Consider the following 56,682-nt stretch of genomic DNA (forward strand, 5'->3'; position numbering starts at 1 on the left):
TAGACTACGCTAATTTTGCCTTCGGCCGCAAATGAGGCTGGTTCCGGAGGGGCCGCACGTGATGGACGCAACTCGATCAAGACTTCATGCAATCAAGACTTCATTCAATCAAGACTTCACTCACTCAAAACAAAGCGGTCCTGCAACGACTCCCGGAACCGTGCCCCACCATCGTACAGGCTGGCCGGGGAGGCCGTGCTCAGGCGTGCAGCCTCGGCGCGTCGAAGAACTCGACCTCGTACCGGGCCGACTGCCGGAAGGCCACCGCCATGGCGTCCCGCTCGCTGGCGGAAGCGCGCCGCGCCGCCTGATCCGTCAGGGCGATGGCCTGCCGCGTCGCCGCGGCAAAGTCCTCGTCGGCGTAGGTCCGCAGCCATTCGGCGTAGGGATGACCTTCCGGGGCGCCGGCCGCCAGGAACTGCGCGTGGAGTGTTGCGCCCACCTCGGCATACAGCCAGAAGCACGGCAGGGCGGCCGCGATCAGGACGCCGTAGCTGCCGGAGACCGTGGCGGCCAGCAGATGGTCCACGTAGGATTTCGTGACCGGGCCCAGCTGCACCTCCACGGCCCGTGTGCTGAGCCAGTTCCGGTGCAGCTCCGATTCGACTTCGAGGCACTGCTGCGCGGAGCGGGCCCAGAAAAGCTGTTCGGCTTCGGAGGGTGCGATGGCCGCCGCCCGGGCCAGCACCCGCGAGTAGCCGTTGAGGTAGAGGGCGTCCTGGGCCAGATAATAGGCGAAGTCCTTCTCGGCCAGCGTGCCGTCGGCCAGGCCCTGGATGAACGCCAGGCCATAGATCGCGTCCAGGTCCGCCGCGGCACTGTTCCCGAGGGCAGCGGTGAACTCCCCCTCGTCCGGAACGCGATGCCCGGTATTCACCTGGCCCGTGCCACCCTGGTCTTCGGTCAGATGCTGCACGTGGTGGAAATGGTGCACTGGACCGTTGCCCGTTCCGACGTCGAGGCGGTCCGAGGTCCGCAGCGCACCCGCTAGCCAGGGCTTGACCTCGCGCAGCGCCGCCTCCCAGTCCCCCACCCGGGCCTGAACCGTGGCCAGCGCCGAGGACAAGGAACATCCGGTGCCGTGGCTGTTGCGGGTGGGCACCCGTCCGCCGGTCACCACCACCGTCTCCTGGCCCAGGAGCCCCGCCGTGTTGACGAGCGCATCGGGGCAGCCGTCGTCGTCGTTGTTGTTGTTGCTGGGGTAATCACCGCCGGCGCTGCGGCCCAGATGTCCGCCCTTCACGAGTACCGTCGTGCCGGTCAGGGCGGCCAGCCGTTTGCCCTGGTCAAGGGCCTCGGCCCAGTCGGCTGCGGCGGGTTCCCGGAGAAGGATGGCCAGTTCGGCGAGGTTGGGTGTGACCAGGTCCGCGAGGGGCAGCAGCGCGTGCAGGGCGGCCTCCGCCGTTTCCCGCAGGAGCCGGTCGCCGCTGGTCGCCACCATCACCGGATCCAGGACCACGACGCCGGGCCGGGCCTGTTCAAGCCAGGCGCGGACGGCAGCGATCACCGTGGCGTCCCCCAGCATGCCGATCTTGACGGCGTCAATGCCGATGTCCTCGCTCAGCGCGTCCAGCTGGGCGGTCAGGAACGACGCCGGCGGAACGTGGACGGCGCTGACGCCGCGGGTGTTCTGGGCTGTGAGGGCGGTGATCGCGGCCATGCCGTAGCCGCCGTGCGCGGCAATGCTTTTCAGGTCGGCCTGGATCCCGGCGCCGCCGGAGGGGTCCGAACCTGCAATAGCCAGCACCCGCGGGATCCGGCGCCCGGCGGGACGCGGCACGGAGGGCAGAAACGATGAAGGCAGAACAAGTGAGGGCAGAACAAGCGAAGCCACGAGAGACATCCCTTCGCCGGTGCTAACCGGACAGGTTCGACGGGTTTGGATCTCAGCCGGCTCCATGCGCGGCACCCCGTGTCAGTCCTCCAGCTTAGCCGTATCGCTTAACGAAGTCGCGGGGGCGGCCCGGGACTCGGCGTATTGCTACGCCGGGTCCCGGACCGCCCCCGCGGTCACGCGGAACTGTCCCGTGCTGCCCGGTGGTTAGAGCTCCGAAGCCGGGACGCCGACGCCGAGGATGATCGGCTCGTTCGCTGCCGGCTTGGCTGCCGGCTTGTCGGCGGTCATGGCCGGGGCCTTGGCCTCGTGGACGGATCCGGCCGCGGCCGAGGTGGTTGCCTCGCGGTGCTCCACAGACGTCTCATTGGCTGCGCCCTGGGCGCGGCTCGCGCTCCTGTTGCGGCGGACGCGGCGGCCACGCGTGGTGCCAGCGTCAGCGTCGGTGTGGATCCGCGCCGGGGCAGGCGCTTTGGACGATGCAGGCGCCAGTGCCGGGGCCTTGGCAGCCTGGGTCCGGTCCACGGCGGGCCGGGCTTCATCGGCTTCGCCCAGGTTGGCGAAGGCCTCGGTCAGCAGGTCCAGGGTGAGGGCCGGAGACGGTGCCTCGTCGGCGTGCTCCACGAACGGCAGGGCCACCTGCTCGCCGCCGAAGGTCAGCACGGCCGCGGGACGTCCGGCTGCCTCCTCTGTCGCGGCCAGCCGCGCGGCTGCCTCGACGGCGGCCTGGCGGGCCCCGGCGTCGCTGGCAGCGGCTGCCTCCCCGTCGTGGAGGTGCGCGGCATGCGCGGCGGCTGCGATGTTCGCCAGGGCGGCACGGGTCGCCTCTGCCTTGGCATGACGCTCGGCCTCGGTGGGCTCCGGATGGACGGCTGAGGGTGCCGATGGGGCGTACTCCGGCATTCCCTGGCCGCCCTTGCCGCGGCGGCGGCTCTTGCGTTCGGTCCGGGGGGCCGGCAGGTTCTCGGTCCGCGGGACATGGTGCTCGGCGGCCACCACGTTGGCGCGGCGGTGCTCCACCGGCTCGTCGTGGGTGACGATGCCGCGGCCGTCGCAGGCTTCACACTGCTCGCCGAAGACTTCCAGCAGCCCGGTGCCCATCCGCTTGCGGGTCATCTGCACCAGACCCAGGGAGGTCACCTCGGCCACCTGGTGCTTGGTACGGTCCCGGCCCAGGCACTCCACCATGCGGCGCAGCACGAGGTCACGGTTCGATTCCAGCACCATGTCGATGAAGTCGATCACGATAATGCCGCCGATATCGCGGAGCCGGAGCTGCCGGACCACTTCCTCGGCCGCTTCCAGGTTGTTCTTGGTGACGGTTTCCTCGAGGTTGCCACCGCTGCCGGTGAACTTGCCGGTGTTGACATCCACCACGGTCATGGCCTCGGTACGGTCGATCACGAGGGAACCACCGGAAGGCAGGAACACCTTGCGGTCCAGCGCCTTGTGGATCTGCTCGTCGATCCGCCAGGCCGAGAAGATGTCCGCGTCCTTGGTCCACTTCTCGAGCCGGCCCACCAGGTCCGGAGCCACGTAGGTGACGTAGGCCTCGATGGTGTCCCAGGCTTCCTCGCCGGAGACGATCAGCTTCGAGAAGTCCTCGTTGAATACGTCACGGACCACCTTGATGGTCAGGTCCGGTTCGCCGTAAAGCACCTCGGGGGCGAGCACCTTGGTCGACGTCGACTGGCTCTCGATCCCTTCCCACTGCGCGCGCAGCCGGTTGATATCGTGCGTCAGTTCTTCTTCGGACGCACCCTCGGCCGCGGTCCGGACAATGACGCCGGCATTTTCCGGCAGGCGGTCCTTGAGGATCCGCTTGAGGCGGTTGCGTTCGACGTCGGGCAGCTTGCGGGAGATGCCCGTCATGGAACCGCCGGGAACGTACACAAGGTAGCGGCCGGGCAGCGAGATCTGGCTGGTGAGGCGGGCGCCCTTGTGGCCTACCGGGTCCTTCGTGACCTGGACCAGCACGGAGTCGCCGGACTTCAGCGCGTTCTCGATCCGGCGCTGCTTGCCTTCGAGGTTGACGGACTCCCAGTTCACTTCGCCGGCGTAGAGCACGGCGTTACGGCCGCGTCCGATATCCACGAAGGCAGCTTCCATGGAGGGCAGCACGTTCTGGACCTTGCCCAGGTAGACGTTGCCGATCAGGGAGTCCTGCTGGGTCTTGGACACGAAGTGCTCGGCCAGGACGCCGTCTTCGAGGACGCCGATCTGGATTCTGTCGTCGCGCTGACGGACGATCATCTGGCGGTCCACGGATTCACGGCGGGCCAGGAACTCGGCCTCGGTGATGACGGTGCGGCGGCGGCCGGTGTCGCGGGATTCACGGCGGCGCTGCTTCTTGGCCTCAAGCCGGGTGGAGCCCTTGAGGGACGTGACGCGGTTGTTGACCGGCGCCTCGGTCTGCGCGCGCGGTGCACGGACGCGGGTCACCGTGTTGGGCGGATCGTCGTCTCCCCCGCCGGTCAGCTCCAGGTCCTGGTCACCGCGACGGCGGCGGCGACGGCGGCGCGAGGTCACACCGTCCTCCAGCGTCCCCTCGGAGCCTTCTTCGGTTTCCTCGGCTTCCTCGCCGGAGACCTCGGTTTCGGTCTCGGCGCCGGGCTCGCTGTCGGCTCCCCTGCTGCTGCGTCCGCGGCGTCCGCGGCTGCGGCGGCGACGGCGGCCGCTGGCGTCTTCGCCCTCGGCCTCTTCGCCTTCTTCATCTTCGGGCTCTTCGGGCGCGGCGGCAGCCGGAACCGGGCGCACGACGACGCTCAGATCCGGAGCCTGGAAGATCATCGAGGTGACCGCTCCCGGCTCGAGGAAGAGCGAGGCCGCCGCCGAGGCTGCTTCGGCCGGGGTCTCTGCGGCGGCACGGGTTTCTGCGGCGGCAGTGGTTTCTGCAGCAGGGGTCTCTGCGGCGGGGGCTGCTTCGGCAGGGGTTTCCGCGACGGCCGGCGTGTCGGCAGGCTCTGCCGGGGACACGGCAACTGCTTTGGGTGCCTTGGCGGGGGCCCCGGCCGCTGGCTCTGCTTCGGCCACCGGGGCGGCGGCCTTAGCTCGGCTGGCGCGACGCCGGACGGGCTTTTCTGCAGGCGCCTCGGCGGCCGGCGTTTCCGCCGCGGCTGTCTCAACTACTGCGGGGACGTCCGCCACTGGAGCGCTGACAGCGGCAGATTTTTCGGGCTCTTCGGCGAAGGCCGGCAGGGGCTCGGGCACCTCGGCGACCTTGCGGGCGCGGCTCCGGCGGGCGGGTGCCTTGGCCTTGGTTTCGGCGGCCGGCGCTTCCGGAGCCTGCTCGGCGGCCGGGGCATCAGTCGTCTCTGCCACTGCAGCGGCCTCCATGGCCTCTGCCTTGGGAAGGGCCTTGCGTCGGGTCCGGACGGGCCTCTTGGGCGGTGCTGCTGCGGTCTCTGCTGCTTCTGCTGTTTCTTTGGCAACAAGCGCGTCTTTGGCAACAAGCGCGTCTTCGTTACCGGCTACAACCTGGTCATTATCCATATGTGGTGACACTCCTGCCCCGGGGTACCGCCACATCCGGCACCCGTTGGGGCAATTATTTGTCAACACCCGCAGGCATTGACAGAAGTCAATTGGATACCCTCAGGTTCGCACCGGCAGTGGGGTGCGGCAGCCCTGGAGGGCCGGCGAGATTGTTCTGAAACCCGTTGATCTACACGCCACAACCAGGTGCCGTCCAATGGCATTGCGGGACAGCGTGGATCAGAGGATCCGCAGCTCCCTGCTCATCATTGGCGGTCTTGGGAACAAAGTCGCCGGACCGGGACCCGGATGTGGATCGGGTTCCAGCCACGATCATTGTCTCACAGGAGCCGTCAAAGCAGGCGTAGGTCCGGGTTCGAATCGCCGGGCGTGCACCCGGACCGGGCCGCTGAAGGCAATTCACCGGCTTCCCTCCCCGGCTTCCCCCAGCCGCCGGCGTTACAATCGGGGCCAGAAGCACCCGACCCTAAGGACCGACATTCCATGCCAAGCATCTCCAGTGCCACCGGCAGTTCAACCCAGCAGCCGCGATCCGGCCCGGCGGCTGCGGAACGGCCGTTGCCGCCCATGACCCGTGACCGTCCGTTCGCGTGGCTCCTGCTGATCACCGGCGTCGTCGGCTGGCTTGCCTCCGGGACCTTGGTGCTGGAGAAACTGGAGGTCCTCAAGGATCCCAGCCACGTGACCGTCTGCGACGTGAACCCGTGGATCTCCTGCGGCCAGGTGATGCAGACCTGGCAGAGTTCGCTCTTCGGCTTCCCCAACATGTTCATCGGCATCGTGGCGTTCGCCGTCATCATCACCACCGCCATGGGCATCCTGGCCGGTGCCACGTTCGCCCGCTGGTACTGGCTCGGGCTGCAGGCCGGAGTGACACTGGGTTTCATCTTCGTGGTGTGGCTCTGGTCCCAGGCGCTGTATTCCATCCACATCCTGTGCCCGTTCTGCATGATCGTCTGGGCCGCCATGATTCCGCTGTTCGTCTGGGTCACCGTCCGCAACGTGTCCCACGGCGTGATCCGGCTGCCCGCCGGCCCCACCCGGATCCTGGGCGACTCGGGCTGGATCCTCACGGCACTGCTCTATGTCGCCGTGATCGCCACGATCTTCTTCGCCTTCATCCAGGTCTTCATCGGGACCTCCGGCTACTGACCCGTTAAGCATCGCGAGGTGACAGTTAAGGCCAATGTTCATCGCGAACATTGGCCTTAACTGTCACCTCGGTGCGGCGGTTTAGTCCTGGAACCAGATCTTGATCTCGCGCATGGCGGACTCCACCGAGTCCGAGCCGTGGACCAGGTTCTGCTGCACCTTCAGGCCCCAGTCGCGGCCGAAGTCGCCGCGGATGGTGCCGGGGGCCGCCGTCGTCGGGTCCGTGGTGCCTGCGAGCAAGCGGAAGCCCTCGATCACCCGGTGGCCCTCGAAGATCGCGGCGACGACGGGACCGCTGAGCATGAATTCGACGAGCGGCTCGTAGAACGGCTTGCCCACGTGCTCCTCGTAGTGCTGCTCCAGCAGTTCGCGGCTCGCATCGACCTTCTTGAGCTCGGCCAGGGTGTAGCCCTTGGCTTCGATCCGGCCGAGGATGCTGCCCGTCAGGTTACGGGTGACGCCGTCGGGCTTGATCAGGACGAGGGTGCGCTCAATGCTCACAGTTGCTCCAATGATGTGGGGTGGGGTTTGGAATAAGTCTACGGGTTCTGGGCGCCGGTTTCAGGCGCCGGTCCCGGGCCGGGGCCCCCCGGATGGGCCGCCTCCCAGGCGGCCTGTTCACGTTCCCGCCGCGCTGCCTCACGGTCGATCCGGATGCCGGTCCGGATGCCGTACCACCAGGAAATCGCGAATAGTAGGCCCACCACGTACATCGTGGGCTCCACGATTCCGCTCAGGATCAGCACCAGCTGCAGGATCCAGCCCAGGCCCACTCCCCACGGCTTGGAGAGGACCGCGCAGGTGAACACGAACACGAGGAACAGCGCGATCCCCACTGAGAAGATCAGGACCGGAGGGAATTCGTTCCGGCGGAGGCCGAAGACGGCGAGGGTGCCGAAGAGCACCACAAAGGCTTCCAGCAGCAGGACCGTGGAAGCGAACATGACCTTCGTGGAGCGGCGTTTCTTGGGCATGCCCGGGCGCCATTCGCGCTGGGCTTTGGTGAGTTTGGCCATCGCTTAGGCATCCGCCTTTCCGAGCAGGATGCGGGCGTCCGCCACTAGCGTGATGGAGCCGGTGACGAGGACGCCGCCGGCCAGGTCGTCGTTGGCCTCGGCGCGTTCCACGGCCCACTCCAGGGCGTCGTCGAGCTTGTCCGCCACGTGGACGTTGTCCTCGCCGAAGCCCAGGTCCAGTGCGATTTCCGCGAGGTCCTCGGCCGGGACGGCCCGGGGCGAGTTGGACTGGGTGAAGCAGTATTCGGTGGCGAGATCGCCCAGGGATTCCTTGAGCTGCCGGAGGATTTCCTCGGCGTCCTTGTCCGCCAGGATGCCGACCACCACCACGAGCTTCGTGAAGCTGAACGCCTCATGGATGGCCTCGGCCGAGACCCGGATCCCCTCGGGGTTGTGGGCCGCGTCCACGATGATGGTCGGCGCCGTGCGGACCACCTCGAGCCGCCCGGGCGAGGTGACCGTGGCGAACGCTTCCTGCAGGATTTCGGCGTCGAGCGGCTTCTCCCCGCCGAAGAAGGCTTCGAGGGCGGCAATCGCGACGGCGGCGTTCTCGGCCTGGTGCGCGCCGTGCAGGGGGACCAGCAGGTCCTCGTAGCGGCCGGCGATGCCCTGGATGCTCACCACCTGGCCGCCGACGGCGACGGTGCGGGATTCGACGCCGAACTCGACGCCTTCGAAGCGGAACGGGACGTTGACTTCCTTGGCCTTTTCCAGCAGCACCTGGGCGGCGTCACGGGGCTGTTCGGCGCTGATCAGGAAGCCGCCGGGCTTGATGATTCCCGCCTTCTCGTAGGCGATGTCCTCGGTGGTGTCACCCAGCAGATCCGTGTGGTCCAGCGAGATCGGCGTGACGACGAAGACCTGCCCGTCGCCGACGTTGGTGGCGTCCGTGATGCCGCCCAGGCCCACCTCGATGACGGCGACGTTGACGGGCTGGTCCGCGAAGATCGCGAAGCCGAGGATGGTCAGGCACTCGAAGTAGGTCAGCCGGGGCTGGCCCTCGGCCTCGAGTTCGCCGTCCACGATGGCCAGGTACGGGCGGATCTCGTCCCAGATCCGGACGAAGGTCTCATCCGGGACCGGCTCGCCGTCGATGCTGATCCGCTCGGTGACCTTGGACAGGTGCGGGCTGGTGTAACGCCCGGTGCTCAGGCCGTGGGCGCGCAGCCCGGCCTCGATCATGCGGGCCGTGGAGGTCTTGCCGTTGGTGCCGGTGACGTGGATGATCGGGAAGGCCTTGTTCGGCTCGCCCAGGATGTCCATCGCCCGGTACAGGGGAGCCAGCCGCGGCTCCATCTTGTTTTCCGGGGCGCGGCCCAGCAGCTCGGCGTAGACGCTTTCTACGGAGAATTCGTCGGTCATGGCTCAGGCCTCTGCTTCTGCGGTTACTTTTGCAACGCTGATTTGGGGTTCCTTGACGTCGGCCGCAACGGTGTCCAGCTGGACCGTGAGGGTTTCGGTCTTGACCAGCCCGGCGTTGGCCAGCAGGGCGTCAACAGTCGCCTGCGAGGCGGTGACAGTGGTCCGGATCCGGTCGCTGACGTTGAGTCCGGCGTCCTTGCGGGCCTGCTGGATGGCGCGGACCATGTCGCGGGCCGCGCCTTCGGCTTCGAGTTCCGGCGTGACCTCGGTGTTGAGGACCACGAACCCGCCGCCGGGCAGCACTGCAGCCGCCCTTGTGGCAGGACCAGTTCCTGCACCCTCCGCAGCTTCAGCCACGACGGTTTCCAGGGTGTATTCCTGCGGCTCCAGTGCGAGGCCGCCAGAAACAACGACACCGTCGACACCGTCGATTGTTTGCACACCCCAGTCGCCGGACTTGGCTCCCTTGATCGCCTGCTGGACGTTTTTGCCCAGCCGCGGGCCGGCGGCGCGGGCGTTGACCACCAGCTTCTGTTCGATACCGAACTCCTCCGGGGAGGCGCTCCCGGCGTCGAGCAGGCGGACCGAGCGCAGGTTCAGTTCATCGGCGACGACGGCGGCGAAGCCTTCCAGCGCATCCGCGCCGGGTGCCACGACAGTGAGTTCCTGCAGCGGCAGGCGCACCCGGAGGTTGGCGGCCTTGCGCAGCGAGGATCCGGTGGAGCAGATCTGCTGGATGCGTTCCATTGCCTCGACGAGTTCGGCATTGGCCGGGAACAGTTCCGCGTCCGGCCAATCGGCCAGGTGCACGGAGCGCCCTCCGGTGAGGCCGCGCCAGATCTCCTCGGAGACCAGCGGCAGCAGCGAGGCGGCCACGCGGCAGACGGTCTCGAGCGCGGTGTAGAGCGCGTCGAAGGCATCGACGTTTTCGTCGAAGAAGCGCTGGCGGCTGCGGCGGACGTACCAGTTGGTGAGCATGTCCAGGTAGCTGCGGAGTTCATCGCAGGCACCGGAGATGTCGTAGCCGTCCAGCTGCGCGGTCATGTTGCGGACCAGGTCCCCGGTGTTGGCCATCAGGTACTGGTCCAGGGTGTCGGCGTAGCCGTCGTAGCGGAGCTTCGCGTCGTAGCCCTTCGCTTGGCCTCCAACTGCGTTGGCCGCGTTCGTGTACAGCGTGAAGAAGCTGTACACGTTCCACAGCGGCAGGATGACCTGGCGGACGCCGTCGCGGATGCCCGGTTCGGTGACCACGAGGTTGCCGCCCCGCAGGATGGGGCTGGACATCAGGAACCAGCGCATCGCGTCGGAGCCGTCGCGGTCCAGGACCTCGGAGACGTCCGGGTAGTTGCGCAGGCTCTTGGACATCTTCTGCCCGTCCGAGCCCAGCACGATGCCGTGGCTGATGACGTTGCGGAAGGCCGGCCGGTCGAACAGCGCGGTGGAGAGGATGTGCAGCATGTAGAACCAGCCGCGGGTCTGCCCGATGTACTCGACGATGAAGTCCGCCGGGTTGTGGGTGTCGAACCATTCCTCGTTCTCGAACGGGTAGTGCACCTGTCCGTAGGGCATCGAGCCGGAGTCGAACCAGACGTCCAGGACGTCCTCGACGCGGCGCATCACGGACTGGCCCTCTTCCGAGGTGCGGGGGTCATCCGGGTTGGGGCGGGTGAGCTCGTCGATGAAGGGCCGGTGCAGGTCCACCTCGCCGGCTTTGTTCAGCGGCAGGCGGCCGAAGTCGGTCTCGATCTCGGCGAGTGAGCCGTAGACGTCGGTGCGGGGGTAGTCCGGGTCGCTGGACTGCCAGACCGGGATGGGGCTGCCCCAGTAGCGGTTGCGGCTGATCGACCAGTCGCGGGCGTTGGCCAGCCACTTGCCGAACTGGCCGTCCTTGACGTTGCCGGGGATCCAGTTGATCTCCTGGTTCAGCTCGGACATGCGGTCCTTGATCTTGGTGACCTCGACATACCAGGAGGACACGGCGCGGTAGATCAGCGGGTTGCGGCAGCGCCAGCAGTGCGGGTAGCTGTGCTCGTAGCTCGCCTGCCGGACCAGGCGGGCCTGCGCGCGGAGCACCTGGGTGATGGGCTTGTTCGCCTCGAAGACCTGAAGGCCGGCGATCTCGGCGAGGTCGCCGTGGCCGAACAGCGGCAGGAACTTCGCGCCTTCGTCCACGGAGAGGACCACCGGGATGCCGGCTTCTTCACAGACCTGCTGGTCGTCTTCACCGTAGGCGGGTGCCTGGTGGACGATGCCGGTGCCGTCGGTGGTGGTGACGTAGTCGGCCACCAGGAAGCGCCAGGCGTTTTCGGTGCCGTACTTCTCGGCGTCGTCGAAATAGTCCCAGAGAGGTTCGTACGTCAGGCCCGCAAGCTCGGCGCCGGTGTGGCTGGAGGTGACCGCGGCCTCGGCTGCCGCGGCACCCTCGGCGCCGTCGCCGTAGCCCAGGTCCTTGGCGTAGGTGCCCAGCAGCTCGGCGGCGAGCAGGAAGCTGCCCGTCACGGGAGCGTCCGCGGAGGCGGCCTTGATGCCGTGGGGCCCGGCCGGCAGGACCACGTACTGGATGGCGGGCCCGACGGCGAGCGCCAGGTTGGTGGGCAGGGTCCACGGCGTGGTGGTCCAGGCGAGCGCCTGCACGCCGGCGAGCTGCTTGGACAGCTCCGACTCCCCCGCCGTGATCGGGAAGGTCACCGTGACGGTCTGGTCCTGGCGGTTCTTGTAGACGTCGTCGTCCATGCGCAGTTCGTGGTTGGACAGCGGCGTCTCGTCCTTCCAGCAGTACGGCAGCACGCGGTAGCCGTTGTACGTCAGGCCCTTTTCGTGCAGCTGCTTGAAGGCCCAGAGCACGGACTCCATGTACTCGACGTTGAGCGTCTTGTAGTCGTTCTCGAAGTCCACCCAGCGGGCCTGGCGGGTGACGTAGCTCTTCCACTCGTCGGCGTACTTCATCACGGAGGCGCGGCAGGCATCGTTGAACTTGTCGATGCCCATGGCCTCGATCTGGGTCTTGTCCGTCATGCCCAGCTGCTTCATGGCTTCCAGCTCGGCGGGCAGGCCGTGCGTGTCCCAGCCGAAGCGGCGCTCCACCCGGCGGCCGCGCTGGGTCTGGTAGCGGGCCACGAGGTCCTTGGCGTAGCCGGTCAGCAGGTGGCCGTAGTGCGGCAGGCCGTTGGCGAACGGAGGGCCGTCGTAGAAGACGAACTCGTTGGACCCGTCTTTACCCGCATCCCGCTGGTCGATGCTGGCCTGGAAAGTCCCGTCCTGGTCCCAGTACTGGAGGATGCGCTTTTCGATCTCCGGGAACTTCACGGAGGCCGACACACCGGAGGTGTTGGACGCAGCGGTGCTGGCGCCTGCACCGGACGGTGCGGCGGAGGCCTTGGGGTAATGGGTCATCTCGACATCCTGGCTTGAGCTGGTGAACAAAGGGATTCATTCAGGATGCGAGGACGGCCCGTGCACTGTTTCCAGCACCGGTACCGCGGTACCACCTCACTTACCGGCACCGGTCCGGCTCCCTCTTGGCAAGGAAGCTGCTCCGGCGTCGGCCGCTCATTGCTGCTGTGACGGGCTTACCCGTCCGGTTCTACCGGCCCTGGTGCGTGCTGACGTTGCGCCGGGGCGTTCTTCCGGAAGCTCACCGGTGATGGCCGGGTCAAAGCTGATATGTCGATGTTACCGGAGAAGTCACTGCGTTTCACTGCAGGGCCAGTCCGCCGGGCAGTGGAACGCAGTGATGGCGGCTTAGCGCCCGGGCTGGAGTTCGAAGCTGCGCGGCAGTTTCATGCCGGCACCGGCCATGACCTCGCGGAGCCGGTACGGGTAATCGGTGATGATTCCGTCGACGCCGGCGTCGATCAGCGCCCGCATGGTCGGCTGGTCATCGACCGTCCACGGGATGACCTGCATCCCGGCAGCGTGCGCACGCTGCACCATGTCGGCGGTGACGTAGGAGACGTAGCCTGGGTCCGCCACTTTGCCGTTCTGCGGAGTGCCGTGCACGGGAGAGACGGCGTCGAATCCGAGCGAGGCCGCTGACGCGATGAGGTCGCCGCCAAAGTCGTCGGCGTCAATGCCGCCCAGCCAGGGCGAGCTGCCCGGCTGGCCCGCCTGGAGGAAGTCCTTGTTGGTCAGGGCCACGGTGCGGATGTTCGGATCGCGCTGCTGGACGAGGCGCAAGGAGCCCCAGTCGAAGCTCTGGATGGAGACCCGGTTCTTCATGTGGGCCGCCTTGATCTCCCGGAGTGCGACGTCGACGAACTGTTCGCGCGGGGCGGTTTCCTCCGGCGCACCGGCCTCGACCTTCGTTTCGATGTTGAACTTCACCTGGCGGGCCCGGTGGGAGTCGGCGAGCGCAAAGACTTCGGCAAGGGTCGGCATCTTGGCTCCCGGAGACGCCGCCTGGCCCGGGAACTGCGGCTGGGTGAGCGAACCGCAGTCCAGGCTGCGGACCTGCTCGAAGGTCAGGTCCTTGATGTACTTGCCCACATAGGGAAACTCCGGGTCGCTGGGCGTGACCGGCGCCGTATCGAGGCACTTCTTGTCGCTGGTCTTCCGGTCGTGCGTAATGACTTCGCGCCCGTCCTTGGTGATCTGGAGGTCAAGCTCCAGGGTCGACACCCCGGTCTCGAGGCCCTTGGCGAAGGAAGCCAGCGTGGATTCGACCGTCAGGCCGATTCCGCCGCGGTGGGCTTCAAGGTCGAAATGGTTGTCCGTGCCGTTGGCGTTCGTGTCGGCGGCCTGGGCCTGGGCAGAAGTGGCGAGGAGCAGGGCTGCGCTGACTACGGCAGCGCGCCAAGCTTCATCGGGGTTCGCATGGGAAAGGGTCTCCACTCCGGTGGTGTGCAGTTGCGCCTGCCACGGTTCCGTTCCGCGGCCAACTGCCGGCCACCGTGTGCTGGCCTTTGCACCACGGGATGGTGAATGTTGGGCGTCACGGCCACGGCGAATAAATCAAAGCCCGACGCCGCGGCGGGGACTGCTTAGACTCGTGCCATGACAGTCCCCCGGGCGATTCGGACCGCTGCGATTCGGGCCGCCGCGTGACGGGCCGCCGTGCGGGCCGCCGCTGGCTGCTGTCGGCTGCCCTGGTTGCCGCACCCGTGGCGGTGCTGTCCTTCTTCCGCGCCATCCCGGCACCGTGGCCGACCACCGTGGTGCAGCTGGTCGCCTTCACTCCCTGGCTTGTGTTCCCCGCCGCGGCGGCCCTGTTGCTGGCACTGCAGAGCCGCCGTTGGTGGGCTGTCCTGCCGGCAGCAGTTCTCCTGGCCGGCCAGCTCGTGTGGCTGTTCCCGCCGGACGTGCTCCTGGAGCGGCACGCGGGCCAACTCCAGGGACGGGGGCCGGATGCTTCAGCAGCGGCGCCGGCAGCGGAGCTGAAAGTCATGAGCCTCAACGCCGGAGTGGGACGTGCGGATGCCGCCGCCATCGTCCGGCTGGTCCGGGACAACGGCGTGGCGTTGCTGGCGGTCCAGGAACTTTCGCCGGCCCTGGAACGGCGGCTGGACGCCGAGGGGCTGGGCGGGCTGCTTCCGCACCGGATCAGCAACCCACGGAACGGCGCGGGCGGCAGCGGTGTGTATTCCGCCCGCCCGCTGGCTCCGATGGACTCCGTGCACGGTTCCGCTTTTCACATCTCGACCCTGCGGCTGAGCCTGGACGCGGGTGGCCGGCCGGTGGCGCTGGCGGTGACCAACGTGCACACCCAGGCTCCCGTGGAGGGGCAGGCCCCGCGGTGGCGGAGCGACCTGGCCCTGCTGGGCAGCGTCGCCGCCCGTCCGGGGAACGTGCTGCTGCTGGGCGATTTCAATGCCACCTTCGACCACGCCGAGTTCCGCCAGTTGTTGGCCGCCGGCCCGGACGGGGCTGCCGGCGCCGGCCGCCTCGTGGACGCGGGAGTCGCGGCACTGGCCCGTTTTGTTCCCACCTGGCCCAAGGACGGCCAATGGCTGCCCGGCGTGGTGATCGACCACGTCGTGACTAGCCCGCACGTGCGCAGCAGCGGCTATTCCGTGCAGGCCGTGGCCGGGACGGACCACGCGGCCGTCCTGGCCACGCTGTCCGTCCCGGCCGGAGGCTGAGCACCGCGCGGCTGGGCACCACACCGCTGCGGGCCGCGCCGCGGCAGGCTCAGCCCTTGCGGATCGTCTTGTAGTTGGAGGCCTGTGCCACCGGGCGGATCACGATCTGGTCCAGGTTGACGTGGTGCGGTGCCACGACGGCGTAGCGGACCACGTCGGCGACGTCCGCGGCGGTCAGGGGTTTCTCGACGCCGGCGTAGACCTTAGCGGCGGCCTCGGAATTGCCGCCGAGCCGGTTCAGGGCGAACTCGTCCGTATGGACCAGGCCGGGAGCCACCTCGATCACGCGGACGTTGTGCTCGGCCTCTTCCAGCCGCAGCGCGCCGGTCAGGGCATGCTGGGCGAACTTCGCGGCGTTGTAGCCGCCGCCGCCCTCATAGGCGGACAGTCCCGCCGTCGAGGTGAGGTTCAGGACGGTGCCTTCACCGCAGGCGCGCAGCATGGGCAGGAAGGCGCGGGTCAGCTTCATGGTGCCCAGCACGTTGACCCGGTACATCCACTCCCAGTCCTCGGTCCTGGTCTCGCCCACCCTGTCGGAGCCGCGGGCGCCGCCGGCAACGTTGATGAGCGTGTCGATGCCGCCGCCGCGGGTCACCTCCTCGAGCAGCCGCGCGACGTCGGCATCCTCGGTCACGTCGGCCGGCAGCGCGACGGCGCCGGTTTCGGCGGCGAGCGCTTCCAGCCGGTCCGCGCGGCGGGCGACGGCGTAGACAGTCCAGCCCTCGGTCCGGAGTGCACGTACTGTGGCCTCGCCGATTCCGGTGCTGGCGCCGGTGACGACTGCTGCTTTGGCCACTGTTGCCTTGACTACTGCTGCCGTATTTGCAGTTCCTGCGTTGTCGATTCCCTCAGTCATGGCACCACCCTAACGGCAAGGCCCCGCAGGACGAACCGGCGCCCCGCAGGATGAGCCGCACCGCAGGATGCACGGGTGGATCAGCGCTGCAGGAACTCCAGCAGCACCCGGGCGTGGTTGACCTCGGAGTTGCGCGCGTTCCTTGCTGACCCCGCGCGGCCAGAGCCGGTCCACCAGGACCTAAGCAGCCGTCGTCGTCGGCGGGTTCGTCATAGACGCGCTTGATCGCAAAAACTGCGTCAGAATGCTCCATTTACGCATGCTACTGCAGGCCACTGCGGTCTCCCCCGGCGGGCCGTGAAAGAATTGCCCCATGGCTGAAGAAACGCAGGGTACAGACACGCCCACCACCGCCCCCATCAACGTTCCGGACAAGCCCGCCCTGGAGGGGCTGGAAGACGCCCTCACCAAGCGCTGGCTTGACGAAGGAACCTACAAGTTCAACCGGGACACCACCCGGGAGCAGGTCTACTCGATCGACACTCCCCCGCCCACCGCATCGGGGTCCCTGCATGTGGGGCACATGTTCTCCTACACCCAGACCGACGTCCTGGCCCGCTACCAGCGGATGACCGGGAAGAACGTCTTCTACCCGATGGGCTGGGACGACAACGGCCTGCCCACCGAGCGCCGGGTGCAGAACTACTACGGCGTGCGCTGCGATCCCACCGTCCGCTACGACGCCGGCTACCGGCCTCCCGCCGAGCCCGCCAAGAACCAGCGCGACTTCGACGTCGTCTCGCGCCGGAACTTCATTGAGCTGTGCGAGGAGCTCGCCGTCGAGGATGAGTTGGTCTTCGAGAACCTGTTCCAGACGCTCGGCCTGTCCGTTGACTGGGATCTGACCTACCGCACCATCGACGATAAGTCCCGCGCCATCTCGCAGCGGGCCTTCCTGGCCAACCTCGCCGCGGGCGATGCCTACATGGCCGAGGCCCCCACCCTGTGGGACGTCACTTTCCGCACCGCGGTGGCCCAGGCCGAGCTGGAGGACCGCGAGGTGGCGGGCGCCTATTACCGCTACCCGTTCTTCACCGCGGAGGGCGAGAAGATCTACATCGAGACCACCCGCCCGGAACTGCTGGCCGCCTGCGCCGCCCTCGTGGCGAATCCCGACGACGAACGGTACCAGCCGCTGTTCGGCAAGAAGGTCACCTCCCCGCTGTTCGGCGTCGAGGTGGAGGTCATGGCCCACCCGCTCGCGAAGTCGGACAAGGGCTCCGGCGCGGCCATGGTCTGCACCTTCGGCGACCTCACCGACGTCACCTGGTGGCGCGAACTCCAGCTGCCCACCCGCGCGATCGTGGGCCGTGACGGCCGCATCATCGGCGAGACCCCGGACTGGATCACCACGGACGAGGGCCGGGCCAGCTTCGCGGCGATTGCCGGCAAGACGGTCTTCAGCGCCAAGGAAGCGGTGGTGGAACAGCTGGCCTCCGCCGGGCTCCTCGACGGCGAACCGAAGAAGATCATGCACCCGGTGAACTTCTTCGAGAAGGGCGACAAGCCCCTCGAAGTGGTCACCTCCCGGCAGTGGTACATCCGCAACGGCGGCCGCGACGCCGACCGCCGCGGACGGCTCATTGCCCGCGGCCAGGAGATCGAGTTCCACCCGGCCTTCATGCGCTCCCGGTATGAGAACTGGATCTCCGGGCTGAACGGCGACTGGCTGGTCTCCCGCCAGCGCTTCTTCGGCGTGCCGGTACCGGTCTGGTACCCGCTCGACGCCGACGGGAATCCCGAATACGGCGCCCCGATCGTTCCCTCCGATGCGCAACTGCCCGTGGACCCCGCCGCGGACGCGGCGCCCGGCTTCGACGAAGCCCAGCGCGACGTGCCGGGCGGCTTCACCGGCGACGCCGATGTGCTGGACACCTGGGCCACCTCCTCGCTGACCCCGCAGATCGTGGGCGGCTGGAGCACCGACGAGGACCTCTTCGCCAAGGTCTACCCCTTCGACGTGCGCCCGCAGGGCCACGACATCATCCGGACCTGGCTGTTCTCCTCCGCCGTGCGCGCCGACGCGCTGCAGGACTCCGCGCCGTGGAAGCATGCGGCCATCTCCGGCTGGATCCTGGACTCGGAGCGCAAGAAGATGTCCAAGTCCAAGGGCAATGTCATTGTGCCCACCGATGTGCTCGAGGAGTACGGCTCGGACGCCGTCCGCTACTGGGCGGCCTCGGCCAAGCTCGGCGCGGACACCGCCTACGAGATCGCACAGATGAAGATCGGCCGCCGCCTGGCGATCAAGCTGCTCAACGCCTCCAAGTTTGTGCTGAACCTCGGTGCCACGGAGGACTCTGTGGTTTCCGACGAGCTTTCGGTGCTGAGCAACCCCCTGGACCGCGCCGTGCTGGCCCAGCTTTCGGACGTTGTCCTGCAGGCCACCAAGGCGTTCGAGAACTACGACTACGCCCGGGCCCTGCAGATCACCGAGAGCTTCTTCTGGCACTTCACCGACGACTACGTGGAGCTCATCAAGGACCGCGCCTACGGTGCGGCCGGCGAGTCCCAGCAGGCGTCCGTGCTGGCCGCGCTGGCGACCAGCCTGGACACCCTGCTGCGCCTGTTCGCCCCGTTCCTGCCGTTCGCCACGGAGGAAGTCTGGGGCTGGTGGCGGACCGGCTCCGTGCACCGCGCCCCGTGGCCCTCAGCCCTCGAGATCGACGGCGACACCACGCTCCTGTCCACCGTGGGGACCGCGCTGAGCGGCATCCGCAAGGCCAAGTCCGAGGCCAAAGTCAAGCAGCGCACCGAGGTGCTCTCCGCGACCATCACGGCCTCGGAATCGCTCACGACGCAGCTGAAGGCCGGCCTGGCCGACCTGAAAGCCGCCGCCAACGCGCGTGAACTGGCGCTGGTTGCCGGCGACGGCGAACTGACCGTCAGCGACGTCGTCCTGGCACCTGCCGAGGCCTAACGCCCGGGCTCGGTCCACCGACAAAGCGACACGAGAAGAAGGGGCCCTCCGCCAGGGGCGGCCGGAGGGCCCTTTCTTTGCTTCCCGGAGGCCTCAGATCCCGAAGTACGGCTCAAAATGCGTCAGCCGCCGGCAATGTTCCTCGCCTCGGCACCGGCGCCCGGTTCTGGGCTGCCCGCCCGGGCCTCCGCTTCGCTGATGGCCCAGGCGGCGTTGACGAGGCCGATGTGGCTGAACGCCTGCGGGAAGTTCCCCAGGAGCTCGTTGCTGTCCGGCGCGACTTCCTCGGCCAGGAGGCCCAGGTCAGTGGCGAACCCGGCGGCCAGCTCGAAGACGACCCGGGCGCGCTGTGTGCGTCCGGCCAAGGCCAGGGCCTGGGCCAGCCAGAAGGTGCACAGGAGGAAGGTGCCCTCCTCCCCCGGCAGACCGTCGTCGGCGAGGTAGCGGTACACGAGGCCGCGCGAGTCGGTGAGGCGCTCCTCGATGGCCTCGATCGTGGCGATGAAACCGGGATCGTCCGCCGGGAGGAAGCCCACGATGGCCAGCATCAGCGCCGAAGCGTCGAGGTCCTCGGAGCCGTACGCCTGGGTATAGGCATTCGCCGCTTCGCTCCAGCCGTAGGTCCGGATGGACGCGGCAATCTGGTCCCGCGCCTCCTCCCAGTGCCGGACCCGCTCGGGCGCCTGCAGGAGCTCGGCGAGGGTGATGGCCCGGTCGACGGCGACCCAGCACATGAGCTTGGAGTAGAGGAAGTGGCGCGGCTCCCCACGGACCTCCCAGATGCCGCGGTCGGCGGAGCGCCAGCGGGAGGCCGCGGCGTCCGCTGCGTCGGCGAGGAATCTTCTCGTTTCCGGTGCCAGCTCCGCGAGATACTCCGGCAGCGTGGCGGCGGCGTCGAGCAGTTCGCCGTAGACGTCGAGCTGCCGCTGGTTCCAGGCGCCGTTGCCGACCCGGACCGGGGCACTGGCACGCCAGCCCGGCAGGTGGGCAAGCTCGCGTTCGGGCAGCTCGCGTTCCCCGCCGATGCCGAACATGATCTGCAGGTCCTCGCCCGCGGCCAGCTGGCTTGCGGCTGCAGCCGCAAGGAACTGGAAGAAATTTCCCGCTTCGTCCGGGCAGGCCGCCACCCAGAGTGCCTGCAGGGTCATGCTCGCATCCCGGATCCAGCTGTACCGGTAGTCCCAGTTGCGCGTACCGCCGGCCACTTCCGGCAGGGAAGTGGTCGGGGCGGCCACGATGGCCCCGGACGGGTAGTACGTGAGGGCCTGCAGGATCCGTCCGCTGCCGGCGACGAGCTCCTGCCACGGGCCGTTGTAGGTCTGGTGCATCACCGACCAGCTGCTCCAGCCCTGCACGGTGTCCTCAAGCCGGCGCGCGATCTCCGCCTGGCCCCAGAAGACCGGTTCCCCGCTCGCGCTGGCCTGGAAGTGGAGAGCGAAGCCAAGGACGTCTCCGGCCTGGAGCCTCACCCGGGCCTGCGCCGAATCCGCGCCGAGCTGGAAGGCTTCCGCCGTCGAGAATGACAGCGCCACGGCCCCCGCCCGGACCACGATACCGCCGTCCACCGCGCTCAGCAGCGGCCGGCCCAGCCCGTAGTCCGGGCGGGGGCTGAAGACGATGTCGACCTCGACCGGTCCCTCGGTACAGGTCAGCTGGCGCAGCAAGGTGCCGGGGGACTCCGCGCCGAGGTCATGGCCCCGCTTGCCGTCACCGAGGACCAGGGCGTCCGTGACGGTCACACACCCTTCAGGCGCCGTGTGAGTGGTTTCCAGAACCATCGTGGGTCCGAGGTAGCGCCGGGTTGAGGAGTATTCTCCGGCGGGACGGATGGACCAGAACCCCGCGTCCTGGCCCAAAAGTCGACCGAACACGGAGGGGCTGTCAAAGCGCGGAAAGCACAGCCAGTCCACGGAGCCGGCGGAACTGACCAGTGCCGCGGAGGCGCAGTCTGAGAGCAGGCCATAGTCCGCAATCGGCTTACTGCTCATCGGCACACCCTGACCGCGCTGTTTTCGGACCAGTCTTTCGGACCAGTCTTTTCGGACAGGTCCGTCCGGGCAAGTCTTGCCCGGCGTGTCTGTTAGGGCAAAGGGGAAGCCCCATCAGCGTATTGCCGTCGGTGGGGCTTCGACTTTCGGTTATCACGTGACGCCTTAGATAATCTGGCAAGATCCTCGGATTTTCAGGTCTTCCTACCTCGTCACCGGTAGCCATCATCTGACTTTGCCGAAGGCTGCGTCGGATGAGTGTCACTGAATCTTTGGTTCCTGCGTCCCACCTCTTGCGAAGTGGGTAAGTTCTATTCTTCTCCCCCGGATTCCCCTGCACAAGGGCCCCGGGAGAATTACATCTGAGTAGTTCAGTCGAAGACAGGGCTTTCGGTCCGGCTGCGCTTGATTTCGAAGAAGTACGGGAAGGACGCCAGCGTCACGGTGGCGTCCCACACCCGTCCGGCTTCCTCGCCGCGGGGGATGCGGGTCAGGACGGGCCCGAAGAAGGCGGTGCCGTTGAAGGCGACGACCGGCGTGCCCACGTCCTGGCCCACCAGGGAGATGCCCGCCTCGTGGCTGCTGCGGAGCTGCGCATCGAATTCATCGCTCTGGCCGGCGGCCGCCAGTTCCGCCGGCAGGCCGACCTCGGCCAGGGACTTGGAGATGACTTCGGCGATGTCGCCGTTGCCCTCGTTGTGGATCTTGGTGCCCATGGCGTCGTAGAGCGGCTTGACGTACTCGGCGCCGTGCTTTTCTGCGGCAGCAACGATGACCCGCACCGGCGCCCACGCCTTGGCCAGGAACTCCTTATACTGCTCCGGGAGCTCGTCACGGCCCTCGTTCAGCACGGCGAGGCTCATGACGTGCCACTCGGTGCTGATATCGCGGACGTCCTCCACCTCGCCGATCCAGCGGGAGGTGACCCAAGCGAAGGGGCACATCGGGTCGAACCAGAAGTCGGCTTTGTTGGTCATGGTTTCAGGCACAGGTGTTCTCCTTCAAGGAAGTCCGCGGGTTAAAGGAAGTCCGCGGGAAAAGTGCGCTGCGGCGGATCAAATACACGGCGCGCCAAAGATCACAGCGACCGGTGCTGCGGATTTATTCCGGGTCAGGCGGAGTGGTCAGGCGGAGTGGTCAGGCGGACTTGCGGCGCTTGACGTCGTGGGGAATCATCGTGGGCTCGGCCTTCTGGGAGACCACCTCTTCCGTGATCACGACGCTCGCGACGTCGTCGCGGCTGGGCAGATCGAACATCACGGGCAGCAGGACTTCCTCCATGATGGCGCGGAGCCCGCGTGCTCCGGTGCCGCGCTCGAGCGCCTGGTCGGCAATGGTGTTGAGCGCCTCGTCCTCGAAGATGAGCTCGACGCCGTCGAGCTGGAACATCTTCTGGTACTGCTTCACCAGGGCGTTCTTCGGCGTGGACAGGATCTGGATCAGCGCGGACCGGTCCAGGTTGGAGACCGTGGTGATGACCGGCAGGCGGCCGATGAATTCCGGAATGAGCCCGAACTTCAGCAGATCCTCCGGCATGACCTCGCCGTAGGAGTCCGCGTTGTTCTTGGCCTCATGGAGCGGGGCGCCGAAGCCGATGCCCTTCCGGCCGGAACGTGAACCGATGATCTCCTCGAGCCCGGCAAAGGCGCCGGCAACGATGAAGAGCACATTGGTGGTGTCGATCTGGATGAATTCCTGGTGCGGGTGCTTGCGTCCGCCCTGCGGCGGGACCGAGGCGACGGTGCCCTCGAGGATCTTCAGCAGGGCCTGCTGCACGCCTTCGCCCGAAACGTCCCGGGTGATGGAGGGGTTTTCGCTCTTCCGCGAGATCTTGTCGATCTCGTCGATGTAGATGATGCCCTGTTCAGCCTTTTTGACGTCGTAGTCGGCGGCCTGGATGAGCTTGAGAAGGATGTTCTCCACGTCCTCGCCAACGTAGCCGGCTTCGGTCAGCGCCGTCGCGTCGGCGACGGCGAAGGGGACGTTCAGGCGCCGGGCCAGGGTCTGGGCCAGGTAGGTCTTGCCGCAGCCGGTGGGGCCGATCAGGAGGATGTTCGATTTGGCGATCTCGACGTCGTCGTGGTGACCGCCCTCGGCGAGGCTTCCGATCTTGGGGGCGTGCCCGGCCTGGATGCGCTTGTAGTGGTTGTAGACGGCCACCGCGAGCGAACGCTTCGCGGGCTCCTGGCCGATCACGTATTCCTGCAGGAAGTCAAAGATCTCGCGGGGCTTGGGCAGTTCGAAACTGCCCAGATCGGCGACTTCGGCGAGTTCTTCTTCAATGATCTCGTTGCAGAGTTCAATGCACTCGTCGCAGATGTAGACGCCGGGCCCGGCAATGAGCTTCCGGACCTGCTTCTGGCTCTTCCCGCAGAAAGAACACTTCAGCAGATCGGTGCTCTCGCCAATCCGAGCCATATGTGAACCCCTTTTAGTATCGTGCTGGTGCCTGTGACATGTTCCACTCTAGGTCACTTTCGGCCTGTTAGGTGGATAGCCGACGCCGGTGCGGCCATTTGTGGTGGGCCGCACCGGCGTCGTGGATTGCCTATTGCCTGGCGGTAATTGCCTGCGGCTTCATCTTGCGCGAATCCAGCACCTGGTCAATCAGGCCGTAGTCCATGGCCTCGGCCGCAGTGAGGATCTTGTCGCGCTCGATGTCGTTGTTGACCTGCTCGGGGGTCCGGCCGGAGTGCTTGGCCAGCGTGTCCTCGAGCCAGGCGCGCATCCGCATGACCTCTGCGGCCTGGATCTCCAGGTCGGAGGCCTGGCCGCCCTGGCCGCCGGACAACGACGGCTGGTGGATCAGCACGCGGGCGTTGGGCAGGGCCAGGCGCTTGCCCGGGGTGCCGGCCGCGAGGAGCACGGCGGCGGCGCTGGCGGCCTGGCCGAGGCACACGGTCTGGATCTCCGGGCGGATGTACGTCATGGTGTCGTAGATCGCGGTCATGGCGGTGAAGGAGCCACCCGGGGAGTTGATGTAGAGCGTGATGTCGCGGTCCGGGTCGGTGGACTCGAGCACCAGCAGCTGCGCCATGACGTCGTCAGCCGAGGCGTCGTCGACCTGGACGCCCAGGAAGATGATGCGGTCCTCGAACAGCTTGGTGTAGGGGTCCTGGCGCTTGAAGCCGTAGGGGGTGCGCTCTTCGAACTGCGGCAGCACGTAGCGGCTGCTCGGCAGGTTACCGGCAGTCGAACCGAAGTTGTAGTCCATGTTCATTGCTCCTGAATTCATTGCTGTCTGCGTGCCGGTCAGTTCTCGGTGGCTGAATCAGTGCCGGTGGCAGTGTCAATGCCAGCACCGGCGCTGCCGCCGTTGGCGTTTGTTCCGCCGCCGCCGGCCACGGAGCCCGCGTGCGCGGCGATCTTGTCGAAGAAGCCGTATTCGAGGGCGTCCTTCGCCGTGAACCACTTGTCGCGGTCGTTGTCCTTGAGGATGGTGTCGACCGTCTGGCCGGTCTGGTCTGCGGTCAGTTCCGCCATGACCTTCTTCATGTGCAGGATCAGCTCGGCCTGGATCTTGATGTCCGAGGCTGTGCCGCCGATGCCGCCGGAGGGCTGGTGCATCAGGATGCGGGCATTGGGGGTGGCGTAGCGCTTGCCCTTGGTGCCGGAGGAGAGCAGGAACTGACCCATGGAGGCGGCGAGGCCGGTGGCTACGGTGACGACGTCATTCGGGATGAACTGCATCGTGTCGTAGATGGCCATGCCGGCGGTGACGGAGCCGCCGGGTGAGTTGATGTAAAGGTAGATGTCCTTTTCGGGATTCTCCGCCGAGAGAAGGAGCAGCTGCGAGCAGATCGCGTTGGCGTTCTCGTCGCGGACCTCGGAGCCGAGCCAGATGATGCGCTCTTTCAGCAGGCGGTTGTAAATGTAGTTATCCTGGGCTGCCGGATCGACAGTAGCCATCCGGGGTGCCCCTGCTTGCTGTGACATATGTACTTACCTCTCGCTGGCGACGGTGACGCCATTGAACGGCGTCACTGAACTTTCCTACAGCGACACTAACGGTTTTCGCGCCTGCTTTGTTCGCAGGCGCAGGGCTGTTCGCTGACGGCGCACGATTGCCCGGGGCGGGTCCGCGCAGTCCCCCGGCCATGAAGCGCAGGGCTTAAATGCGGCAGCCCCCGGATCGCTGATCCAGGGGCTGCCAATGCTGGCTGGCTGCTGTTAGAACTTCACAGCTGCCGGGTCGTCGTTCTTCGCGGTATCGGTGGCCGCGGCTTCCTCGGAAGCCTCGTTCACGACGCCGGCTTCGGCCTCTGCGTCAACAGGGGCCTCCTCGCCGCCGGGGCGGACGAAGTCGCTGAGGTCAACCTTGTTGCCCTCGGAGTCGGTGACCTCGGCCTGGCCCAGGACCACGGCCAGCGCCTTGCGGCGGCGGACCTCGGAAACCATCATGGGGACCTGGCCGCTCTGATCGATGATCTGGGCGAACTGGTTCGGGTCCATGCCGTACTGGCTGGCGGTGGTGACGATGTAGTCGATCAGCTCGTTCTGGCTGACATTGACTTCTTCCTTTTCGGCGATGGCGTCAAGGATGATCTCGTTCTGGAAGGCACGCTCGGTGTTGGCCTTAACCTCGGCGCGGTGCTCCTCGGTGTCGTGCTCCCCTTCACCGTGGGAGTTCTCGGCGTTGAAGTGCTGCTCGAGCTGCTCTTCGACGACGGAGGCCGGGACGGGGACCTCGACGAGCTCAACGAGCTTGTCCAGGACCTTGTCGCGGGCCTCTACGCCCTGCTCGACAACCTTCGACTCGGCGGCCTGCTTCGCGAGGTCTTCGCGCAGCTCGGCAAGGGTGTCGAACTCGGAAGCCAGCTGGGCGAAGTCATCGTCAGCCTCGGGCAGCTCGCGCTCCTTGACGGACTTGACGGTCACCTTGACCTGGGCGGACTCACCGGCGTGGTCGCCGCCGACGAGGGTGGTGTCGAAGATGGCGTCTTCGTCGGCGCTCAGGCCGGTCACGGCCTCATCGAGGCCTTCGAGCATGGTACCGGCGCCAACCTGGTAGGACAGGGCCGAGGCGGAGTCAACCTCGGCGTCGTCGATGGTGGCGGTGATGTCGATGGTGAGGAAGTCCTTGTCGGCCGCCGGGCGGTCGACGGACTTCAGCGTGCCGAAGCGGCCGCGGAGTTCGTCCAGGGCCGTGTCGACGTCGGCGTCGGCTGACTCGGCGGCGGCAACCTCAACCTTGATGCCGGCGTAGTCAGGCAGTTCGATCTCGGGGCGGACGTCAACCTCGGCGTGGAACTTGAGTTCACCGTCAGTGGCGGTGGGGTCCGGGACCTCGGTGATTTCAACCTCGGGACGGTTCAGCGGGCGGATGCCGGTTTCCTGCACAGCAGCCTGGTACCAGCCGTTGAGGCCTTCGTTGATGGCAGTCTCCAGCACATAGCCGCGGCCGACGCGCTGGTCGATGAGCTTGGAGGGGACCTTGCCCTTGCGGAAACCGGGGACCTGGATCTGCGAAGCAACAGTCTTGTATGCCTCTGCGATGCCGGGCTTCAATTCCTCAAAGGGGACCTCAACATTGAGCTTGACCCGCGTGGGGGTGAGGTTCTCGACAGCGCTCTTCACAGTCTAAGTACTCCTGGTTTTAGGGGGTGGGGATCTGCCTTTGCCACGTTCTGGCGGTTCCTGCAGAGTCGGGGTGACAGGATTTGAACCTGCGACTTCCTGCTCCCAAAGCAGGCGCTCTAGCCAAGCTGAGCTACACCCCGTAATGCACAGAACAGTCTACGGTCATACTGTGCTGATTTGCACATTTGACACTGGGGCCCTGAATTAGGTTTAGTTGTATCCGGCTTCAACAGCCGCCCGGAAAGTTGCAGGACAGTGACGTTTGCAGGATAGTTCAGGCAAGTTCCCGGGGACGTAGCTTAGTGGTAAAGCCTCAGTCTTCCAAACTGATGATGCGGGTTCGATTCCCGTCGTCCCCTCCAGTGCAGGTTCCAAATCCAGTGCAGGACACAAATCCAGTGCAGGATCCTCAAGAGCCCCTCCCCGGAGGGGCTCTTTTTGTGCCTGCTGGCGGGGCCTTCCGGCGGGCTTCCGGCCGGGGCTTCTGATCAGGCCCGCTGGCAGCCGGGGCACCAGTAGAGTTTCCGGGCGCCGAGTTCCGTGAGCGCCACCGGGGTCCCGCAGTCGCGGCAGTCGAGGCCCTGCCGCCGGTAGACGAAGTGGGATTCCTCCGGGGCCGGCAGTCCGCCGGCCGGTTCTGTGGCGCCGCTCCCGCTCCAGCCTGTCCCGCCCCAATAGCGGGGAGGTGTGGTGATGATCCGGCCGTCGCGGACGCCGTCGGACATCATGGCGACGGTGTCATCCCAGAGCAGCTCCGCGGCCTCCGCGGGCAGCGCCTTTCCGGTCAGCCAGGGGTCAAGGCGCTGGCGGAAGAGCAGTTCGGCGCGGTAGACGTTGCCGACGCCGGCAATCACCTTCTGGTCCATCAGCAGCGCCGCCAGGGGCGTGCGCCTGGCAAGAATTCCGGCGACGAAGGCATCCCGGTCGCTGGGCCGGTTGCGCAGCGGGTCCGGACCCAGCCGCGCCATCACCGCCTCGGCCTCCGCCTCGATGATCACCTCGCAGGTGGTCGCTCCCCGGAGGTCGGCCCAGCCATGGGTGCCGGCGAGCCGCACGCGCACGGCACCGACGGGGTCGGGGGGACCGTCGTAGCTGTCAAACCCGGAGCCGGCGGGTGCGTCCGCACCGGCAGCATCCGCACCGGCAGCGGAGTAGACTTCCCGCTCCCCCACCCTCCGGGGTGCGCCGATGCTGGAGGCGCCGCGGAAGGTGGCGTCCCCGCCGAAGTCCCAGGCGCCGTAGAGGCCCAGATGGACGTGGAGCAGCAGACCGTGCTCGAACGCCAGGAAAAGGTGCTTCCCGTGCGCTGCTGAACCGGTCAGGACATGTCCGTCCAGCAGCGCCGCGCCCTGCACGAACCTTCCCTGCGGGCTCGAGACGGCGAGCCGCTCCCCCGTGAAAACGTCCCCGAACTGGCGCGCCAGCCGGTGGACGGAGTGCCCTTCCGGCACTACTCGAGGACCTCGCCCGTGCGCTCGTACGTGGCGATCTTGCCGATCCGGCGGACGTGGCGCTGGTCGTTGCTGAAGGGCTCGGTCAGGAAGGCCTCGATGATGGCCGTGGCCTCCTCGACGCTGTGCTGGCGGCCGCCGACGGCGACGACGTTCGCGTCGTTGTGTTCCCGGGCCAGTTTCGCGGTGGAGAGGTTCCAGGCCAGCGCCGCCCGGACGCCCTTGACCTTGTTGGCCGCGATCTGCTCACCGTTACCGGATCCGCCGAGGACGATCCCGAGGGCGTTGGTCCCGGCTTCCTGGTCGGCCAGGACGGCGAGCGCCGCGTTGATGCAGAAGGAGGGGTAGTCATCCTGGGCGTCATAGGCGCTGGGTCCGTGGTCCACCACGTCGTAGCCCTTGGAGCCGAGGTGGCTCACCAGGTGGGCGCTGAGTTCCATGCCGGCGTGGTCCGTGGCAATATGCACGCGCGGGAGATCAGTTGGGGTCACGGCGTATCCGTTCAGTCGGAGGGGCAGGTGGGGGCAGGTCACTGGGGCGCAGGACCTGCCGGGGCGGGTTCTGGGGCCGGTTCCCAGCCTACTATTGTCACGTGTTAGTGGTTTGCCGAGCAGCCCATCTGCCTTCATGAAACTGTCACAGCTCCGCGGTCTCGCCGCCGTGGCGGGCCCGGTCGGCCACCCGGGATAGGGCTTGCGCCACGTTATCCGCCGTCGCGGCGCTGCCGCCGCTGACCGTCAGTTTCCGTCCGTCGGAGCGGTCGACGACGACGGCGGGGCCGCTGCTGACCAGCAGTGCCGTGGAGGTGCCTTGGCTCCGGTAGCCCAGGCCGCCATAGTCGGAGGCCCTGACCTCTTTCGGCGTTGCCGCGTCGATGGCGGCGGCGGGAACGTCCATGACCCGAACGAATCCGGCGGCGAAGACCCGGAGGCCGCTGCGGTCCACCCGGATGCGGGCGAACAGGAATGCGGCGGCGAACAGGGCCAGCGCCACAAGAACCGCGGCCAGCCATGGCACGGCGATGGTCAGGAGGGCGGCGGGCAGCAGGGTGGCAATCCCGAGCATCACGAAGACCGAACTGCGGGCGTGGACCCACAGGCTCAGGGAGTCCCGGGCCAGGTCAGGGTCGACTTCACGCTGCAGTGCCTCCCGGATGGCACGGTCATCGTCGGTGGACCAGCGTTCGTCCGCCTTGAAGACGAAGCCCATCACAAAGCCCAGGCCCAGGGCCGCACCGCTGCCCATGGCCAGCACGGCGACGTCCACCCGGGACTCCCTCGCGTCCGCCAGGCCAAGCTGGCCGACGAGCACGGCGGCGAGGACTGTGGTGACGAAGAGGCTCATCGACAGGCCGGCACCCATCATGATCCGGCGCATCACCGCCGGGCGGGACAGCGGCACCGCCTGCACCAGCAAGGCCCAGCCGATCAACACGATCATCGCCGCCCCGACCCCCACGACAGCTCCGAACGGCGCAAAGTCCGCGGCGCCGCCCTGGTCCCAGCGGACGGCCAGCGGATCGGGCAAATCGGGGCGGATCAGGAAGGCGCAGACTACGAACGCGGCTGCGAGCATCACGGGGAAGACCACGGCGAAGCGCAGTGCCCTAGCATCGACGGAATCCCGGAGCTTTCCCATATCCCCAACGCTACCGCTCCCCGACGCTACCGCGGGGTGACGCAGGCAGACATGTGATCCGCGCAACTTGCCAAGCGGCGCTGACGTGAAAGAATAATTTCACGTTACCGCCGATACTTCTGGAGGCCCCACTTTGCCCGGTATGAACCTGACGCGCGCCGAAGCACGCGAGCGCGCCGAACTGATCGCCGTCGAATCCTACGAGGTCAGCCTTGACCTGACGCGCGGCGAGAAGGTCTTCGGCTCCACCACCGCCGTGAAGTTCACGGCCAGGCCGGGGTCCACCACCTTCATCGACGCCGTGACGCACGCCGTGCACAGCGTGACACTCAACGGGCGCGAGCTTGATCCGGCGGAGGTCTCGGACGGCATCCGGATCCAACTGCCCGGGCTGGCCGCCGAGAACAATCTGCTGGTGGTGGCGGACGCCCCGTACATGAACACCGGCGAGGGCCTGCACCGCTTCGTGGACCCGGTAGACAACGAGGTCTACCTCTACACCCAGTTCGAGGTCCCCGATTCCCGGCGGATGTTCGCCGTCTTTGAGCAGCCCGACCTCAAGGCGAGCTTCGCCTTCACCGTCACAGCGCCCTCGCACTGGGACCTGATCTCCAACTCCCCCACGCCGGTGCCGGTCGAGACCATTCCCGGTGCGGACGGCGGCGCGCGGTCCGTCTGGGAGTTCACCCCGACGCCGCCGCTCTCCTCCTATGTCACGGCCCTGATCGCCGGGCCGTACCAGTCGGTCCGCAGCGAGGTCATCTCCGCCGACGGCAGGGTCACGCCGCTGGGCATCTTCGCCCGCAGGTCCCTCATGCAGTACCTGGATGCGGACAACATCTTCGAGCTCACCCGGCAGGGCTTCGAGTTCTTTGAAGCGCAGTTCGGCTGCCCGTACCCGTTCGAGAAGTACGACCAGCTCTTCGTGCCGGAGTTCAACGCCGGCGCCATGGAAAACGCCGGCGCCGTCACCATCCTGGAGGGGTACGTGTTCCGCGGCAAGGTCACCGACGCCCAGGTGGAGCGCCGCGCCATCACGGTGCTGCACGAGCTCGCGCACATGTGGTTCGGGGACCTCGTGACGATGCGCTGGTGGAACGACCTCTGGCTGAACGAATCCTTTGCCGAGTACATGTCCCACCTGGCCGCCGTGGAGACCACGCAATTCGACCACGCCTGGACCACGTTCGCCTCGGTGGAGAAGTCCTGGGCCTACCGGCAGGACCAGCTGCCCACCACGCACCCGATCTTTGCCGAGATCAACGACCTGCAGGACGTCGAGGTGAACTTCGACGGCATCACCTACGCCAAGGGCGCGTCGGTGTTGCGCCAGCTCGTGGCCTGGGTGGGCCCGGAAGAATTCATGGCCGGCGTCCGCGAGTACTTCAGCAAGCACGCCTGGCAGAACACCGAGCTGAGCGACCTGATGGCTGAACTCGAAAAGGCCAGCGGCCGGGATCTGGACCAGTGGGGCCGGCTCTGGCTGGAGACCGCCGGGGTCAACACCCTCGAGCCCGAACTGGCCGTGGGCGGGGACGGGAGGATCTCCTCCTTCACCATCGTGCAGTCCGCCACAGAAGACCAGCCCACCATCCGCCCGCACCGCCTCGCCGTCGGCTTCTACAACCTCACCGCCGCCGGGAAGCTGGACCGCGTCCACCGCGAGGAGCTCGACGTCGACGGCGAGCGCACTTTAGTCCCGGCGCTGGCCGGACTCGCACAGCCGGACCTGATCCTGCTCAACGACGACGATCTCGCCTACGCCAAGGTCCGGCTGGACCCGAAGTCGCTCGCGACGGCCACGGCGCACCTGAAGGACTTCAGCCAGAGCCTGCCCCGCACCCTCGTCTGGGGCTCGGCCTGGGACGCGGCCCGGGACGGCGAAACCCCGGCCCGCGGCTACGCGGAACTGATCCTGGCCAACATTGCCGAGGAATCCGATTCCTCGGTGATCCTGGTCCAGCTCCGCCAGCTCGCCACCACGCTGAACTTCTACGTGGCCGAGGAGCACAAGGAAGCCACCGCGGTGGCCGCGGCCGGCCGGCTCTGGGAGCTCGCCTCCAGCGTCCCGGCCGGCTCCGACGCGCAGCTGCAGTTCGTGAAGTCCTACGCCCTGCTGGCCCGCAGCGCCGGGCAGCTGGACACCGTGTCCGGCCTGCTGGAGGGCACCCTGACCCTGGCTGGCCTCACCGTGGACCAGGACCTCCGCTGGGAACTGATCGCGTCCCTCGTCACCGGGGGCCGTGCCGGGGAGGACCGGATCGACGCGGAACTGGAACACGACAACACCGCCACCGGCCAGAACGCCGCGGCCCTCGCCAAGGCTGCGATCCCCACCCCCGAGGCCAAGGCCGCGGCCTGGGAGTCGATTGTGGTCAAGGGCGAGTTGTCCAACGCGCTCCAGGGCTCGGCCGTGACCGGCTTCACCCGGGTGCTGGATACCGCCCTGCTGGAACCCTTCGCCGAGAAGTACTTCGAGGCCGTCCCGGGCATCGTCAGGGACCGCACGCACGCGCTGGCGCAGCAGATCGTCGTCGGGCTCTACCCGGCGCAGCTGACCACGCAGGCCACCGTGGACCGCACGGATGAGTTCCTCGCCTCGCTGCCGGAAGACAGCACCGCGCTGCGGCGGATGATGCTGGAGAACCGCGACGGCGTGGCCCGCGCCCTGCGGGCCCGCCAGGCGGACGTCGACGCATGAGCCTCGACGAGCACCGTTACGCGCTAACGGTCCGATGGACCGGCAACCTGGGCGAGGGGACGGCGTCGTACCGGGGCTATTCCCGGGACCACGACGTCGAGATCCCGGGTCTCCCGGTCCTGCCGGGCTCCGCGGATCCGGCGTTCCACGGCGACCGGAACCGCTATAACCCGGAGCAGTTGCTCCTGGCGGCGCTCTCGCAGTGCCACATGTTGTCCTTCCTGCATGTGGCGGTGAAGCACGGCGTGGTGGTCACTGCGTACGAGGACCGGGCCGAGGGGCTGATGCGGACCAGCCGGGACGGAAGCGGCCAGTTCGAGTCGGTCACGCTCAAGCCCCGGGTGACCACTGCCGCCCCGGTCTCCGGCGAGCTGCTGGGGCAGCTGCACACCGAGGCCCACAAGGTCTGCTTCATCGCCAGGAGCGTGAACTTCCCGGTGCTCCATGAGCCCACCGCCACGGTCCAGAACCCGAAGGGCTGAGCCTTCAGTCGGTCTCGGCCCGGTACTCGCGCAGAAGCCGGCGCTCGGCCTCCGGGCTGAGCCCGGCTTTGCGTTCCCGGCCGAGCCCGCGGCTGCGTTCATCCGCCAGGGTGTCCCGCAGGGTGTCCATCCACGGGCGGATTTGAAGCCCGGCCGCGCGGGCGGCGTCATTGCTGCGGGCCATAAAGCCGTCCTGTCCGGGCGGCAGCCAGAGCGGCAGCGAGTCCGGTCCGGCCCAGTAGTTGGCGCCGTGCCCCGCCAGCCACTCGCCCGGGACGGCCACCACCTCCGCTTCACCGTCGGTGAGCTGCCGGGCTTCTTCGAGGTACGCGGCAAACGGCACTGTCTCGCCGACGGCGTTGAGCACTCCGGTGACGCCGGTCTCCGCTGCAGCCAGGACCCAGGCTGCAAGGTCGCGGACGTCGATGACCTGGGTGGCGTCGGTGGGGATGTCCGGGACCAGGACGGGGTCCGCGTCCCGGGCGAAGCGGGCCGGCCAGTAGCCGTAGCGGTCCGAGCTGTCACTGGGTCCGCCGATCAGCCCGGCGCGGCAGATGTGGGCCTTGTCCCCGGCCAGTTCCCGGGTCCATTGTTCGATCGCGGACTTGGCTTCGCCGTAGGTGTCCACGGTCAGCACGGCGCCGGCAGCCAGCGGGGGCAGTACCGCCGCGTCCTCCCCCGCGCCGGCCACCGAGTGGTCGGCATACACGGAGCAGCTGGAGATGAAGGTCCAGTGCCGGGCGGAGCCGGCCAGCACCTCAAGCGCCTCCCGCGCCTGCCCGGGATCCCGGGAGACCTCGACGACGGCGTCCCACCCCGCGGCGTCCGCTGCCCCCGCGTAGGCTGCCTTCCCCTGGGAACGGTCTGCCCTCAGCCAGGCCGCGCCGTCCGGCGGCGCGGAAACAGTCCCGCGCGCCAGGCAGGTGACGTCGTGCCCGGCCACGAGGGCCTGCCGGGCTATTTCAGCTGAGAGGAAGGCCGTACCGCCAAGGACCAGAATGCGCATGCGGCCACGCTACGGCGCTACTGTTGAAAGTGAACAGAGTGTTATGCGCCCGGCGAACGCCGAACGGCAGCAGAGCGCCAGAGCGCAGCAGCAAGGAGCACCCCCAGACGATGTACGGCCTGTCCACGACCACCCCCATCACCCCTCCGGATATCTCGGCCATCAACCTGCCCGGGGTCCTCATCAGCATCGGGCTCGGCGTCGCCATCTGGCTGGCGGCGTCCTTTGTGATCAGCGGAATCACCAAACGCGTCGCGGCAGGAACCACTTTCTTCAAAAAGCCGCACTTCCGCTGGGTGGCACCAGCCCTCCGTGCCCTCGACCACGAACGCCGGGTCCAGCGGTCCAACACCATCGGCTCGCTGCTCAACAGCGTCGTCGGCGTCCTGGTCGCGGTCATCACCATCATGTACGTACTCAAGAACCTGAACGTGGACATCGCGCCGTTGCTCACCAGCGTCGGAATCCTCGGTATCGCCATCGGCTTCGGCGCCCAGCAGCTGATCCGCGACTTCCTGGCCGGCATCTTCATCACCCTTGAGGACCAGTACGGGATCGGCGACGTCATCGAGACCAGCGAAGTCGTCGGCGAGGTGGAGGCCATGGGACTGCGGATCACCCGCGTCCGGGCTGAGGACGGCGCTATCTGGTACCTGCGCAACGGGGAAATCCTGCGCGTGGGCAACCGCTCCCAGGGCACGTACGTCGCTCCCGCCACGGAAGAGCCGGACGCTTCCGACGCCGCGGCGGCACCGCAGCAGAAAGCCGGAGAATGACATGACGATCCCGATCGCCGGCGAACCCCGGCAGCCCAAGCAGCTGATGCAGAACGACCCGTTCAGCCAGCCCGGGTACACGGACAACTTCTATGACGCCGTCGGCGGGCACGAGACCTTCGTGAAGCTGACCGACGTGTTCTACGACGGCGTCGCGACGGATCCGCTGTTACGGGAAATGTACCCGGAAGAGGATCTCGGCCCCGCCAAGCGGCGGTTCCTGATGTTCCTTGAGCAGTACTGGGGCGGGCCGACGACGTACGGCGAGGAACGCGGGCACCCGCGGCTGCGGATGCGGCACCAGCCCTTCCGGGTGACGCCCGAGGCCAAGGAGCGCTGGCTGCATCATATGCGCACCGCGGTGGACGCCCTGGAGCTCCCGCCGCTGTACGAGGGGACGCTGTGGGACTACATGGAGCGGGCTGCCCTTTCCATGGTGAACAGCCCGTCCGGCGCCTGACCCGGGCCGCTGCCGGGCGGCGGGTCAGCGGCCTCCGGGTTTAGAGCCCGGTGCCGGTGCGGGCCAGGACGTGCCCGCGGCTGCCGCTGAGCCGGAACCAGCGTCCGGCACGGTACAGCTGCTGTTCGCCGTCGGCCAGGAAACCCAGGGTGAGCGCCGCGAACGCGGCACCTGCCGGGAGTCCGGCCCCGCCGGGGAGTTCCCTGCCCCAGACCGCGGCGCGGGCGTTGTTGACGATCAGTGCGCCGGGCTTGTCCGGCATGATGGCGGCGACCTCGGTGATGCCGGCCTCGGCCGACTGCCGCAGGGCCGAATCCTGCAGGGTGCCCACCAGCTCCCAGCCGCCCCGGGGTGCGCCCACGCCCGCCCAGGACTCGGTGACGGTCACCGGCGGCAGCGGCAGCTCGACGTCGTTCTCCCCCGCCCGCGCCAGCCGGTCCAGCACCGCCGACAGCGGCACCGTCACATCTGTCTCGGCAGGCTGCGCCAGCGCCATGGTCCGCAGGCCAAGGATGGTGGGGGTGGATTCCCCCAGCAGCCGCGGCCGCAGCACACACACGTAGGCGGCCAGCACCGGGCCGGAAGCCTGGAGCCGGATGGCGCCGTCGTCGATCGACTTGGCACGGGTGGCGAAGGTGCGCAGGTCGGCAAGGTCGCGGGGATCGGTGAACTGCAGGGGCTGGGTTAGGACGTCAGACACAATATGGACTCTACCGGCTGCGCCTCTTTTGGGCGGTGCCGCGGTGACGTCTAGAGTCAAACCATGACTGACGCCGACGCCGGATTTCAGGGGCTGCCCACCCAGGACCCCACCTCCTCGCTCCTCGAGCTCCTGAACCTTGGTGAGCTGGAGGGGGCCCGGACCGACGAGGACATCTTCATGGGACCCTCGCAGCAGCAGTCGCGGCAGCGCGTCTTCGGCGGGCAGGTGCTGGCGCAGTCCCTGGTGGCAGGGAGCCGCACCGTTGAGCCGGGACGCGGCGTGCACTCCATGCACGGCTACTTCCTGCGCCCGGGCGATGCCAACAAACCGATCACCTTCGGTGTCCAGCGGTTGCGGGACGGGCGGTCCTTTTCGGCGCGGCGGGTCCACGCCTACCAGGAGGGCATGCCCATCCTGTCGATGATCGCCTCGTTCCAGACCGAGGACGGGGGCATCGAGCACCAGTCCGAAATGCCGTCGGGGATTCCGGACCCGGAGTCGCTGCCCAGCACGGCCGAGCTGCTGGGCAAGTTTGACCACCCGGTGGCCCGGCAGTGGGCCTATGAGCGCCCCTTCGACATCCGCCACGTCGATCCGGCCCTCTACGTCTCGGCCACGGGGGACAAGGAGCCGCGCAACGCCGTCTGGATGAAGACGTTCGGCCCGATGCCTGATGACCCGGAACTGCACCGCGCGGCCCTGGCCTACGCGAGTGACTACACCATCCTGGAGTCCGTCCTCCGCCAGCACGGCATGAGCTGGATTACCCCGGGGATGTCCGTGGCCAGCCTGGATCACGCCATGTGGTGGCACCGCCCCGTCCGCGTTGACGAGTGGCTGCTGTACGTCCAGGAGTCCCCCAGCGCCCAGGGTGCCCGCGGGCTGGCGACGGGCAAGATCTTCAGCCGCGACGGCCGGCACGTGGCCACGGTGGCGCAGGAGGGCATGATCAGGGTCCCGACCGACCTGAAGAACAAGGTCGAAGGCGCCGCGCAGTCCAACGTGCCGCAGCACCAGCTGCGGCAGGCCGGGCGCGGCTAAGGCGTTTCTGAGGCGCCCAGCTCCTGCCGCGTTTCGGCGGCCCCCGCAGGCCGGTGACATGCGAAAAGGCCGGCTCCCCCAGGGGAGCCGGCCTTCACTGTTCTGCTTGGTGCCTCGCGGCGCTTAGCCGCGGCTCTTAGTCGCGGGTGAGGCGGCGGTGCGTCACGCGGTGCGGCTTGGCGGCATCCGGGCCGAGGCGCTCGACCTTGTTCTCCTCGTAGGACTCGAAGTTGCCCTCGAACCAGTACCACTTGGAGGGGTTCTCCTCGTCGCCTTCGTAGGAGAGGATGTGGGTGGCAACCCGGTCCAGGAACCAGCGGTCGTGCGAGACCACCACGGCGCAGCCCGGGAATTCGAGCAGGGCGTTTTCGAGGCTGCTGAGCGTCTCGACGTCGAGGTCGTTGGTCGGCTCATCGAGAAGCAGCAGGTTGCCACCCTGTTTGAGGGTCAGTGCCAGGTTCAGTCGGTTGCGCTCACCACCGGAAAGCACCCCGGCCTTCTTCTGCTGGTCCGGGCCCTTGAAGCCGAAGGCGGCCACGTAGGCGCGGGACGGCATTTCGACGTGGCCGACCTGGATGTAGTCGAGACCGTCGGAGACGACCTCCCACAGGGTCTTGTTCGGGTCGATGCCGCCGCGGCTCTGGTCGGCGTAGGAGATCTTGACGGAGTCACCGATCTTCAGCTCGCCGCCGTCGAGAGGCTCCAGCCCGACGATGGTCTTGAATAGGGTGGTCTTGCCGACGCCGTTGGGGCCGATGACGCCCACGATGCCGTTGCGCGGCAGCGTGAAGGACAATCCGTCGATCAGGGTGCGGTCCTCGAAGCCCTTCTGCAGGTTCTTCGCCTCCAGCACGAGACCACCCAGGCGCGGTCCCGGCGGGATCTGGATCTCTTCGAAGTCGAGCTTGCGGGTCCGGTCTGCCTCGGCAGCCATTTCCTCGTAGCGGGCCAGACGCGCCTTGGACTTGGTCTGGCGGCCCTTGGCGTTGGAGCGGACCCAGTCGAGTTCCTCGGTGAGGCGCTTGGCCTGCTTGGCGTCCTTCTTGCCCTGGACTTCCAGGCGGGCGCGCTTCTTCTCCAGGTAGGTGGAGTAGTTGCCCTCGTACGGGTAGAGGTGGCCGCGGTCCACTTCGGCGATCCACTCGGCGACGTGGTCAAGGAAATACCGGTCGTGGGTGACGGCGAGGACTGCGCCGGGGTAGGCGGAGAGGTGCTGCTCGAGCCACAGCACGCTCTCGGCGTCGAGGTGGTTGGTGGGCTCGTCGAGGAGCAGCAGGTCCGGCTTCTGGAGCAGGAGCTTGCAGAGGGCGACGCGGCGGCGCTCACCACCGGAGAGCAGTGTGACATCGGCATCGGCCGGCGGGCAGCGGAGGGCGTCCATGGCCTGCTCGAGCTGGGAATCAAGGTCCCAGGCATCGGCAGCGTCGATCGCTTCCTGCAGCTGGCCCATTTCCTCGAGGAGGACATCATAGTCAGCGTCGGGGCTGGCCATCTCTTCGGAGATCGCGTTGAACCGCTGGATCTTCCCGATGATCTCGCCAACGCCTTCCTGGACGTTGCCGAGAACGGTCTTGTCTTCGTTCAGCGGCGGCTCCTGCAGCAGGATGCCGACCGTGTAGCCGGGGCTGAGCCGGGCTTCTCCGTTTGAGGGAGTGTCCAGGCCTGCCATGATCTTGAGAATGGTGGATTTACCGGCACCATTCGGGCCAACGACGCCAATTTTTGCCCCAGGGAAGAAGGACATGCTGACGTCGTCGAGGATAAGTTTTTCGCCAACAGCCTTACGGGCCTTGGTCATTGTGTAGATAAATTCCGCCATGCCTACAAATCTAGTGGCTCGGCCCGAATATCTCACATTCCGGGCACGCCCGCGCCGACAAGGCACCGTCCGTCCGCCAGTACCGGCAGGACCACGACGTTCACTTTGCCGTTCCGGACCTGGCCGACGATGCAGTCATCGCCTTCCCGCACCGCGATTTCGACCGCGTCGGCATCGAGACCCGTGGGCGTGCGGCTTGCGGTGACTTGAATGTCCCCGGCAGAGAAGCCCGCCGCAGTCACTGCGTCCCGGAGTTGTTCCGTGCCGGGTTTCCCGGCGGCAACCTGTCGCAGGGCCGCCTCCAGCCTGGTCTTCGCAGCCGGTGTGGCCGGGGACGGTGTGGCCGCGGTCATTGACCCAGCGCCGGGGATTGGGGCGGACGCCGGCGCGCCCACCGGGGGCGGCACCTCCGGCGCGGAGGCCGCCCCGGCCACGGACGGCGTGGCACTGCCGGTGCCTGCGCCCGTGCCCGCCGAGCAGCCGGCCGCTGACAGGAGGCACAGCGCGAAAATTCCGAGGGATGCCGCGAGCCGGTACCCGGGGATGCGTCCCCGGCGTCCGTCAGGGAGGATCCGCATCCCTCCCCTGGGCGCCGTCTTCCGAATGTTCACGCTGGCCCATATCACCCGGCAATTCTGCCATGCGGTCCGGGCTCAGGCTGCGGCCGCTTTCAGTTCGCCAGTCTCCTCGTCCACCTCCTCCGCCTCGCCGCTCGCGTCGTCAATGAACATGGTGTGGGTGTCAGCCCCTTCATCAGCCCCGCCATCGTCCGCGCCGTCCGCCGGCAGATGCTGGCTGTGGCTCTCGTCATCGACCGCGGACGCAGCGGCTAGGGCGGCGGCGGCCTGGCCACCGGCCCCGGACATGCGGGTGAAGTTCGCGGATCCCCACATGAGGTCATGGCCGACGGATTCGGCGTCGATTTCCGCCACATGGTAGATCCGGCCGTCTTTTTCCCAGCTCCGCATCTTCAGCCGCCCCACGACGATGACGCGCTGGCCCTTCTTGATGCTGCAGCCGATATTGCCCGCCAACTGCCGGTACCCCTGGACCGTGAACCAGTTGGTGTTCCCGTCGATCCAGGTGCTGGAGGCGCGGTCATAGCGCCGTTCTGTGGAACCTAAACGGAATTTCGCCGTAGCCACTCCCCCGGGCGTCGTCGAGCTTTTGATCTCCGTGGCGACGAAGCCACGGACCGTAATGTTGTCACTCATTCTTCTGTCCTGTCTCGAATTGTCGTGCCCTAGCAGGCAACTTCAGCTTCGGGCAGCGAACACGCGGCGGGGAGGCCCGGGCTGCGGTATGTGGATATCCAGGGTCCCCGGAGGCTATTGGGGACAGGTCGGGTCACGCTGGACAAGCCGTCCGGTGGACTTGACCACCTTCCGGGGCAGGGCACTGTAAACTTTTTGAGGCGCCCCCGGCAGCAGCCGGTCGGCGCCGACAGTGCCCCAGTAGCTCAGGGGATAGAGCAGCGGCCTTCTAATCCGCCGGTCGGGGGTTCGATTCCCTCCTGGGGCACTCGCGAAAGAGGCTCTGGCCTGCATAAACCCAGGTCAGAGCCTCTTCCCATTCAGCATAGGATCCCCAGATCCACATCGTCCGGCGCCTCCGTGGTGCACCGCGGCGGGGCCCGGCACAAATGCCTAGTCGGCCAGGATCTGAGAGATCCGCTGATACGAGACGCCCATGACAACCCCAATGTCGCGGACGGTCATACCTTCCTGCTGCATCAGTGTGGCGGCCTTCTTCGTTTCCATTTGACGCGTTGCGCTGGACCCTGCCGGCCTCTTCTGTGAGCTGCTTGGCGTGGTCGATGAGTTCGGCGACGGTTTCCGGGATCTGCGGCTGGATGTCGACGTCGAACGAGTCTTCCGGTTCCCCGGTTAGTGCGGCGGCGGCGGCGTCGCGGACCATGGCGTCAACCTGGCCGAGTCGCTTCACCTGCGTGAACGGGCCGGGAACTTCCGGGACCTCAATGGCCCACGGAGTTGCCGGCGCGCTGGGCTAGTGCGGTGAGCTTCATGTCAGTCTCCCAACTGCTTGAGGATCTTCTTAGCGGTGACCAGGTGTCGGTGGCCGGAGGATCTGGTGGGTTGGCATTCTGGCCGTCGTTATCTGGCCTGCCGGAACTTTTCCGAAGGTCAGGGCCGCGATGCTAGATCCATTTGTTGTGCTTGAACGTCCAAAACAGCACCAGGCCCATCGCCACCATGAGTCCCAGGGCCATCGGGTAGCCGAAAACCCAGTCGAGTTCGGGCATGGTGCGGAAGTTCATGCCGTAGATGGTGCCGATCAGCGTCGGGGCGAACAGGATCGCCGCCCACGAGGAAATCCGCTTGACCTGCTCGTTCTGGGCGTAGCTGGACTCGGTTAGCAATCGCATTTCGTCATTCTGCCGCTGCGCCACCAGGGCCGCGTTGACGGCGAGCGCATTTTGAAGCAGTGCCCGGAAGGCAGTGATCCGGTCACTCAGCCGCAGGACGTGGTCCAGGACGTCCCGGAAGTGGTCCTGCAGCTCCGGGTCCGGATGATGGTCCGATGACTCCACCATCAACGACTGCAGGATCCCGGTCAGAGGGGCCGTCGCACGCTGAAACATGATGACCTGGCGCGAGAGTTCGTAGATCCGGCGCGACACGCCCGGGTCCGCTGCGAAGAGGTCGTCTTCGATTTCATCGACGTCGTTCTCCAGGCCGGCAGCAACCGGCTCGTACTCATCGACCACCTGGTCCAGAATCGCGTAGAGCACAGCGTGCGGCCCGAGGGCCAGGAACTCCGGTTCGGATTCCATCCGTCGGCGCACCCGCGCCAGGTCCGGCGCTTCGGCACGGCGGACCGTGACAACAAAGTCCAGACCGGTAAAGACATGGATCTCGCCGAACTCAACCTTCTCCACGTCGTCGAGGTAACGCGCCGGCCGCAGCACCAGGAAGAGGGTCTCGCCGTAGTGTTCCAGCTTCGCCCGCTGGTGACCGGCGAGCGCATCCTCCACGGCCAGATGGCTGAGGTCGAATTCATCGGCGACCGAACGGAGTTCCTCCGCATCCGGCCGGTAGAGCCCGATCCAGGCCATTCCCTGGCGCTGCCGTAAGACGAAGAACGTCTCGTCCAAACCCTCCGGATCCGCAGTCCGGTAACCGTCCACATACACGGCGTTGTCCACGATGGTCACGGCCGCGCCTCCTCCGCCAGATATCCCCTGGCTGCGACGTTATACCGTGGCATCACGGGTGCCAACAGCTGCAAGATTCGCTACCGGTGCAGGCCGCCCGGGACTATTATTCGCCTTAGGCCGATCGGCCGATTACTTCCACTATGGAGGCGAAAAAATGTTGGGTGAATCCCCGGTCCACACGACCTTGGAGATGGCGGCGCTCGGGGGCAACGGGCTCGTGTTCGAGGAATACGACTTTCAACGGACACCGCATCGGCGTCAAGCCCCTCTTCCCGCCAGGCGGGAAGACTCTTGAAAGGTATGGCCTCCATGACCGAGACACCCCGGGGATTCGACCCCAATGAACCGACGACGGCCCGGCAGCCTGAGACCGCCGGCGCCTCCGGATACCCCGAGGATCGCCACCCTACGCAGCCACCGGCCGACGGCGCCGGAATGGTCCCGGACCGGCCGCCGGCCACCGACGGGACGCCGCGCCCGGCCAGCGCAGACAGGACGGCCAGCGCGGACAGGACGGCCAGAGCAGGCAGGACTGACAGCGCGGACAGGCCGGCACCGACGGCCCGTGCCGGCGCAACAGAACCCCGCCAGGTCACCCGCGCGGGAATGGTCTGGGCCGCCGTCGCCAGCGCCCTGGTGGTGCTGATCCTGCTGATCGCGTTCATCCTGCAGAACCAGGACTATGTCCAGGTGAGGTTCTTCGGCCTGCAGGGGGCTGTGGCGCTCGGCGTCGCCCTGCTCATCGCGGCGGTCGGCGGGGGCGTGCTTGTCGCCATTGCCGGCGCCGCCCGGATCATCCAGCTCCGGCTCGCCGCCCACCGCCGGCGGGTCAGGCCCAAAGGACGCCGCTGAGGCATCGCCGTGCGGCCGCCGCCCCGACGGGCTGGCCGCCAGGCGCGGCCGCAGCGCCCAGGGCCGTCGGCAAACCCTACGGCAGGGTCAGGATGACCGGTCCGTCCGCCGTGATCGCCACGGTGTGCTCGCTGTGCGCGGCGCGGCGGCCGTCCGCCGAGCGGAGGGTCCACTCGTCGTCGTCGTGGAAGTAGTCGTCCTGGCCGCCCAGGATCAGCATCGGCTCGATCGCGATGACCAGCCCCTCGGTCAGCTTGATGCCCCGGCCCGGCCTGCCGTCGTTGGGAACGTCCGGTTCGGCGTGCATGGTCTTGCCGATCCCGTGGCCGCCGTGGTCTGCGAGCAGTCCGTAACCGGCGCGGCGTGAGGCCCCGCCGATCGCGTAGCCCAGATCCCCCATCTTGTTCCCGATCCGGGCGGCGTCAATGCCCCGGGCCAGGGCGGCGTCCGTGGCATCAATCAGGGCCTGGTCCACCGTATCGGCCGTGCCCACGATGAAACTGACGGCCGCATCCCCGCACCAGCCCTCGAGGAAGGCGCCGCAGTCGACGCTGAGCAGGTCGCCGTCCCGGAGCCGGTAGTCGTTGGGAATGCCGTGCACCACGGCATCATTGACGCTCGTGCAGATGACGCCGGGGAACGGCACGGAGGCCCAGCGCGGCTTGTAGTTCAGGAACGCCGGCGTCGCTCCGGCACCGGCGATGGTCGCCGCGGCCACCGAATCAAGTTCCTTCAGGGACACTCCGACGGCGGCAGCCTCCCGGACCGTCGCCAGCGTGTTCGCCACCACCCGGCCGGCTTCGCGCATCAGGGCAATCTCGGCGGGACTCTTGATCATCGACATGGCTTCAACTCTAGAGCCATCGGGAACTCGAGAGCCACGGTGGCCGTGGATAAAGTGGCCTCATGGCCAACGCTGAACTGACCTGCGCCATCCGCTCCCGGCTCCGGGCCGCCGCCGATCCCGTCCGGGCTGCCGGGGCGCAGGCCTACATGAAATCGGAGATGCCTTCCCTCGGCGTGCGGGTGCCGGAAGTCCGCCGGATCGTCAAGGCCGCCGCCACGGAGCTACCGCCCGGCCCCCTCGGGGAGCTGAAATCGACCGTGCTGGAACTGTGGCGCGGCGCGAGCTGGCGCGAGGAACGGTATGCCGCCATCGACCTGACCGGGCTCAGGCTGGCCGCCGGCGAGCTCAGCATGCTGCCGGTGTACGAGGAAATCATCCGCAGCGGGGCGTGGTGGGATCTCGTGGACGGGGTGTCGCACAGGCTGTGCGCCCTGCTGCAGGCACACCGGGAAGACCTGACCCCGGTGCTCCGCCGCTGGAGTACGGACGAGGACTTCTGGATCCGGCGGGCCTCGATCACGGCGCAGCTGGGCGCGAAAGCCGCGACGGACACCGCCCTGCTCCGGGACGTCATCGAGGCGAACCTGGCCGACCGGGAATTCTTCATCCGGAAGGCGATCGGCTGGGCGCTGCGCGACTACTCCGCAACGGAACCGGACTGGGTCCGCGCGTTCGTGAAGCGGCACCGCACGGAGCTGAGTCCGCTCTCGCGCAAGGAAGCCCTCCGGAAGCTGCCCTGACGTGAAACGCCCCAAAACCCTAGATGACGGGCCGGGTGGTGACAGGCTCCTCCTGCTTGCTGAACAGCATCTTGGTCTTCGGATCGAGGAAGATCAGGTACAGGGCAAAGAGCAGCGCGATGATGGCCGCGGCATTGCGTGCGAGTGCGAGAGCCAGTCCCAGGTCGGCGGTCTGCAGGTACGGGAAGACTTCCAGCTGGTCCGAGATCGCGTACACCATGAAGAAGGACACGATGAAGTACAGCGCCTTGACCTGCCAGTCATCGCGGATGCCGGTGACGGCAAACAGCGGAATGAGCCAGACCACATACCAGGACTGGATCATCGGGGCCAGGACGACGACGGCGGCGAACGCCAGCGTGAGCCGGCGCATCAGGCGGTCGTGGTCCCCGCGGAAGATCTGCCAGGCGACGATCCCGAGCGCAAGCAGTTTGCCGGCGTCGTACACCCACTTGGCCAGCCCCCAGCCGTCGAGCCCGACAGCGTTGAAGATGGAAGCCACCACCAGGCCCAGCAGGCCGATCGGGGCGTACCAGATCCAGATGCTGCCCGGCGCGGACAGTCCGTTGACCCAGCCGAAGCCGAAGCCGTTGACCAGGCTCATGGCGTAGAGCAGCGCCAGCGTAATCCCCGCCGTGAGCCCCCAGAAGACGAATTTCCGCGGCCAGCCGGCGTTTTTTCCCGCCCAGAGCAGGCCGATGAACGGCAGGAACACGATGGTGATCGGCTTCACCGAGATGGACAGGGTCACCAGCACCAGGCCCAGGATGACCCGTCGGGTGGCGCAGTAGTAGAGGCCTGCGAGGGCCAGGCCGATCATCAGGGCATCGTTGTGGACGCTCGCGATGAAGTTGGTGAGGAACAGCGGGTTGGCGGCGGTCAACCACAGCGCACGGTGCGGGTTGACGCCGTGCAGTTCCGCGAGCTTCGGCACGTAGATGATGCAGAGCACGATCCCGGCCAGTGCGGCGAGCCGGAACAGCATGATGCTGGCCTCCGGGTGCACGTTGGTGGACCAGACGACGAACTGCTCGATCCAGAGGAAAAGCTGGCCGTAGGGGACGGGCGCCTCGGTCCACATCTTGTCGGCGCCGAGCTGGAAGTAGTTGGACAGCGCCGAGATGCCGTTTTCGTAGGGGTTGAAGCCTTCCACCATCAGGCGTCCCTGGCCGATGTAGGCGTACACGTCCCGGCTGAAGAGCGGCACGGAGAACATCAGGGGAAGCCCCCAGGCCACCACTGCCTGCAGCGTCGCCTTACGGGCATCCGCCCCCCAGACGCGCACGCGCTGGCCCAGCCGCAGCCAGGCACGGACCAGCAGCATCCCGCCGATGGCAAGGAGGACGATGCACAGGCCGACGCCGACTGCCTCCGTCCGCAGCCAGATGAACAGCGGAACCCTGCGGAGTTCGGAAACCGGCGCGAGCCAGCCGACGCCGAGCGAACCGATCGCCATGAACACTGATCCGACGAATCCGGCCAGGAGCGGGGAACGGGCGTTGTCCACATCGGCAACAGCTGCCGTTTGGGCGGTGCGGGACGTACCGGCGGCCGTTTTCGCCGCCGCAGGTACAGGCGCCGTCATCTCAGGATGGTCCAATCTCTTGTGGGGCTGAAAACCGCCCGCAGCCGGCCGTTTGAAATGGCCCGGGGCGCCGCGTTTAGGAAATAAGTTGCCGAAAAAATTCGACGGTCGCGTACCCGAAATCCTAGCACCGGACGGCTCTACGGCGACGAAACGGTAGGCTGGGCGCGTGCCTATAACTAACGAACGCATCGTCTGGATCGACTGCGAAATGACCGGCCTGGACACCAGGAACGATGCCCTCATCGAGGTGGCCGCCCTGGTGACCGACTCCGAGCTCAACATCCTGGGGGACGGCGTCGACGTCGTCATCAAGCCGGACGACGCCGCGCTGGCCCAGATGAGCGACTTCGTGCGCGACATGCATACCCGCTCCGGGCTGCTGGCGGAGCTGCCGCACGGCAAGACGATGGCCGAAGCCCAGGCCATAGTGCTGGACTACATCAAGCAGTGGGTGCCGGGCTCCAAGAAGGCGCCGCTGGGCGGCAACTCGGTGGGAACCGACCGCGTCTTCCTGGTCCGGGACATGCCGGAGCTGGTGGAACACCTGCACTACCGGGTCATCGACGTCAGCACCATCAAGGAGCTGTCCCGGCGCTGGTACGCGCGGGCCTACTTCCAGTCCCCCGCCAAGCTGGGCGGCCACCGCGCCCTCGGGGACATCCAGGATTCCATCGACGAGCTGCGCTACTACCGCGAGGCCGTCTTTGTTCCCGCCCCCGGACCGGACAGCGCCACCGCGCAGCGGATCGCCAGGCGGGTCATGGGAACGGCAGAATCGGCCGCCGCGGAGTAGCCCCGGGGTAATCTGCGCCACGTTTGACGGAAATTTTTGCCGAAAACCCCAAAAATGGCGAAAGCAGCCCCGAACAGCAGGTAAGCTGTTTGTCGTTGCCTTTTCAGCCAGCCGGTTCGCCGGAGGGCATGGCGGGGCACATGGTGGGCGTAGCTCAGTTGGCAGAGCGCCTGGTTGTGGTCCAGGAGGTCGCGGGTTCAACCCCCGTCGCTCACCCTCATGAAGGACGGCAGAATTGTCCGACCTTAGACAAAGGCCGCACCGGATAACCGGTGCGGCCTTTGTCGTCTGTCCAGTTGCTTGCCGACGCAGTGGCATCCCAGGATCTGTCAACGGAAGGACCCGCAGTGAAGCGCAAGCTCTTTGAAGAAGACCACGAGATGTTCCGGGAAATGGCCGCCGAATTCAACGCGCGTGCGGTCGCCCCGCACTACGCCCAGTGGGACAAGGACCACATGATGTCCCGGGAGCTGTGGGCTGCGGCCGGCGAGCAGGGCCTGCTGGGCCTCGCTGTCCCGGAGGAATTCGGCGGCCTGGGCATGGACGACTATCGCTACCGGGCTGTACTGGACGAGGAATTCGCCAAGAGCAACCACCTCGCCGTGGGCCTGGCCTTCCACCTGCACGACGACATGGTCCTCCCCCATCTGCTGGCCTATGGCTCCGATGATCTCAAGGGCCGGTGGCTGCCGGGCATGGTGTCCGGCGAGATTGTCACCTCCATCGCCTGGACCGAACCCGGTGCCGGCTCGGACCTGCGCGGTATCCGCACCAAGGCCGTGCGCGACGGCGGCGACTGGCTGATCAGCGGCCAGAAGACCTTCATTGGCAACGGCATCTCCGGCGACGCGTCCCTGGTCCTGGCCCGGACCGACGGCGGCACCGGACGCGGCAACCACGACTCGTTCTCCCTCTTCATGGTCCGCAAGGGCGAGGGCTACAACACCGGCAAGCAGCTGGACAAGATGGGGCTCAAGGCCTCGGACACCGCGGAACTGTTCTTCGACAACGTCCGTGTCCCGCACGCGGATCTCGTCGGCGAGGAAGGCAAGGGCCTGCAGTACGCCGCCGAGCAGCTCCCGCAGGGCCGGCTCGCCATCGCCACGGCAAGTTCCGCCGTCGTCCGCGCCATGTACGAGGCGACCGTCCGCTACACGAAGGAACGCAACGCCTTTGGTGAGCGGATCATTGACTTCCAGAACAGCCGCTTCGAACTCGCCGATATCCTCACCGAGGTCGAGGTCACCGAAGCCTACGTCGACCAGGCGATCCTTGCCTTCAACGCCGGAGAACTCGACGCCGCGTCCGCCGCCCGTGCAAAGCTGTGGGCGTCCGAGCGCGCGAAGTCCATCACGGACCGCTGCCTCCAGCTGCACGGCGGCTACGGCTACATCCTCGAATATCCGGTGGCCCAGGCCTACCTCGCCGCCCGGCTGCTGACCATTTTCGGCGGCACCAACGAAATCATGCGCGACGTCGTCGGCCGCACCATCGCCGGCTGACGTTCCGGAAGCGACCAGCCAGCAAGCATTAGAGAGAACACCTGAGATGACCGTTCTGCCAATCACGATCTGGGGCGAGCCCGTGCTGCACCGCCGGGCCGCGGAAGTCGAAGCCTTCGACGACGAACTCCGCACCCTTATCGCGGACATGTTCGAGACCAACGACGCCGCCAACGGCGTCGGTCTGGCTGCGCCCCAGGTCGGGGTGGGCAAGCGGCTCTTCGTGTACAAATACGAAAACGACGACGGCGCGCCGCCATCTGGCGTCGTGGTCAACCCGGTGCTGACCCTCTCCAAGATCTCCGGCGCGCTGCCGGACCCTGACGAGGACGAAGAGGGCTGCCTGTCCTTTCCCGGCGGGCAGTACCCGCTGAAGCGCGCCGAGTGGGCCCGGGTGCAGGGGTTCGACGGTGACGGCAAACCGGTCGACTTCGAGGCAACAGACTGGTTCGCCCGGGTGATCCAGCACGAATACGACCACCTCGACGGCAAACTGTACGTCAACCGGCTGATCGACCGCTACGCCCGCAAGGCCATGAAACAGGCCAAGAAGAGCGGCTGGGGCGTCCCCGGGCTGATCTGGATGCCCGGCGTGGATCCGGACCCGTTCGGGCACTGAGAGCCGGCGACGGCCGGCTGATTCGCTCCGAGGGTCCGGACCCCTTCACGACGAGCGGTCGACGGCGGCCAGGATCGCGGCGCCGAGCTCGGCAGGTTTGGTGAACTGCGGCCAGTGCCCGGTGGGCAGGTCCACGTAGTCGACCTCGCGGATCCGTCCGAGCTCAGCCACGTACGGGTGGCCCCCGGCAATCATTTCCGTCAGCACCGAGGTCCGGAATTCGCAGGCGATGACGGTGGCCGGGACCGCGTACCGGCGTTCATCCGTGAGCTGCTGCCGGTCCTGGGCCACTCCGCGAGGCTGCGGGATGGCGCGGGCGCGGAACATGGCGCGCAGCTCGTCGGTCAGGTCGGTGAGGTCCTCGTCCTCGAAGAGCTCCCACGGCGGCAGCGGCACGTCGTCGCCGTCGGCCGGGAGTTCGTCGTTGATGACCCCGCCCTCCCCAAGCGGACCGCTGTCCACGTAGATTGCCCGGGCCACCCGCTCCGGGCGGGCGTCGACGGCGCCGTGGATGATGGCTCCCCCGCCGGAGTGGCCCACGAGGACCACGGGGTCATCGAAGGAATCGATCTTCGCCACGACGGCGTCGATGTGGGTGCGCAGGCCGATGCCGGCCCGCGGCGCACCGGCCGACTCCAGGCCCGGCAGCGTCAGCGGGTGGACCTTGTGCCCGGCCGCAACGAGCGGCGGGGTGACCTCCTCCCACGACGAGGCGTCCAACCAGAATCCGGGTACGAGGATGATGTCCATGCCGGTACCCTACCGTTCGAGTACCAGCTCCACCACCTGATAGGGGTCCTCGCCCGGGACGACGTTGTGCATGGTGATTTTGCCGGGTCCCTCCCCCGGCTCGACGTGGATCTGCCAGCCCCAGTCCGGGCCGGTCGGCGCCGCGTAGGAGCCGTTGAGCCGCAGGACGCCGTCGCCGCCCACGGTCCCGGAGAACTGCATCAGGGCCCGGCCCGTATGCCAGGAGTCCACCCACACCGCAGTGGCCGGCTCCGCGTCGGACGCGCCGCCGGCCAGCAGCAACAGACCTTCCTGTGGGCTCTCACCGTCTGACCAGGTGTAGGCGACACTCGCGAAGTGCGCCGCGGTCACCTGCACTGTGGCGGTGGCCGCCGAGTCCTTGAAGTCGTCCGTGGGCATGATCCGGAGGCGGTTGGTGCCCCGCCAGCTCCCCAGCAGGGGCCGCAGGTATTCGACAATATTCATGGCTGCAGTCTAGCCACCTGACGCCATTCCGGTCTTCGGGGATTCCCTCAGGGAGAGCGCGGAACGATCGTCTGTTGCTGCGGGCAGGACCCGAGAATCCGTTTCATGACGTCCTTCTCCGCCGGCGTGACCCACAGCCGGTAGGCCGCCTTGACCGAGATCTGCCGGGCGACGTAATGGCAGCGGATGGCCTTGTTCGGCGGGAGCCAGGTGGCGGCGTCGGACGCGCTCTTGTCCTGGTTCGCCTGGCCGTCCACGGCGATAAGGTTCAGCGGATCATTCGCGAGGTGCTCGCGCTGCTGGGCCGTCAGCTGTTGCGCGCCTTTCTGCCAGGCATCGCCCAGCGCCACGACATGGTCGATCTGCACGGCCTTGCTGCTCTCGGCGCCCCGGCGGAAGGCGATCAGCGCTCCGGTGTACGGTTCCTGGAATGTCCCGGCGGCCACCCGGCAGCGGGAGGCTTCGGTGAATTGAGCGTCCGCCAGGTCGCGGCGGAGGATGTCGTTGCGCGTATCGCAGCCGTTGCGGTCCACGTCCAGCCAGGCCTGGCCGAAGGCGGCGCGGTCGTAGTTGCCGCTCGCCGCCCGGCCCTTGACCGGCAGCGTGTCCAGCGCAGCAGCCGCAGTGCCCGGCGGAACAGGGTGCACGGACTGCACGGCCTTCATCCAGCCCTTCGCCAGGACCGGCGCCTCGCTGGGTCCGGCCGCCGACGGCTCCATGGCGGCGAACTGTCCGCTGGTGAAGAACCAGCCCAATCCACCGGCCAGAACGAGGGCCGCGGCGGCCAGCAGGGCCCAGGCCTGGCGGGACCGGCGCCGCGCCCGGCGGAAATCCGCCCAGGTGACCGTCATGACCCGGCGCGGTCATTGAGCTCCGGAGCGGTTCGTTCTTGCTGCACCCCAGAATCCTAGGGCAGACCCCCGACGCTCAGGGCGTTCTCCACAATGTGGAGGACATGTGCCCTGCTAGTTCTCCTTCGTCACCCGCACGAGGTCCTCGTTGGCCAGGTCCATCAGCTCCTCGAGCTGCTTGACCCTGGCGTCGTCGATTTCGCCGGCGTTGTGCTTGGCGAGGGCATCGTCAAGGAGACGCTTCGCTTCCTTGACGTTCCGGCGGGCCATATCCAGCGCGCGTTCCAGGGTGGTTTCGTGCTCCACAGCCGAGTTCTGTTCCATGGCTCCATTGTGGTGCCCTTTCCCGGCCGATTCCAGAGCATCGGCCGGGAAAGAAACAAATAAGTCCCGGTCAGGGGCGTGCGGCGAAGCCGCCGGCGTCAGCCGCCGGCAGGCAGACCGGCGGCGGCAATGATCGAAGCCGCATCCTTGGCGGGGAACGACGGCGGGTTGACACCGGCCATTTCCTCCATGACGCGGACAACCTGGCAGCTGTAGCCGAACTCGTTGTCGTACCAGACGTAGACGACCAGGTTCTTGTCGTTGGAGATGGTGGCCAGTCCGTCCACGATGCCTGCCCGGCGGGAACCGACGAAGTCGGTGGAGACAACCTCAGGAGAATCGATGTAGTCGAGCTGCTTGCGCAGCTCCGAATGCAGCGACATTTCCCGCAGGAAGTCGTTGACCTCATCCTTGGTGGTGCCGTTTTCCAGGCTCAGGTTGAGGATGGCCAGGGACACGTCCGGGGTGGGGACGCGGATGGAGCTGCCCGTGAGCTTGCCCAGCAGTTCCGGCAGGGCCTTCGCAACGGCCTTGGCGGCACCGGTTTCGGTGATGACCATGTTCAGCGCGGCCGAGCGTCCGCGGCGGTCGCCCTTGTGGAAGTTGTCGATCAGGTTCTGGTCGTTGGTGAAGGAGTGGACTGTCTCCACGTGGCCGTGCACCACGCCGAAACAGTCGTTGATCACCTTCAGGACCGGGGTGATGGCGTTGGTGGTGCAGGAAGCGGCCGAGACGATTGTGTCCGAGTCGGTGATGGTGCCCTGGTTGATGCCGTGCACGATGTTCTTCAGCTGGCCCTTGCCCGGGGCGGTGAGGAGCACGCGGGAGGCGCCTTTGCTCTGCAGGTGCTGGGACAGGCCCTCCGCGTCGCGCCAGCGGCCCGTGTTGTCGACGATGAGTGCGTCGTGGATGCCGTAGGCGGTGTAGTCGACCGTGGCGGGGTTGTCCGAGTAGATGACCTGGATCTGGACGCCGTTGGCCGTGATGGTGTCGTTCTCGTGGTCCACCTTGATGGTGCCCTCGAAGGAGCCGTGGACGGAGTCCCGGCGCAGCAAGCTGGCGCGCTTGGTCAGGTCGTTGTCCGAACCGCGGCGGACCACGATCGCGCGCAGGCGCAGGCCGTGGCCGCCGCCGGCCTTTTCGATCAGGAGGCGGGCCAGGAGCCGGCCGATGCGGCCGAAGCCGTAGAGGACGACGTCGGTGCTGGTGCGGTCGTCGCCGCCGCGCTTCCCGACGACCTCGGCGAGTTCCGCGCGGAGGAACTCATCCAGGCTGACGCCGTCGCCCTCGGCGCGGTACTTCTCGGTGAGACGGGCGATGTCGATAGCCGCCGCGCCGAGGTCAAGCTTCGTCAGGGCGTCCAGCAGCGGGGCGGTCTCCTCGAGGCGGAGCTCTTCCTTGCTCATCCGGCGGGCGAAACGGTGCGCCTTGAGGATGTTCATGGTGGACTTGTTGATCAGGCTCCGACCATGGATGCTCGTCACCACGTTGTTCTCGCGGTACAGCCGGCCAATCACCGGGATCATGGCCTCGGCGAGCGCCTCGCGGCCCATCCACGTATCAAGACAAGAATCTGACGTCTGGCTCACAGAACTACCTTCCTAAAATCCACCACATACGTCCTCGTATGTGGAAGTCGGCCGCCGGACGGTGTCCGGAACCTGGGCTTCGCCGGGGATTCGGTACCACCCCGGGCGCCTGCGTGTGGCGCAAAGAAAACCACCGGCTGCGAACGCAGAACCGGTGGCAGAACTTCTACGTTCGCTATCCATTCTAAGTCGGCCACGCGGCGGCCGGTGCCCCGTTACGCGTGAAATCACTCACACGGGAACAACGCGCGCGCTACGCTGGGGCGATGTTCAAGAGTGGGGCCCTGCTGCTGGTGCTGATCCTCTGCTCCGGCTGCACCGCTACGCCACCGCCGGCACCGGAACCGACGTCGGGCCCGGCGTCTGCGCCGCCGCCGTCGTCGACTTTCACGCTGGTGGCGCACCGCGGGGGCTCACTGGTGTACCCGGAATCGTCCGCGGAAGCCTTCGAGGCGGTCAGCAGGACGGCGTTCCCGATCGAGACGGATCTGCGGCCGCTGAGGGACGGGACCCTCGTGCCGCTGCACGACGACACCGTGGACCGGACCATGTCCGGCGTGACCGGCCGCCCGGCAGACATCACGCCGGAGCAATGGAAGGCGGCGCACATCAAGAACCCGCAGGGTGGCGCCGAGGGTTCTCCCACCACTTGGGAAGCCATGCTGGACGAGTACGGCGGACGCAGCGTCCTCGTGCCGGAAGTGAAGGATCCGGCTATTGACCTGGCAGCGTTTGCCGACTCGATCCTCAGGCGCGGCGTCCGGGACACAGTGATTGTCCAGTCGTTCAGCTACCCGGTTGCCCAGACCCTGGCCAAGTCCGGGCTGCAGGTCCTGTATCTGCTGCACGAGGGCGAGGAGCCTGATCCGGCCGCGATTCGCTCCAGCGGCATTGACCACGTGGGGCCGGATAAGAGAGTCAGCGCCGACTACCTGCGCAGGCTCAAGGATGCCGGGCTGACGGTGTGGCCCTATACGGTCAACGACGGCGCCACTGCGTCCCGCCTGCGCCGCGACGGCGCCGACGGTGTCTTCACCGACGATCCGTGGGAGCTTTCGAAGCAGCTGGGGCTGGGCTAACTCCGGGCTAACTCGACTGCGGTGGTGGATGGATGGGTTGACCGATACGCCGGGTTCTGTGTTCCCGCGCTGTTACCGGCGCGGGAATAGCGGCCATCCATCTACGGACGCCGTTGCCGACGCCCTCCAGCAGCCTACCCGGACACTCGGGCGAGCAGCCCTCAAACGTGCCCTGTCTGGCCTTGCTCCGGGTGGGGTTTACCTAGCCTTCCCGGTCACCCGGGAAGCTGGTGGTCTCTTACACCACCGTTTCACCCTTACCTGCCCTGCCGTCTGTGCAGGCACACACGGCACGCAGGCGGTCTGTTCTCTGTGGCACTGGCCTGCGGGTTACCCCGAGTGGGCGTTACCCACCACCCTGCCCTGCGGAGCCCGGACGTTCCTCGAGCCACTTGCGTGACGCGCGGCCGCCTGGTCAACCCATCCGCTGTCCATTCTACGGGGACCGGGGACCGCTGATCACCGGGGTCCATTTGGCGTCTCCGGTGGGAGAATGGAAGCAGGAACGGGGCCCGCGTGGGGACCCGGATTCGGGCTGGACCAGGAAGTGATCCCATGGACCTCACGGGCATTATCGTGCTGATCGTCGTCGTGGTTCTGCTGCTCTTGCTGGCCCGGATGTCGATCCGGATTGTGCGCCAGTACGAGAAGGGCGTCCTCTTCCGGCTGGGCAGGGTCATCGGGGTGAGAATGCCCGGGCTGCGCTTCATCATTCCCGTGATCGACAAGCTCCAGCTCGTCAGCCTGCGGATCGTGACGATGCCGATCCAGTCGCAGGGCATCATCACCCAGGACAATGTGAGCGTCGATATCTCCGCCGTGGCGTACTACCGGGTGATCGACGCCGTGAAGTCCGTGGTGGCGATCGAGAACGTGGCGGCGGCCATCAACCAGATCGCCCAGACCACGTTGCGGAAAGTTGTCGGCCGGCACAGCCTGGACCAGACGCTGTCCGAGACCGAGCGCATCAACAGCGATATCCGGGAAATCCTGGATGCCCTCACCCTGGAATGGGGCGTCCAAGTCACCCTGGTGGAGCTGAAGGACATCCAGCTCCCGGAGAGCATGAAGCGCGCCATGGCCCGCCAGGCGGAGGCTGAGCGGGAGAAGCGGGCGAAGATCATCGCCGCCGAGGGTGAGTCCATCGCCGCCGCCGCCCTCGGGGACGCCTCGGACACCATGATGGCCCACCCGCTGGCCCTGCAGCTGCGGAATCTGCAGTCCCTGGTGGAAATCGCGGTGGACAAGAATTCCACGGTCGTCTTCCCGGCACCCATGATGAGCACCATTGCGGAGCTCGCGGCTTTCCTGGCGCGCGAAACCAAGGCAGCCCAGGCGGCCCAGACCTCGGCATCTGCGTCAACCACCCCGATTAAGGCGGCGTAGGAGCGTAGAACTACGCGTGTGCCCGGCGGCGTCCATGCCTATGATCAGACTATGGAATGGCCGTTGCTTGGACGCCGGCGGATGCTTAAGCTCGGCGCCGGCTTGCTGGGCGCCACCGTGCTGACGTCATGCGCCCCTGCGACAAAGCCGACGGCAACCAACGCGGTGGCCAACCCGGCGGCCAATCCGGCGGCCAACCCGGCGGCCAATCCGGCGGCCAACCCGGCAGACCCGGCAACGGAGACCGTCGACCCGGCGACGGAGACCGTCGACCCGCGTCCGCAGGTGGAGGTCACATCGGGTTCTTTCGTCTCAGGCTTCCGGCCGGGCACCTCCACCGGGTGGTCGGTGGCCGCGCCGGTGCCGTCCGGCTTGGCCCGGCAACAGAAGCTCCCCGTGGCCGTGTTCCTGCACGGCACCGGCAGCAGCAACCGTTTCATCTTCGATTTCCTCGGCGCCCAGGCGGTGCTGCAGCGGCACCTCGCTGATGGCGGCCCGCCCTTCGCTATAGCCTCCGTGGATGGCGGCGACACCTGGTGGCACGCGCGCGCGGACGGTACGGATACCCAGGCGATGCTGCTGGCGGAGTTCATCCCGCTCCTGGCAAGCCAGGGGTTCGACACCGGCAAGCTCGGCCTTTTTGGCCTGTCAATGGGAGGACTCGGCGTGCTGCTGCTCGCCTCACAGGGGAAGGTCTCCGGACTCCGGGGCGTAGCAGCCATGAGCCCAGCCGTCTGGAGCGAGTACGACGGCGGCCTGGTCGGTGCCTTCGACGGCCCGGAGGATTTCGCGGCAAATGACGTCTTCGCCCTCCGGCCGCAGCTGGAGTCATTGCCCAAGAGGATCGACTGCGGCACCGACGATGACCTTCTCCCCACCGTCCAGGCCTACGTCAGCGCACTTCCCGGCCGGATCGAGGGCGGCTTCCAGCCCGGCGGGCACGACGAAGAATACTGGCGGTCCGTCCTGCCGGACGTGGTCTCCTTCCTGGGCCGGCAGCTCGGCTGAGCCGGCGCCTTTGGAGGGTCTGCGGACGTCCAGCCGCCGGTAAGATTGGACGGTGCTGATTCTGCTGCCGCCCTCCGAAGGCAAGACCCCCGCCGTGGGCGGCGACGCCGTCGAGTGGGCGTCCCTGAGTTTTCCGGGGCTCAACACCTACCGTGCGAAGGTCCTCGAAGCCCTCGGCACGGTCAGCGCCCACGAGGACGCCCTCGCGCTGCTGGGCGTCGGCGCCTCACTCCGGGCCGACGTCGAACGCAATACGCGGTTGCATGCCGAACCGGCGGCGCCGGCACACCAGGTCTATTCCGGGGTGCTGTACGACGCATTGGGCTATGACTCCCTGACCGCGGCGCAGCGCCGCAAGGCGGACGAGTCCGTGCTGGTCATTTCAGCGCTCTGGGGTGCCATCCGCTTCGCCGACCGGGTGCCCGCGTACCGGCTGTCGATGGGCACCGCGCTTCCCGACGTCGGACGGCTGGCCTCGTTCTGGAAACCGCAGCTCAACGAGGCACTGCTGGCCGCAACGGAAGGTGAACTGTTGGTGGATTGCCGCTCCAGCACGTACGCCGCCGCATGGACTCCCCCGGCGCCGCAGACCGTCGCGGTCAACGTCTTCACCGAGGTCAACGGCGTGCGCAAGGTGGTCAGCCACTTCGCCAAGCACACCCGCGGGGAACTGGCGCGGCACCTGCTGAGCCGCCGGGGCAAGTCCCCGGGGACGCCCGCCCAGCTGCAGAAGGCCGCGGCCGAGAAGTGGGCC

47 protein-coding genes, 4 tRNA genes, 1 other RNA gene, 1 pseudogene and 1 riboswitch (1 of these 54 cut by a window edge) are annotated in these 56,682 nt (G+C 67.3%); of the genes and pseudogenes, 20 read left to right on the top strand and 33 right to left on the bottom strand.

The genetic code is table 11. The annotated features are described in order from the left end of the window. Positions 1 to 199: 199 nt before the first annotated feature. Positions 200 to 1,843 (bottom strand): bifunctional hydroxymethylpyrimidine kinase/phosphomethylpyrimidine kinase, encoded by a 1,644-nt coding sequence (locus ABIB26_RS12960; RefSeq protein ID WP_354243583.1) that lies wholly within the window; start codon positions 1,841 to 1,843, stop codon positions 200 to 202. Then, positions 1,826 to 1,923, bottom strand: a riboswitch (TPP riboswitch). (Overlaps the previous gene by 18 nt.) A gap of 118 nt (positions 1,924 to 2,041) precedes the next feature. Then, on the bottom strand, positions 2,042 to 5,326 hold the full coding sequence (locus ABIB26_RS12965; protein WP_354243585.1) for an Rne/Rng family ribonuclease: 3,285 nt from the start codon (positions 5,324 to 5,326) through the stop codon (positions 2,042 to 2,044). Positions 5,327 to 5,812: 486 nt separating this feature from the next. Between ABIB26_RS12965 and ABIB26_RS12970 the strand changes: the two genes are divergently transcribed. Continuing rightward, complete coding sequence (locus ABIB26_RS12970; RefSeq protein WP_354243588.1) at positions 5,813 to 6,481, top strand: vitamin K epoxide reductase family protein; 669 nt, start codon at positions 5,813 to 5,815, stop codon at positions 6,479 to 6,481. Positions 6,482 to 6,562: 81 nt separating this feature from the next. On the opposite strand, the gene ndk is transcribed toward ABIB26_RS12970, so the two are convergent. The 5 genes from ndk to ABIB26_RS12995 all read right to left on the bottom strand — a co-directional run bounded on the left by ndk (position 6,563) and on the right by ABIB26_RS12995 (position 13,689). Continuing rightward, positions 6,563 to 6,982, bottom strand: a complete 420-nt coding sequence (gene ndk, locus ABIB26_RS12975) for a nucleoside-diphosphate kinase (RefSeq protein ID WP_354243591.1) — start codon at positions 6,980 to 6,982, stop codon at positions 6,563 to 6,565. A 38-nt stretch (positions 6,983 to 7,020) separates the two neighbouring features. Further along, on the bottom strand, positions 7,021 to 7,497 hold the full coding sequence (locus ABIB26_RS12980) for a DUF4233 domain-containing protein (protein WP_354243593.1): 477 nt from the start codon (positions 7,495 to 7,497) through the stop codon (positions 7,021 to 7,023). A 3-nt stretch (positions 7,498 to 7,500) separates the two neighbouring features. Then, positions 7,501 to 8,859 (bottom strand): bifunctional folylpolyglutamate synthase/dihydrofolate synthase, encoded by a 1,359-nt coding sequence (locus tag ABIB26_RS12985; RefSeq protein WP_354243596.1) that lies wholly within the window; start codon positions 8,857 to 8,859, stop codon positions 7,501 to 7,503. Positions 8,860 to 8,862: 3 nt separating this feature from the next. After that, positions 8,863 to 12,252: an isoleucine--tRNA ligase gene (gene ileS, locus ABIB26_RS12990; protein ID WP_354243599.1), complete on the bottom strand. Its 3,390-nt coding sequence runs from the start codon at positions 12,250 to 12,252 to the stop codon at positions 8,863 to 8,865. A gap of 348 nt (positions 12,253 to 12,600) precedes the next feature. Then, positions 12,601 to 13,689, bottom strand: a complete 1,089-nt coding sequence (locus ABIB26_RS12995) for a glycerophosphodiester phosphodiesterase (RefSeq protein ID WP_354243602.1) — start codon at positions 13,687 to 13,689, stop codon at positions 12,601 to 12,603. Between the two features lie 209 nt (positions 13,690 to 13,898). On the opposite strand from ABIB26_RS12995, the gene ABIB26_RS13000 reads away from it, so the two are divergent. Then, complete coding sequence (locus tag ABIB26_RS13000; RefSeq protein ID WP_354243604.1) at positions 13,899 to 14,936, top strand: endonuclease/exonuclease/phosphatase family protein; 1,038 nt, start codon at positions 13,899 to 13,901, stop codon at positions 14,934 to 14,936. 49 nt (positions 14,937 to 14,985) lie between these two features. Here the strand turns inward: ABIB26_RS13000 and ABIB26_RS13005 are convergent, their stop codons facing one another. Together ABIB26_RS13005 and ABIB26_RS13010 are read right to left on the bottom strand one after the other, a co-directional pair. Further along, positions 14,986 to 15,792 (bottom strand): SDR family oxidoreductase, encoded by an 807-nt coding sequence (locus ABIB26_RS13005; protein WP_354243607.1) that lies wholly within the window; start codon positions 15,790 to 15,792, stop codon positions 14,986 to 14,988. 126 nt (positions 15,793 to 15,918) lie between these two features. Next, a pseudogene (locus ABIB26_RS13010) lies at positions 15,919 to 16,045 on the bottom strand (DUF488 family protein, N3 subclade); the annotation flags it as partial. A gap of 60 nt (positions 16,046 to 16,105) precedes the next feature. On the opposite strand from ABIB26_RS13010, the gene valS reads away from it, so the two are divergent. Beyond that, positions 16,106 to 18,712 carry a valine--tRNA ligase gene (valS, locus tag ABIB26_RS13015; protein ID WP_354243610.1) on the top strand — a complete coding sequence of 869 codons (2,607 nt, stop codon included), beginning with the start codon at positions 16,106 to 16,108 and terminating at the stop codon, positions 18,710 to 18,712. 122 nt (positions 18,713 to 18,834) lie between these two features. Here valS and ABIB26_RS13020 read toward each other — a convergent pair whose 3' ends face one another. From ABIB26_RS13020 to ABIB26_RS13050, 7 genes are all read right to left on the bottom strand, one after another. After that, the gene (locus ABIB26_RS13020; RefSeq protein WP_354243613.1) at positions 18,835 to 20,700 is read right to left on the bottom strand and encodes a glycoside hydrolase family 15 protein; all 1,866 of its coding nucleotides are present in this window, start codon (positions 20,698 to 20,700) and stop codon (positions 18,835 to 18,837) included. Between the two features lie 371 nt (positions 20,701 to 21,071). After that, on the bottom strand, positions 21,072 to 21,689 hold the full coding sequence (locus tag ABIB26_RS13025) for a mycothiol-dependent nitroreductase Rv2466c family protein (RefSeq protein WP_354243616.1): 618 nt from the start codon (positions 21,687 to 21,689) through the stop codon (positions 21,072 to 21,074). A 148-nt stretch (positions 21,690 to 21,837) separates the two neighbouring features. Further along, on the bottom strand, positions 21,838 to 23,118 hold the full coding sequence (gene clpX / locus ABIB26_RS13030; RefSeq protein ID WP_354243619.1) for an ATP-dependent Clp protease ATP-binding subunit ClpX: 1,281 nt from the start codon (positions 23,116 to 23,118) through the stop codon (positions 21,838 to 21,840). A 130-nt stretch (positions 23,119 to 23,248) separates the two neighbouring features. Then, positions 23,249 to 23,914, bottom strand: coding sequence for an ATP-dependent Clp protease proteolytic subunit (locus ABIB26_RS13035; protein ID WP_354243736.1), 666 nt, complete (start codon positions 23,912 to 23,914; stop codon positions 23,249 to 23,251). A gap of 38 nt (positions 23,915 to 23,952) precedes the next feature. Next, positions 23,953 to 24,609: an ATP-dependent Clp protease proteolytic subunit gene (locus ABIB26_RS13040; protein WP_354243739.1), complete on the bottom strand. Its 657-nt coding sequence runs from the start codon at positions 24,607 to 24,609 to the stop codon at positions 23,953 to 23,955. Between the two features lie 261 nt (positions 24,610 to 24,870). Next, the gene (tig, locus tag ABIB26_RS13045; protein WP_354243621.1) at positions 24,871 to 26,277 is read right to left on the bottom strand and encodes a trigger factor; all 1,407 of its coding nucleotides are present in this window, start codon (positions 26,275 to 26,277) and stop codon (positions 24,871 to 24,873) included. Positions 26,278 to 26,345: 68 nt separating this feature from the next. Continuing rightward, positions 26,346 to 26,420: transfer RNA gene (locus tag ABIB26_RS13050), tRNA-Pro, on the bottom strand. 148 nt (positions 26,421 to 26,568) lie between these two features. On the opposite strand from ABIB26_RS13050, the gene ABIB26_RS13055 reads away from it, so the two are divergent. Then, positions 26,569 to 26,642, top strand: a tRNA-Gly gene (locus ABIB26_RS13055). 126 nt (positions 26,643 to 26,768) lie between these two features. Here ABIB26_RS13055 and ABIB26_RS13060 read toward each other — a convergent pair. From ABIB26_RS13060 to ABIB26_RS13070, 3 genes are all read right to left on the bottom strand, one after another. After that, positions 26,769 to 27,731 carry an Fpg/Nei family DNA glycosylase gene (locus tag ABIB26_RS13060; RefSeq protein ID WP_354243624.1) on the bottom strand — a complete coding sequence of 321 codons (963 nt, stop codon included), beginning with the start codon at positions 27,729 to 27,731 and terminating at the stop codon, positions 26,769 to 26,771. Then, positions 27,731 to 28,222 (bottom strand): ribose-5-phosphate isomerase, encoded by a 492-nt coding sequence (locus tag ABIB26_RS13065; protein WP_354243626.1) that lies wholly within the window; start codon positions 28,220 to 28,222, stop codon positions 27,731 to 27,733. The genes ABIB26_RS13060 and ABIB26_RS13065 overlap by 1 nt, the downstream gene beginning before the upstream one ends. Before the next feature lie 145 nt (positions 28,223 to 28,367). Next, positions 28,368 to 29,369: a hypothetical protein gene (locus tag ABIB26_RS13070; RefSeq protein WP_354243629.1), complete on the bottom strand. Its 1,002-nt coding sequence runs from the start codon at positions 29,367 to 29,369 to the stop codon at positions 28,368 to 28,370. Positions 29,370 to 29,511: 142 nt separating this feature from the next. Here ABIB26_RS13070 and pepN point away from each other — a divergent pair, with 142 nt between their 5' ends. Both pepN and ABIB26_RS13080 read left to right on the top strand, forming a co-directional pair. Continuing rightward, positions 29,512 to 32,070, top strand: a complete 2,559-nt coding sequence (pepN, locus tag ABIB26_RS13075; RefSeq protein ID WP_354243632.1) for an aminopeptidase N — start codon at positions 29,512 to 29,514, stop codon at positions 32,068 to 32,070. Beyond that, positions 32,067 to 32,552, top strand: a complete 486-nt coding sequence (locus ABIB26_RS13080; RefSeq protein ID WP_354243633.1) for an OsmC family protein — start codon at positions 32,067 to 32,069, stop codon at positions 32,550 to 32,552. Before pepN ends, ABIB26_RS13080 begins: the two co-directional genes overlap by 4 nt. A gap of 4 nt (positions 32,553 to 32,556) precedes the next feature. On the opposite strand, the gene ABIB26_RS13085 is transcribed toward ABIB26_RS13080, so the two are convergent. Next, a complete protein-coding gene (locus ABIB26_RS13085) occupies positions 32,557 to 33,558 on the bottom strand; it encodes an NAD-dependent epimerase/dehydratase family protein (RefSeq protein ID WP_354243636.1) in 1,002 nt (333 codons plus the stop codon). 110 nt (positions 33,559 to 33,668) lie between these two features. Between ABIB26_RS13085 and ABIB26_RS13090 the strand changes: the two genes are divergently transcribed. Both ABIB26_RS13090 and ABIB26_RS13095 read left to right on the top strand, forming a co-directional pair. Beyond that, entirely contained in the window at positions 33,669 to 34,334 is a 666-nt protein-coding gene (locus ABIB26_RS13090; protein ID WP_354243639.1) for a mechanosensitive ion channel family protein, read from the top strand. A 1-nt stretch (position 34,335) separates the two neighbouring features. Next, complete coding sequence (locus ABIB26_RS13095) at positions 34,336 to 34,794, top strand: globin (RefSeq protein WP_354243642.1); 459 nt, start codon at positions 34,336 to 34,338, stop codon at positions 34,792 to 34,794. Between the two features lie 40 nt (positions 34,795 to 34,834). Here the strand turns inward: ABIB26_RS13095 and ABIB26_RS13100 are convergent, their stop codons facing one another. Beyond that, entirely contained in the window at positions 34,835 to 35,494 is a 660-nt protein-coding gene (locus tag ABIB26_RS13100; protein ID WP_354243645.1) for a DUF8185 domain-containing protein, read from the bottom strand. A 63-nt stretch (positions 35,495 to 35,557) separates the two neighbouring features. Here ABIB26_RS13100 and tesB point away from each other — a divergent pair, with 63 nt between their 5' ends. Further along, positions 35,558 to 36,538 (top strand): acyl-CoA thioesterase II, encoded by a 981-nt coding sequence (tesB, locus tag ABIB26_RS13105; protein ID WP_354243648.1) that lies wholly within the window; start codon positions 35,558 to 35,560, stop codon positions 36,536 to 36,538. A gap of 136 nt (positions 36,539 to 36,674) precedes the next feature. Here tesB and ettA read toward each other — a convergent pair whose 3' ends face one another. The 3 genes from ettA to ABIB26_RS13120 form a co-directional block, all read right to left on the bottom strand. Further along, positions 36,675 to 38,357, bottom strand: coding sequence for an energy-dependent translational throttle protein EttA (ettA, locus tag ABIB26_RS13110; protein WP_354243651.1), 1,683 nt, complete (start codon positions 38,355 to 38,357; stop codon positions 36,675 to 36,677). Between the two features lie 32 nt (positions 38,358 to 38,389). Continuing rightward, positions 38,390 to 38,935 (bottom strand): DUF6993 domain-containing protein, encoded by a 546-nt coding sequence (locus ABIB26_RS13115; RefSeq protein ID WP_354243654.1) that lies wholly within the window; start codon positions 38,933 to 38,935, stop codon positions 38,390 to 38,392. A 75-nt stretch (positions 38,936 to 39,010) separates the two neighbouring features. Then, entirely contained in the window at positions 39,011 to 39,571 is a 561-nt protein-coding gene (locus tag ABIB26_RS13120) for a single-stranded DNA-binding protein (protein WP_354243657.1), read from the bottom strand. Between the two features lie 234 nt (positions 39,572 to 39,805). Here ABIB26_RS13120 and ABIB26_RS13125 point away from each other — a divergent pair. Then, a tRNA-Arg gene (locus tag ABIB26_RS13125) sits at positions 39,806 to 39,878 on the top strand. Between the two features lie 637 nt (positions 39,879 to 40,515). Here ABIB26_RS13125 and ABIB26_RS13130 read toward each other — a convergent pair. Continuing rightward, a complete protein-coding gene (locus ABIB26_RS13130; RefSeq protein WP_354243660.1) occupies positions 40,516 to 41,532 on the bottom strand; it encodes a magnesium and cobalt transport protein CorA in 1,017 nt (338 codons plus the stop codon). 312 nt (positions 41,533 to 41,844) lie between these two features. Between ABIB26_RS13130 and ABIB26_RS13135 the strand changes: the two genes are divergently transcribed. Further along, positions 41,845 to 42,387, top strand: coding sequence for a LapA family protein (locus ABIB26_RS13135; protein ID WP_354243663.1), 543 nt, complete (start codon positions 41,845 to 41,847; stop codon positions 42,385 to 42,387). A gap of 76 nt (positions 42,388 to 42,463) precedes the next feature. On the opposite strand, the gene map is transcribed toward ABIB26_RS13135, so the two are convergent. Then, complete coding sequence (map, locus tag ABIB26_RS13140) at positions 42,464 to 43,231, bottom strand: type I methionyl aminopeptidase (protein WP_354243666.1); 768 nt, start codon at positions 43,229 to 43,231, stop codon at positions 42,464 to 42,466. A 62-nt stretch (positions 43,232 to 43,293) separates the two neighbouring features. Between map and ABIB26_RS13145 the strand changes: the two genes are divergently transcribed. Continuing rightward, positions 43,294 to 43,974 carry a DNA alkylation repair protein gene (locus tag ABIB26_RS13145; RefSeq protein ID WP_354243669.1) on the top strand — a complete coding sequence of 227 codons (681 nt, stop codon included), beginning with the start codon at positions 43,294 to 43,296 and terminating at the stop codon, positions 43,972 to 43,974. Positions 43,975 to 43,993: 19 nt separating this feature from the next. Here ABIB26_RS13145 and mptB read toward each other — a convergent pair whose 3' ends face one another. Beyond that, positions 43,994 to 45,559 (bottom strand): polyprenol phosphomannose-dependent alpha 1,6 mannosyltransferase MptB, encoded by a 1,566-nt coding sequence (mptB, locus tag ABIB26_RS13150; protein WP_354243672.1) that lies wholly within the window; start codon positions 45,557 to 45,559, stop codon positions 43,994 to 43,996. A 169-nt stretch (positions 45,560 to 45,728) separates the two neighbouring features. Between mptB and orn the strand changes: the two genes are divergently transcribed. The 4 genes from orn (at position 45,729) to def (ending at position 48,476) form a co-directional block, all read left to right on the top strand. Continuing rightward, positions 45,729 to 46,355: an oligoribonuclease gene (gene orn / locus ABIB26_RS13155; protein WP_354243674.1), complete on the top strand. Its 627-nt coding sequence runs from the start codon at positions 45,729 to 45,731 to the stop codon at positions 46,353 to 46,355. A 143-nt stretch (positions 46,356 to 46,498) separates the two neighbouring features. Next, positions 46,499 to 46,571, top strand: a tRNA-His gene (locus ABIB26_RS13160). 131 nt (positions 46,572 to 46,702) lie between these two features. After that, entirely contained in the window at positions 46,703 to 47,857 is a 1,155-nt protein-coding gene (locus tag ABIB26_RS13165) for an acyl-CoA dehydrogenase family protein (RefSeq protein WP_354243677.1), read from the top strand. Between the two features lie 46 nt (positions 47,858 to 47,903). Then, complete coding sequence (def, locus tag ABIB26_RS13170) at positions 47,904 to 48,476, top strand: peptide deformylase (RefSeq protein WP_354243679.1); 573 nt, start codon at positions 47,904 to 47,906, stop codon at positions 48,474 to 48,476. Between the two features lie 45 nt (positions 48,477 to 48,521). Here the strand turns inward: def and ABIB26_RS13175 are convergent, their stop codons facing one another. The 5 genes from ABIB26_RS13175 to ABIB26_RS13195 all read right to left on the bottom strand — a co-directional run bounded on the left by ABIB26_RS13175 (position 48,522) and on the right by ABIB26_RS13195 (position 52,455). Further along, positions 48,522 to 49,226 carry an alpha/beta fold hydrolase gene (locus ABIB26_RS13175; protein WP_354243681.1) on the bottom strand — a complete coding sequence of 235 codons (705 nt, stop codon included), beginning with the start codon at positions 49,224 to 49,226 and terminating at the stop codon, positions 48,522 to 48,524. Between the two features lie 9 nt (positions 49,227 to 49,235). Then, positions 49,236 to 49,691 (bottom strand): DUF1579 family protein, encoded by a 456-nt coding sequence (locus tag ABIB26_RS13180; protein WP_354243683.1) that lies wholly within the window; start codon positions 49,689 to 49,691, stop codon positions 49,236 to 49,238. Positions 49,692 to 49,738: 47 nt separating this feature from the next. After that, positions 49,739 to 50,542, bottom strand: a complete 804-nt coding sequence (locus tag ABIB26_RS13185) for an HNH endonuclease family protein (protein WP_354243686.1) — start codon at positions 50,540 to 50,542, stop codon at positions 49,739 to 49,741. A 114-nt stretch (positions 50,543 to 50,656) separates the two neighbouring features. Continuing rightward, positions 50,657 to 50,866 (bottom strand): hypothetical protein, encoded by a 210-nt coding sequence (locus ABIB26_RS13190; protein ID WP_354243689.1) that lies wholly within the window; start codon positions 50,864 to 50,866, stop codon positions 50,657 to 50,659. A 98-nt stretch (positions 50,867 to 50,964) separates the two neighbouring features. Continuing rightward, positions 50,965 to 52,455, bottom strand: a complete 1,491-nt coding sequence (locus ABIB26_RS13195) for a glyceraldehyde-3-phosphate dehydrogenase (protein ID WP_354243692.1) — start codon at positions 52,453 to 52,455, stop codon at positions 50,965 to 50,967. A 266-nt stretch (positions 52,456 to 52,721) separates the two neighbouring features. On the opposite strand from ABIB26_RS13195, the gene ABIB26_RS13200 reads away from it, so the two are divergent. Beyond that, a complete protein-coding gene (locus ABIB26_RS13200) occupies positions 52,722 to 53,534 on the top strand; it encodes a glycerophosphodiester phosphodiesterase (RefSeq protein ID WP_354243695.1) in 813 nt (270 codons plus the stop codon). Positions 53,535 to 53,563: 29 nt separating this feature from the next. On the opposite strand, the gene rnpB is transcribed toward ABIB26_RS13200, so the two are convergent. Further along, positions 53,564 to 53,957, bottom strand: an RNA gene (gene rnpB, locus ABIB26_RS13205) — RNase P RNA component class A. A gap of 132 nt (positions 53,958 to 54,089) precedes the next feature. On the opposite strand from rnpB, the gene ABIB26_RS13210 reads away from it, so the two are divergent. The 3 genes in view from ABIB26_RS13210 to ABIB26_RS13220 are tightly spaced (at most 52 nt apart) and all read left to right on the top strand, a layout consistent with a single transcriptional unit that may run on beyond the window. Then, entirely contained in the window at positions 54,090 to 54,920 is an 831-nt protein-coding gene (locus tag ABIB26_RS13210) for a slipin family protein (RefSeq protein WP_354243697.1), read from the top strand. Positions 54,921 to 54,971: 51 nt separating this feature from the next. Next, entirely contained in the window at positions 54,972 to 55,928 is a 957-nt protein-coding gene (locus ABIB26_RS13215; RefSeq protein ID WP_354243700.1) for an alpha/beta hydrolase, read from the top strand. Between the two features lie 52 nt (positions 55,929 to 55,980). Further along, a protein-coding gene (locus tag ABIB26_RS13220) for a YaaA family protein (protein WP_354243703.1) crosses the window boundary here: on the top strand, positions 55,981 to 56,682 show its 5' portion. 63 nt of this gene lie beyond the right edge of the window; only the first 702 of its 765 coding nucleotides appear in the window; its start codon is at positions 55,981 to 55,983; its stop codon lies beyond the right edge, outside the window.

It is taken from the genome of Arthrobacter sp. UYEF20, from assembly GCF_040546335.1.
Taxonomy (GTDB): domain Bacteria; phylum Actinomycetota; class Actinomycetes; order Actinomycetales; family Micrococcaceae; genus Arthrobacter.

Excerpts from the sequence above, each read along its gene's own strand:
- ABIB26_RS12960 (WP_354243583.1), bottom strand. The coding sequence starts at position 1,843 with ATGTCTCTCGTGGCTTCGCTTGTTCTGCCCTCACTTGTTCTGCCTTCA.
- ABIB26_RS12965 (WP_354243585.1), bottom strand. The coding sequence starts at position 5,326 with ATGGATAATGACCAGGTTGTAGCCGGTAACGAAGACGCGCTTGTTGCC.
- ABIB26_RS12970 (WP_354243588.1), top strand. The coding sequence starts at position 5,813 with ATGCCAAGCATCTCCAGTGCCACCGGCAGTTCAACCCAGCAGCCGCGA.
- ABIB26_RS12980 (WP_354243593.1), bottom strand. The coding sequence starts at position 7,497 with ATGGCCAAACTCACCAAAGCCCAGCGCGAATGGCGCCCGGGCATGCCC.
- ABIB26_RS12985 (WP_354243596.1), bottom strand. The coding sequence starts at position 8,859 with ATGACCGACGAATTCTCCGTAGAAAGCGTCTACGCCGAGCTGCTGGGC.
- ileS (WP_354243599.1), bottom strand. The coding sequence starts at position 12,252 with ATGACCCATTACCCCAAGGCCTCCGCCGCACCGTCCGGTGCAGGCGCC.
- ABIB26_RS13005 (WP_354243607.1), bottom strand. The coding sequence starts at position 15,792 with ATGACTGAGGGAATCGACAACGCAGGAACTGCAAATACGGCAGCAGTA.
- valS (WP_354243610.1), top strand. The coding sequence starts at position 16,106 with ATGGCTGAAGAAACGCAGGGTACAGACACGCCCACCACCGCCCCCATC.
- ABIB26_RS13020 (WP_354243613.1), bottom strand. The coding sequence starts at position 20,700 with ATGAGCAGTAAGCCGATTGCGGACTATGGCCTGCTCTCAGACTGCGCC.
- clpX (WP_354243619.1), bottom strand. The coding sequence starts at position 23,118 with ATGGCTCGGATTGGCGAGAGCACCGATCTGCTGAAGTGTTCTTTCTGC.
- ABIB26_RS13035 (WP_354243736.1), bottom strand. The coding sequence starts at position 23,914 with ATGGACTACAACTTCGGTTCGACTGCCGGTAACCTGCCGAGCAGCCGC.
- ABIB26_RS13040 (WP_354243739.1), bottom strand. The coding sequence starts at position 24,609 with ATGGCTACTGTCGATCCGGCAGCCCAGGATAACTACATTTACAACCGC.
- ABIB26_RS13070 (WP_354243629.1), bottom strand. The coding sequence starts at position 29,369 with ATGGGAAAGCTCCGGGATTCCGTCGATGCTAGGGCACTGCGCTTCGCC.
- pepN (WP_354243632.1), top strand. The coding sequence starts at position 29,512 with ATGAACCTGACGCGCGCCGAAGCACGCGAGCGCGCCGAACTGATCGCC.
- ABIB26_RS13080 (WP_354243633.1), top strand. The coding sequence starts at position 32,067 with ATGAGCCTCGACGAGCACCGTTACGCGCTAACGGTCCGATGGACCGGC.
- ABIB26_RS13085 (WP_354243636.1), bottom strand. The coding sequence starts at position 33,558 with ATGCGCATTCTGGTCCTTGGCGGTACGGCCTTCCTCTCAGCTGAAATA.
- ABIB26_RS13090 (WP_354243639.1), top strand. The coding sequence starts at position 33,669 with ATGTACGGCCTGTCCACGACCACCCCCATCACCCCTCCGGATATCTCG.
- ABIB26_RS13095 (WP_354243642.1), top strand. The coding sequence starts at position 34,336 with ATGACGATCCCGATCGCCGGCGAACCCCGGCAGCCCAAGCAGCTGATG.
- tesB (WP_354243648.1), top strand. The coding sequence starts at position 35,558 with ATGACTGACGCCGACGCCGGATTTCAGGGGCTGCCCACCCAGGACCCC.
- ettA (WP_354243651.1), bottom strand. The coding sequence starts at position 38,357 with ATGGCGGAATTTATCTACACAATGACCAAGGCCCGTAAGGCTGTTGGC.
- ABIB26_RS13115 (WP_354243654.1), bottom strand. The coding sequence starts at position 38,935 with ATGCGGATCCTCCCTGACGGACGCCGGGGACGCATCCCCGGGTACCGG.
- ABIB26_RS13120 (WP_354243657.1), bottom strand. The coding sequence starts at position 39,571 with ATGAGTGACAACATTACGGTCCGTGGCTTCGTCGCCACGGAGATCAAA.
- ABIB26_RS13135 (WP_354243663.1), top strand. The coding sequence starts at position 41,845 with ATGACCGAGACACCCCGGGGATTCGACCCCAATGAACCGACGACGGCC.
- map (WP_354243666.1), bottom strand. The coding sequence starts at position 43,231 with ATGTCGATGATCAAGAGTCCCGCCGAGATTGCCCTGATGCGCGAAGCC.
- ABIB26_RS13145 (WP_354243669.1), top strand. The coding sequence starts at position 43,294 with ATGGCCAACGCTGAACTGACCTGCGCCATCCGCTCCCGGCTCCGGGCC.
- mptB (WP_354243672.1), bottom strand. The coding sequence starts at position 45,559 with ATGACGGCGCCTGTACCTGCGGCGGCGAAAACGGCCGCCGGTACGTCC.
- def (WP_354243679.1), top strand. The coding sequence starts at position 47,904 with ATGACCGTTCTGCCAATCACGATCTGGGGCGAGCCCGTGCTGCACCGC.
- ABIB26_RS13175 (WP_354243681.1), bottom strand. The coding sequence starts at position 49,226 with ATGGACATCATCCTCGTACCCGGATTCTGGTTGGACGCCTCGTCGTGG.
- ABIB26_RS13180 (WP_354243683.1), bottom strand. The coding sequence starts at position 49,691 with ATGAATATTGTCGAATACCTGCGGCCCCTGCTGGGGAGCTGGCGGGGC.
- ABIB26_RS13185 (WP_354243686.1), bottom strand. The coding sequence starts at position 50,542 with ATGACGGTCACCTGGGCGGATTTCCGCCGGGCGCGGCGCCGGTCCCGC.
- ABIB26_RS13190 (WP_354243689.1), bottom strand. The coding sequence starts at position 50,866 with ATGGAACAGAACTCGGCTGTGGAGCACGAAACCACCCTGGAACGCGCG.
- ABIB26_RS13200 (WP_354243695.1), top strand. The coding sequence starts at position 52,722 with ATGTTCAAGAGTGGGGCCCTGCTGCTGGTGCTGATCCTCTGCTCCGGC.
- ABIB26_RS13210 (WP_354243697.1), top strand. The coding sequence starts at position 54,090 with ATGGACCTCACGGGCATTATCGTGCTGATCGTCGTCGTGGTTCTGCTG.
- ABIB26_RS13215 (WP_354243700.1), top strand. The coding sequence starts at position 54,972 with ATGGAATGGCCGTTGCTTGGACGCCGGCGGATGCTTAAGCTCGGCGCC.